Consider the following 43638-nt stretch of genomic DNA (forward strand, 5'->3'; position numbering starts at 1 on the left):
GACAGATGGTGGTCATAGTGGTAAGACAACAAAGTATTCAAATGGAGTAAATAATAGTATAGAGTATACTTTCTATGGTACAGGAATAAGAGTTTTAGGATTTACTAATTCTGAAAAAGGAATAGCAAATGTATACGTAGATGGTAAGTTATACTCCATAGATACTTATACAGAAGGTAGAATATATAAGAATAATATATTTGAATTAACAGGTTTATCTCAAGGGAAGCATAAGATAAAGATAGAGGTAACAGGAAAGAAAAACTCTAAGGCTGTAGGAAGCTATATAAATATAGATGCCTTTGAAATATTTGATTAATAAGAAAGGAGTATTCGATAAAACGAATACTCCTTTTATACTTAAAATAAATTTATTTATTATATGCTCTAAATAAAATATTACCTATTAATATAGCAATAATTGTTGGAATTAACCAAGCAAATCCTAAACTAGCTAATGGAATGAAACTTAAATCAAAAATTTTTATTTCAGCTAAAATACCAAAAACAAGGGAAGTATAAATTCCAAGCCTTATAGCTTTAATATTTGTAAGATATTTATTTAATAATGTAGTAACAATTAATGTTATTGCTACAGGATATAGTATGTTAAGAATAGGACCGGATATTTTTATAATATTATCAACACCTAATGCACCAATTACTATACTTATTATAGATATTATTACTGCATTAATTTTATATGGAAGTTTTCCTTTTGATACTTCTTCAAAGAAGCTTGATCCAGCTGTTAGTAAACCAATAGATGTTGTTAAACAAGCAAGACTCATAGCTATTGCAATTATTGTTCTTCCTATATTGCCCAATACTCCATGAGCTATAAAAAGTAGTAATGAAGTTTTTGAAATATCTGTAGATACAAGTGTAGTTGTTTGTGCACCAAGTATAGTTAGTCCACCATAAACAAATGCTAAACCTAAAGCTGCTATTATACTAGCTTTTAAGGCCATAGGTATCATTTGTTCTTTATTATACCCCTTTTGTTTTAAGCTATTAGTTATTACTGCTGCAAAAAGTAATGCTGCTAAAGCATCCATAGTTTGATATCCTTCAATTAGTGAAGTTGATAGAACAGATGTAGCACCAGTAGTGCTGATTTCACCAAGAGGAACTATGATACCTTTAATAATTACAAAAGAAAGTATTACTATTAATGTTGGAGTTAAATATTTACCAATTGTATCTATAACTGAAGATTTGTTTAAAACAAAAATCAGATTGAATGCAAAGTATATAATCATAAATAAAATTGGTGAGAATGATGGAAATAATGGTTGTATAGTTATTTCAAAAGTTGTTGCTGCAGTTCTAGGAATACCTAGCATAGGTCCTATTGCAATAAATAAAATTGAAGCAAAAATAATTGAAAATTTAGTTCCTATTTTAGATGCTATTGTTTCAAAGGTTCCATCTCCTTTTAAACAGGATAATATAGCTAGCAGTGGTAATCCTACCCCTGTTATTATAAATCCTAGCATTCCAATTATATATTCACTTCCTATAGCATGTCCTAAATATGGAGGAAAAATTAAATTTCCAGCACCAAAGAACATAGCGAATAGTGCAAAGCCTATAATCAATATATCTTTATTTTTATTATTCATCTTAAGTCCTCCTTCAACAATTGACTGTACTATTAACAATAGTACCATTTATTTTTATAGGTATCAACAAAAAGATACAATATAAGACAGAAAACTGAGAAATTAATATTAAAAGTAATATGTTTTTATTAAAATGTAAATATATATATAGTTATTTGTTTAATTATATTTTGTTAACATAATTATTTAAATATGATAGAATATAATTGTATATAGAAGAAGGAAGGGGAAGTATTATGAAAGTTAAAAAGGCAATAATACCAGCTGCGGGATTAGGAACAAGATTTTTACCAGCTACAAAAGCACAACCAAAGGAAATGTTACCAATAGTTGATAAACCAACAATACAATATATTATAGAAGAAGCTATTGCATCAGGCATAGAAGAGATACTTATAATTACAGGAAGAAATAAGAAGTGTATAGAAGATCATTTTGATAAGTCAGTAGAACTTGAAATGGAGTTAGAGAAGGCAGGAAAGTCAGAATTACTTGAATTAGTAAGAGATATATCAGATATGGTTGATATTCATTATATAAGACAGAAGGAGCCAAGAGGATTAGGCCATGCTATTCATTGTGCAAAGACATTTGTTGGTAATGAACCATTTGCAGTATTATTAGGGGATGATGTTGTTGATAGTGAAGTGCCATGCTTAAAGCAATTAATAGATTGTTACTCAGAATACAAAACTACTATATTAGGAGTTCAAACGGTACCAGAAAGTGAAACTAATAAATATGGTATTGTGGATGGTATTCATATAGAAGATAGAGTATATAAGGTTAAAGACTTAGTAGAGAAGCCAGCAGTAGATGAAGCACCAAGTAATGTAGCTATCTTAGGTAGGTATATAATTACTCCTCAAATATTTGAAATTCTTGAAAATACAGAGCCTGGAAAAGGTGGGGAAATCCAATTAACAGATGCCCTTAAGACTTTAATTAGCCAAGAAGCTATGTATGCGTATAACTTCGAAGGAAGAAGATATGATGTAGGAGATAAGCTTGGATTCTTACAAGCTACAATTGAATTTGCTCTTAAGAAAGAGGAATTAAGAGATAGATTTTTAGATTACTTAAAAAGTAGAGATTGGGAATAAAAAAGGAAGGTGAAAACCTTCCTTTATTTTTGTATAAATCCAACTTTCTTTTGCATTTTTCTTAAAGTTTTATTTGCAACATAAGATGCTTTTTGAGCACCAGTTTGATAAATTTCTTCAAGGTACTTTTTATTAGATAAAAGCTCTTTTACTTTTTCTTGGATTGGTGATAGCTCCTCTATAATAGCTTCAGCAACGTCTTTCTTTAAGTCAGCATATCCTTTTTCTTCATATGATTTAACTAAATCTTCAGGTGAGATACCTTTTATAGCTGATAATATATTTAATAGGTTTTTAACTCCTGGTTGTTCATCTGTATAGTTTATAATTCCTATACTATCAGTAACTGCTCTACTAATTTTCTTTCTTATTATGTCAGGAGAATCCATAATTAAAATAAATGAGTTTGGATTGTCTGATGACTTAGACATTTTTTTATTAGGTTCTTGTAAGTCCATAATTTTAGCTCCAGCTTTAGGGATATATCCTTCTGGTATTTTGAATGTAGGACTGTAAGTATTGTTAAATCTTTCAGCTAAGTCTCTAGTTAACTCTAAGTGTTGAGTTTGATCTTTACCTACAGGTACTAAATCAGTATTATATAGAAGAATATCAGCTGCCATTAGTGCTGGATAAGTAAATAACCCTGCACCAATAGATGAACCCATCTTTTGAGATTTGTCTTTATATTGAGTCATTCTGCTTAATTCACCCATGTAAGTGTTGCATGTTAATAACCAACAACATTCAGCATGTGCTGGAACATGTGATTGGATAAACAGTGTATTTTTTTCTGGATCTATTCCAGCAGCTATATATATTGATAAAAGTTCTAAAGTTCTTCTTCTTAAATCAGCAGGAGTTTGTCTAACCGTTATTGCGTGCATATCTACAACACAGAAATAACAATCATATTCGTCTTGTAGCTTAACCCAATTTTTTAATGCTCCAAGATAGTTGCCTAAAGTTAAGTCGCCAGATGGCTGAATGCCGCTAAAGATTATTTTTTTATTAAGGTTTTCTGACAATAGAAACACCCCTTTCTAAACATAAATGTAATAACTATATTATAGGATTTACCAATATAACTGTCAATTAATCGAATTTAGTACAAAATAAAAAGTCAACTTTAATAGTTGACTATTGATAGTGCTTTTTTTCTTTTCTTCTATTCTGGATGAGAGATAGTATAAAAACACCAAATGCAATTATGATTATTAGATTAATTGAAACTTCTCCATACTCTAGTATAAGAAATGATAGAGTTAGAAAAATTGCTAATCCTAGTAGCCATTTAGCTACCTTCATAAATATCCCTCCTTACATGTATTAATATTATTATGTACATAATCTTAAAAAAGATACATAAACATTGTATCGGTATATTTGCAAAAGACATTTGTTAAAAATATAATGCTTTATATAAATAAATTAAGGGGGTTAGATATATGTATAATATTAATAGTAGAACTAGGGATTTAATTCTTACAGCTTTAATGATTGCATTTGTATTTATAGCAACTATGATTATAAAGATACCTACTGTAGGTGGTTATGTGCATCTTGGTGATTGTATGGTATTTTTATCAGTTGTAGTACTTGGGAAAAAAAGAGGGGCTTTTTCAAGTGCTGTAGGTATGGCTTTAGTTGATATTACATCTGGATACTATGTATGGGCACCATTTACATTTGTTATTAAGTGGGGAATGGCGTATATAGCTGGAGCTATTCTTGAAAAGTTAGACAATGGGGAAGAGCATAAAGTAATAAAAAGGGATGAAGTTATTGCCTTTTCTATAGGTGGTATATTTATGGTAATAGCCTACTTTTTAGCAGGAGCTATTATAGCTGCTTTTTTAACAGGTAATGTAGGATTGATTCAGGGGTTAGTATTAGCAGCTAAAGATATAGGGACTAATATTGTTCAAGTTTCTGTTGGAATAGTATTAGCTATGCCTTTAAGTTTGGTATTAATACCTATAAAGAAAAGAATATTTAATTAGAATATGTAAGCTTGATCTAAGAGTAACTCATAGAACTTTTCAAAAGTTTTATAATTTTAGAGGTCCATAGTGATTATCCTCCGTGTATGTTTTGGTTTAGCGATTAAATCATAACGTAGAATAATGCATTATGGATTTTTTTATTAGTTCAATTTCATTTTACAGCTAGTCTAAAGAAAAGGTGTTTAAGTTATAAGAAATATCTGTAATTATTATTTATTGATTAAATAATAGTATTAAGGTAGAATTGAGGTAAAGATTTGCGTTTATGTTAAATTAAGAAAAATTATAACTATATATGTGTTTGAGGAGATTACAGTATATGAAAATAGCTTACCTAATGTTAGTACACAAGAATTTTAATCAAATAAAACTGCTTACAGACCAATTAGCGGATGAATTAACTCATGTATATATTCATGTTGATAAAAAAAATGAAGAGTTATTTAATGATTTAAAAAATGAATATGTAAATAGTGAAAATGTGAGCATTATAGATAAGAGAATAAAAGTAAACTGGTCAGGTTTTAGTCAGGTGCAAGCTACACTAAATTTAATGGAATCAGCATTAGAGAATAATAATTTTAAGTTTGAATATATAAGTTTAATTAGTGGGCAAGACTTTCCTATAAAGAGTAATGATTATATTAGAAAGTTTTTAAGTGATAATAATGGAAACGAATTTATTCAGTATAGAAATATAAATAATGATAAAAAATTCTTATTTAGATTGAAAATATATAACTTTTTTAGGGAAAATCCAAATGCAAGAAAGACTTATATTAAAATTGTTGATAATATATTGAGAAGATTACAGAAGTTAATTATAAAGAGGAAAAATTTAGAAGGATTCGACTTATATACTGGATCCCAATGGTTCACTTTATCAAGGGAATGTGTAGAATACATTTTTAAATATTTGGAAGAAAATAATAAGTATTTGTTAGATTTCAAATATACTTTTTGCCCAGATGAAGAGTTTTTTCAAATACTTATATTAAATTCTAAATTTAAGGAAAAGGTAATAAATGATAATTTGAGGTATATAGATTGGGATGGATGTTATAGTAGTCCTAAAACTTTAGGTGTAGATGATATAGAAAAAATGAAATCTAGCAATAAGCATTTAGCTAGAAAAATAGATATGGATTTTGATAGTAAAATAATTAGTGAGTTGCGTTCATATATAGAATCAAGTGAAATATAGGATATAAAGCCACAGTAGTATTACTGTGGCTTTTTTTTTATAAAAAAGCTCTAGTCAAAATGACTAGAGCGAAATAAACATATTAAATTATCTTCTAGAATTCATTTTTTGAGCTTTTCTTGCTCTTCTGCAATCAGGACATCTTACTGGATCATTTTCAAATCCTTTTTCTTTAAAGAATTCTTGTTCACCTACAGTAAATATGAATTCCTTTCCACAATCTTTACATATAATTTTCTTATCTTCCATTGATAAACCTCCTTAAAATTCATAGGGCTATTTGACTTGATAATAATACCTCTCTTGAATTTTAAAGGGAAGTCTTAGTATCATAGAGAAAAGTACCTACGTATTTTTATTATATTTATTATACCATAATTGGAATTAAATTCAATGAACTATTTGTATATTTTAACAGATTTTTTGTGTTTAAAGTAATGTGTAGTAAAGGCTATTACAGGGATTATGATAAATGGTATAATCAAAAATCCTTGTAATAATTTCAGTGAATAAAAAAGAAAGTACTGACTTTCTGTTAAGTACCATGAACATATGAAAACAAGAACACTGAATATACCTATAAATACTTTTTTGTTTTTTATTTTATCTTCATATAGTAATAGGATTCCATAAGAAGATAATAGGTATTTTATAAACCACATGCACACGCTTCTAAATATATAAAATATCTCACCAAATTCTAAAAAGTGTGCAATTTGTACCCTTTGAGCTTCAACATATTCTGGGTAGAATATATTTCCTGCTCTTGCAGGACCAAAGAAAGTAATTATAGAAATAAGTGAACTTATAACTAAAGAAACACAAATAACTAAAGAAAGGGAAACATCTGTTTTCAATCCTTTTTCCTTTGTTAAGAATTTTAAGAAAGGAAAAGAGATAGCTACTGAAGAAAGTGAACCAAGAACTAAAAATATGCATATCCAATTTCCTTTAGTCATACCTTCTCCTAATATTGGAAGTAAATAATTAAAATCTAAATATTTACCTACTAATGCTAATAAAGCGACATCCCCAACTAATGTAAGTGTTACAGTAATAATTACTAATATTAGAATTGTGTTCATTTGCTTTGTTAATATATATGCTGCAGGAATTATCAAAAATAATAAGCAATACCAATTAGGCGTAGAAAGAAAGAAATTAGTGTGTATAGAACTTGCCTCTACAGAAGCAGATTCAACAGCACATGAAAATAAACCTACTGCAAATATAAACATATATATTTGCCCCAACCAATTGGATGATGAAAAGAAAATATCTTTTATATTAAATGTTTGAGATTTAATACAAATATTTAAAAGATACATTGTAATAACTATAAAAATTATTGAAGCAAAAAAAGCAAGAATCCAAGTATCTCTTCCCCCTAAACGGACAAATATAGAGCTATAGCTTCTAAGGGCTATCATGCTACATCCTAATATAAAAAACATAAAATGTTTACTTGATAATTTATCCATAATTAATACTGCCTCCTTTTAATTCAACATTAGTATTAACAAAAAAGGGAATATTAAACCTTCATAGAGGAATAATATCTTTAGGTGATGCTTATGAAGAAAGATGTAGAATATGTAAAAAAGAGATTTGAGGGTGCATTTGACGTAAAATATAGAGAAATTATGACTTCATTAGGATTATGCACTTTGGTCTTTATAGATGACTTATGTAGCACTCAATTTATAAGTGAGTATATTGTTACGCCTTTAGGTAAGAAGGATTATAAATGTTGGAGTGTGGAAGATGTAATTCCTAATGTTTTAGGGATAAATATTGCAAACTACGCAAAGGATGTTGAAGATGCAATTCTTCATGTATTATCAGGAGATGTAGTTTTATTATTTAATGACCATGAAAAAATAATTTATTGCGAAGTTAAAGGTTTTGTAAGAAGAGGGGTAGGTATACCAGTTACAGAATCAGTAGTTAAAGGACCAAGAGAAGGGTTTACAGAGTTATTTGTAGATAATGTTTCTTTAATTAGAAGAAAGATAAAGAACTCTGATTTAAAGTTTGAACCTATATATGTAGGTAATAGGAGTCAAACTGTTGTCTGTATTTCCTATATAAAAGGAATTGCACCAGATTATTTAATTGACCATGTGAAAGAGATAGTAAATAAATTAGATTTAAAATTTATATTAGATACTAATTATATTGAAGATGCTCTTAGAAAGAAAAAAAGTGTATTTGACACAGTAGGATATACTGAGAAACCAGACGAAGTAGCAGCTAAAATGTTAGAAGGAAGAGTTGCCATATTAGTTGATGGTACTCCTTTTGTCATAACTGTACCATATTTCTTTTTAGAAAACTTTCAAGCACCAGACGATTACTACTTAAATAAGTATTTCGTGAATTTTACAAGAGTAATTAGGTGGATTGCATTCTTCTTAGCTACATTTATGCCGGGTTTGTATGTTGCAATTTTAACTCATCACTTTGCATTAATACCATCCTTATTTGTATTTAGGTTGGCTGTTTCAAGGGCAGGAGTCCCATTACCTACGATAGCAGAGGTATTGCTCATGATGTTGGCCTTCCAATTAATAAAGGAAGCAGGATTAAGGCTTCCTCAGCCAATTGGTGGAGCAATGAGTATAGTTGCAGGTTTAATATTAGGTGATGCTGTAGTTGGTGCAGGTATAGCTTCAAGAATAACAATAATTGTAGTAGCAATTAGTACATTAAGTTATTTCTTAACACCTAAGCTATATGGAGCTATGTCCATATGGTCTCTTATTATAACTGTAGTAAGTTCTATGTTTGGATTACCAGGATTCTTTATAGTAGCTTTAGTTTTAATTGCAAAATTAGCAGATTTAGATACTGGAGGATATTCTTATTTGTTCCCTCTTGGTAGCATAGAAACATATAAGTTTAAAGATATTATATTTAGAGGTGATTTAAGGCATATATCACAACATGTAGTAGAAAAGGGAGGGGAAGATAATAATGAAAAGAAAACTAGCTAGCATTTTATCTATTATTATCTTTTCAAATTTGTTTATAGGTTGTTTTAACTATAGGGAAATAAATAAAATTACATTTGCAACATCAATAATATTTGATAGAGATGAATATGATAATGTAATTTTATACATAGACTGTGTAAGACCATATAGAAATGCCAATGAAAGTTCAGATAAAGGTAGGAGAATCATTTTTAAGGGAACAGGTAAAACTTCATTAGAAGCTATTAGGGAAATGAATGTAAAGTCAAGTAACAGAATAAATTTTAGTCAAGTAAGAGCTTATATATTTACAGAACAAGCAGCAAGAAAGGGCGTAAAAAAGTATATAGACTTAATAAATAATGATCAAGAGTTTGGATTTAAACCATATATGTTTACATATTTTGGAGATGTAAATACATTGCTAGATGTTACTAGCAGTGATGAAGAGTATCTTGGATTATATTTAGATCAACTAGTAGAAAAAAATAGAAGTAATGCAAAAGTAATTAGTGCAAATGTTAATGATTATATAACAAAAAGTCTAGTAGCAAACAATATAAGTTATATGGGGGCTTTTATTATAAATGATGACGCTTTAGATAAGAAAATAGAGTTAAATGGTGGCGTTATAATGAAAGATAACCATATGATAGATAGATTAGAACAAAAGGATGTAGTAAGTTACAATCTTTTAACTAGGAGAGTAAATGATGGAACTTTAGAAATTCCTAATCCAGATGAAAAAGATAAGTTTGTTACATTAGATATATTAGAAGATAATCTTGAGACAAAGGTAAGAATAGATGGAGATAGAGTAATATTAGAAAAGAATATAAATTTAAAGGTATCTATAGGTGAAATACAAGGAAGTTTAATTGTTGATGAAGAAGCTTTAAATACTTTAAAAGTTAATGAAGAAGAAAAAATAAAAATATATTTAAATGATTTTTTTAAGAATTATAAGGAAAAAGGAATAGATATATTAGGAGTTAGGAGGTTAGTAGAGGAACATTATCCCCAAAATAGTGTTGAAGATATATTAGGCTCTACAGAATTAAATTTAAATATTAATCTAGTAATAGATGGAAGCAGTTTAGTTAGAGATAGTTTATAAAAATCATATAATTAAAAGAAATCTTAATAAAAAAATAGATATGATTGAAAATAAATGGTAAATAAAGTATTATATATGTATATGGAGTAATTGAGTTATATTATAGTTTCCATCCATATTAGGTGGGGTGTTAAAATGGGAGAATATAAAGAAAGATATGAGAAGCTAAAGAAGGAATATGAAACATATCAAAGTTTTGTAGAGCTGCAAATACAAAAACTATCTAATAGAAATATGAAATTAGAAAAGGATATGAATGCTTTAACCAATATTGTTGAAATAAGCAAATACATAAATTCATTTTTAAGTGATGAAAATTTAATTGCTATGATAAATGATATGGTACTTGGCTTATTGGGAGTTTCTAAATCGACAATTTTACTAGAGGAAAACGGTGAGTTAGTAGTAAAAGCTACTAATATAAAAGAAAAGGATATTTGCTGGAGTAGTGATGAATACAATTATATAAGAATAGGAAAGAGCTATCTTATAAATTCTAAAGAACCACTAAGAGTTTATAGTGAATATGATTTGGAAATACGATCAGCAATGGGAATGCCAATTAAAATTAGGGAAAAATTTATAGGTTTCATAGTTGTAGAACATAGCATTTTTAACTTCCTAGATTTAGAACATGAAAAGTTTTTAAGATCAATAGCAAATCAAATTGCTGTTGCAATAGAAAATTCTATGCTTTATAGGGAGTTACAACAGACTGCAAAAATGGATCCACTACTTGGGGTATATAACAGGAAATATTTCTTCCAAGTTGCAGAAAAGCGTAATAAAGAAAATCCAGGTAAAGAATATGCAATAGTAATGGTTGACTTAGATAACTTTAAAAAGTTTAATGATACATATGGTCATCAATTTGGAGATGAAATATTAATTAGAACAACTGAAGTAATAAAAAGTATGCTAGAACCTGATGATATAATGTCACGTTATGGTGGTGAAGAGATTATAATATATATTAATAACGTACAAAGTGTAATGGATGTTTATAATAGAATAGAAGCCATCAGAGAGTGTGTTGAGAATAATAAGGTTATAAAAGACAATATAGCAAGAAGTATTACAGCAAGTTTTGGTATAGGATATTATCCTAAGGATGGAAAAGATATAAGTGAAGTAATAAAGGTAGCAGATAAGTTTTTATATAGAAGTAAAGCAATGGGAAAGAATATGGTATTAATATCAGATTTTTTGAAGTAGAAAAAAGCACTCTTAATTTATAGGAGTGCTTTTATTGTTTATATATAAGTAAAATAGATTTTTAAATATGAATTTAAATGATAAATATTTTTAAAAAATGGGAATATATATTAGTAAGGGTAATAAAAGTTTCCTGATAGAAAGTGCAGGTATAATTTATGTTGATAAATATTATCCTGTTTAAGGTTAAATAGAATCGGTGAAAAGGTAGCCGTATATCAAGTAATTATTTAAAAATTAATAACTATATAGAGGTGGTTAGAAAGTAGGGATTAGGGTAGTATTTAATGTATTAGAAGAAAAGGATATCTTTTAATTTAAATTGTAAAAATATTCTGAATATTATATAATTAGTCTAACGATTTATATCGTAAAAAAAAATAAATAAGGAGTGGTCCTAATGATTCAAGTATTTTGTAACAAGAGAGGCTCAGGAAAAACTAAGAAGCTAATTGATTTAGCAAATGGTCAGCTATTAAGATCTAAGGGGGATTCAGTTTACATTGATGATGATTCCAGTTACATTAGGCAGGTGGACAGAAGGATTAGATTTATATCAACAGGGGAATTTGGCATAATGGATTGTGAAAGTTTCTATGGTTTGATTTGTGGGATTATTTCAGAAAACTATGATATAGAAAATATCTATATTGATGGGGTTTTAAACATTGTTTCATGTGGTATAAAGGATACAGCTTATTTATTTAAAAAAATATATGATTTATCAAATAAATACAATTTTAATGTGTATATGAATATTAATTATGCAGAGGAAGAGATACCGGAGTTTATTAAAGAATACGTCGCTTAAAATGAAAACAATTACGTTTTATATAGATTAGGTTTAAAAGAGAGGGGGGAAGCCCTCTCTTTTTCTTTCTTGATAAAAGAGGTTATTAAGGTTATACTAATAAATATATATTGAAAAATGGAATTGTATTAGGAGGTAAAAAAATGTCTAATGTATTAGATGAGTTATTGGATCGTGGATACATAAAGCAATTTACTCATGAAGCGGAAACAAGAGAGTTGCTAGAAAAGGAGAAAATAACTTTTTATATAGGATTTGATCCAACAGCTGATAGTTTACATGTTGGTCATTTTATAGCGTTAATGTTTATGGCTCACATGCAAAGAGCTGGACATAGACCAATTGCTTTACTTGGTGGTGGAACTGCTATGGTAGGAGATCCAAGTGGTAAAACTGATATGAGAAAGATGCTTACAAAGGAGCAAATACAACATAATGTTGATTCCATTAAGAAGCAAATGGAAAGATTCATAGACTTCTCAGATGATAAAGCTATACTAGTAAATAACGGAGAGTGGTTATTAAATCTTAACTATGTTGATTTCTTAAGAGATGTAGGTACTCACTTCTCTGTAAATAGAATGTTATCAGCAGAATGTTTTAAACAAAGATTAGAAAAAGGATTATCTTTCTTAGAATTTAACTATATGCTAATGCAAGGATATGATTTTTACGTATTAAATCAAAAATATGGATGTAAAATGGAATTAGGTGGAGACGATCAATGGTCTAATATGATTGCTGGTGTTGAGCTAGTTAGAAGAAAGGCACAAGGAGAAGCTTTTGCAATGACTTGTACTTTACTAACTAATAGCCAAGGTCAAAAAATGGGAAAAACAGTAGGGGGAGCTTTATGGTTAGATGCTGAAAAAACATCACCATTTGATTTCTATCAATACTGGAGAAATGTTGACGATGCAGATGTAGAAAAATGTTTAGCATTATTAACATTCGTACCAATGGATGAAGTAAGAAGACTTGGTTCACTTGAAGGTGCTCAAATAAATGAAGCTAAGAAGGTTCTTGCGTATGAAGTAACTAAGTTAGTTCATGGAGAAGAGGAAGCTAAAAAAGCTCAAGATGCAGCTAATGCTTTATTCTCTGGTGGAGCAGATATGAGTAATGTTCCAACAGTTACTGTATCAAGAGATGTACTAGGAACTTCACTTCTTGATGTTTTAGCTAACAATAAGATAGTTCCATCTAAGTCAGAAGGAAGAAGATTAATTCAACAAGGTGGATTATCAATTAATGGCGAAAAGGTTGTTGAGGTATCTAGAGCATTAACAGAAGAAGACTTTAAAGATGGTTCTGCTTTAATAAAAAGAGGTAAAAAGAATTATAATAAAATTGAATTAGCATAATTTATATTATATGAATTTTATAAAAATTATAAAGAAAAGGGCTGTTGCACTAAATAATTAGTGTAACAGCCCTTTTTTATTCTTTAGAAAATTATAAAATTTTAATTTCTATTTTACTTGTGAAGTTATATAGTTATTTACGTTTTCAATTACTTCACTTTCACCTACATAGACAATAATATCTCCATTTTTTATAGCAAGATAAGGTCCTGGTGACAGATATAATTTACCTTCTCTCTTAACTCCAATTATTGTAGCACCTGTATTATTCCAGAAATTAAGTTCACCCAAGGTTTTTCCAATAATTAAGCTGTTAGGTTCTACTAAGCTTTCATAAGGAACTATTAATCCTACATTTCTAAGTTGGGTAGCAAATTCAATAAGATCATTAATTTTATTTTCAAGTTTACTTTCAAGTTCCTTTTTTTCTTCAATTAATGAATATATATCATGCTTAATTGTAGCAAATTCATTTTTTGTTTTAAATTTTTCAATAAATGAACCAGCATTGGTTTTGCTTTTTATAGTTATACCACTTTTCTCTTCAACAACTACTACGTCCATATCTTGTAGTAAAGCGATAGATCGTCTTATAGTCTCAGGAGAAACATTATAAATGCCAACTAGAGTTGAACGACCAGATAGTTTTTTACCTTCAATAAAGTCACCATTTACTATTCTTGATGCTATGTCTAATGCAATCTTTAAATAGGCAGGTGAATTTGTTCGCCTTGACATGATGATACCTCCACATAACTTTTATATAATAAATTCTACCATATAAGAATTAGAAATAATAGTATGTTAAATATTTACTACTTAAGCACGATAAATATAATATCAAATAGAGAATGAGGGAATGAATTATGCCTGCAATTTGGAATGTAAATAATAGCTATAATGTAAATAATAAAAAATACTCAAGTAAGTTAACTTTTGAAGTAGGAGAAAAATTTAGTGGAAAAATTATTTCTAAGGGTGAAGGAAATGAAGCCACAGTAAAACTTGCTGATGGATGGCAATTTTCTGCAACTATAGATGGAAATATAGAAAGTGAAGAAAATGTTCCTTTGCAATTGCAAGTGGAGGGATATGAGGATGGAAAGTTAAAATTAAAAATAGTTAAGAAAGAAGTAGAGTCTAATAATCTTGCAAATGATAGCCTTTCAGAAGTTATAGATAAGGAAGGGTTAGGTAAGGATGATGTAGATATACTAAAAAAAATGGTGAAACATAATATACCATTGACTAGAGAAAATATAACTTTTGTTAAGAGTTTACTTCAATTTAATACAAAGATTAATATGGACAATAATGAGATTGATAGTTTTATATTAAAATATATTGATAGTAAAGGAATAAGTGGAGAAAGTGAACAAGGAAAACAAATAATAAATACTCTGAAAGAGTTTTTTGTTAATTTTAAGAATCTGAAGCCAGAAGAAATATTATTTTTCTTGGAGAATAACATTGAATTAACATCTGAAAATATAGAAAGCTTTAATAAACTATTTAGTTCTAATGGAAATACAGTAAAAGAATTTTTTGATAATATAAAAAATGATTTTGCTGGTATTGAAGTGGAAATGAAAGAATTAGAAGACAATATTTCAAATTCTAAAATTGGAGAAAAACATCTAGATAAATCTCTTAAGGCTTTAGGGGGAGAAATAAATAAAGATAAGTTAGGATATAATTCTTTAGTATCTAAGTTATATGATTCTAATGATATGTCAAAAGGAAAAGTAAGTATGTTGGCAGTTCTTAAGTCTATGACTGGTGGAGATGATAATTTATTAAGAGAGCCTATAAAAGATATTCTAATAGGAAAAAAAGAGCAGTTTACAACAAATGAATATAATACTGCTTTAGGTAAGATAAATAATTTATCAGATGAGGAATTTATAAATATAGTGAAAGATGTATTAGGAAAAAATGGAGAGCTAAAAGAGATTTCAAAGGATAATGTTAATATTGTTTTACGTAGTTTGTTTGGAAAAGATATAGAAGTGGGAGAAGAAGAATTAAGAGGGATACAAGATGTTATAGAATATAAATTTCAAGAACTTGAGTTAAATAATGAAGGGGTTAATGAAGATAAATTAATAGGTAATAATATTGTTAACAAGACAATAACTACCTTAGAACAAGAAGCTATTACAGGGGGAAACAAAAAAATATTATCTGCAAATGAGCTTATAAAAAATGATATTAACAAAAAGATAGATGGTATAAAGGACATAATAAAAGAACTTTTAGTAGCATCTAAGGGGGAAGGTGAAGGCGCAGAAAAAGTAATTCAATTACTTAAAAATAATATAAATGAATTTAAATTGTTTAATACTATTAGTAATGAGTATTATTATTTAGATGTTCCAATTAATAGAGAAATGACTGAATATCCTTGTAAGTTAATTATCAAGGATAATAGAAAAGATGGCAAAAAGATTGATAGAACGGATGTTAAAATAGTGGTAACAGTAAAAACTGTTAATTTAGGAGTAGTAGATGGATTCTTGTCTGTAAAAGATAAAGGATTAGATGTTGAGTTAAAATGTGATAAAAATTATACTAAGGTTTTAGAACTATCAAAAAGTAAATTATCAAATGATTTGCAGAAATTAGGATTTAATATTAATATTAAAGTATCTATGAGAGAAGAAGATATAACCTTAGCTAGTTGTAGAGAGTTCTTTAACGATAAAGCTATGAATGGAATAGATATTAAGGTTTAGAATCTTGATTGACCAGATAGGGTTAAGGATATAATATAAAAGAGAATCATTTTAGGGGGATAACATGAAGCAAAGAAGAAAGGCCGCAGCTTTAACTTATGAACAAGGCTTTGATGCACCAGTTGTTAGTGCAGCAGGGGTAGGAGTAATAGCGGATAAAATAATAGAGAAAGCAGAATCAAATGATGTTCCTATTGTTTATAATAAAGAACTTACAGATCTTTTATGCAATGTAGATGTAGGTGAATATATTCCACCAGAGTTATATGATGCTGTAGCCCATGTTATTGCTTATATTACTGATTTAGATAAACTAATAGAAAGGTGATTACTTAATGGCAATTTATGCTATATCAGATTTACATTTAGCTTTCAGTTCAGATAAACCTATGGATATATTTGGTGAGAAGTGGGTACAACATGATGAGAAAATAAAAAATAATTGGATAGAAAAAGTTACAGAGGATGATTTAATCCTAATTGCTGGAGATATATCTTGGGCTATGAATCCAAGTGAAAGTAAGGAAGATTTAGATTGGATTGATAAGTTACCTGGAAAAAAGATTATTTCCAAAGGGAACCATGATTATTGGTGGGGAAGTATAACAAAATTAAATAAATTATATGAGAACACCAAGTTTCTTCAAAATAACTTTTATGTATATGAAGATTATGCAATTTGCGGTACTAGAGGATGGGTATGTCCCGGTTCAGATAAATTTACATTAAAGGATAAAAAAATATATTTAAGAGAATTAATTAGATTAAGATTATCTTTAGATGCAGCTAAAGGCGCTGGGTATCAAAAATTTATAGTGATGTTACATTACCCTCCAACAAATGAGAAGTTTGAAGAGTCTGAAGTTCAAAAAATATTAAAAGAATATAATGTAGAGAAAGTAATTTATGGTCATTTGCATGGAGTAGCGCTATCACGTGTTTTAAATGGAAATATTGATGGAGTTGAATATATATTAACATCAGCAGATTTTATAAATTTTTCTCCTAAAAGGATATTATAAAAGAAGGTTTGAAATAAACCTTCTTTATTTATATATTTATATGTTTATATATTGTTATATTTATATGTTGTTATATTTATATGTTTATATATTTATTCAGCAACTTTTTTTGCTAATGAATTTAAAGTTGAATTGAATTCTTCTATGTTACTTGTTTGAAGATCCATTGTTGCAGCAATTTCTTCAGCTAAGGCAGTATGTTCTTGAGAAATAGAATTTGCTTTTTCTACTGCAGTTAATACTTCTTCCTTTTGAGCTGAAGCCATAGCAAGGTTTTCTATACAATCATTAATTTCATTAGTAGCATCATCTATAGAAGATTTTATACATTGGAAGCTATCTTTGGTTTCACTTAAAGTTTCTTGTTGGATATTTATAGCTTCATTTCCTCTATTCATTGCTGTAGAAGCATTAAGTATATCCTTCTTAATTTCTTCAAGGATTTTAGTTATGCTTTGTACTGCTTGTTTAGAATTATCTGCAAGCTTTCTAACTTCGCCTGCAACTACTGAGAAACCTTTACCAGCTTCCCCAGCTCTAGCAGCTTCTATAGCAGCATTTAGAGATAGTAAGTTAGTTTGTCCTGCTATTTGGCTAATAGAGTCAGTAATTGTATTAACAGATTCTAACTTAGATACTAATTCGTTTACTGTTGAGCTTGATACAGTAAATGCACTTTGTAAGTCATTTAAGGATGAATCTAATTTTTCAATAGAAGTTATACCTTTATTGGATAGTTCATCAGTATCGTATACTTTAATTTGAACGTTAGTAACATTGTAAGCTAACTTCTCCATGTTGTCGCTGAAGTCTCTAAGTATTGTTGCAGCAGTATCAATCTCTTGACTTTGAGAAACAGTAGCATTACTTAAAGTATTTACTGAATCAGTTACCTCATTTATTGATGAAGCAATATTATTGCTTGTATTTCTTAAAGAATTAATTTCTTGTTTTACTTGATCTGTTATTACGGATGTAGAATTTGATTCAGTAGCAGTATTTTCAACTGGTACATTAGAAGTAGGTATAGTTTTTTTATTTGTAAATAGTCCCATAGTAATCCTCCCTTTATATCCATGTAAAATGTATTATAACATAAAAAAGTCACAAAAATTGAAAATATTACAAAATTCTCAAGTTTAGTTGCCTTTTATTGAATCTTTACCTGTCCTTGCAAGTTCTTTAACGCGATAGGAAGCACCAATTGTAGTGATTACTTTTGAATACCATTGGAGAGCTATATCATTATTGTTTAATCTCCTGTTCAAGTCCCCAATTAAATAAGTTAGGGAATCACGATCAAGCCCATACATAGGAAAGTTTTCATTAATATAAGCATTTTCAAATGCAGTTAATGCTTGTGAAAGATACTTTAATTCTTCTAGATTATTATTTAATAATCTATACATCCAAGATATTTTTATTAATATCATCCCTATTGTGCTGTTTTGCTTTTCCATAGATAAAGCAGTAATAAGAGCTAGCTTGTACTTTTCGATAGCTAGTTCCTCAGTCATAACATCTGGATATATTCTAGGTTTCCATTTTGATGTTATATTTTTTAAAACTAAATCTTTTTGATAACTTTTTATTTTTGGAAAATCTACTTTCATTGCTGAATATCCACAAGAGTTACATATCCAAACATCATAAAAATAAGGGTTAATACTTTTATATCGTATAAAAAAGTCACTATCTTTAGATAATATTCTTGGAGATTTAGACTTTACACATTTGATTTCAAATTTACTTGAACAAACAGGGCAAGTTATTGTTTTATCAAAAGTATGCTCTAGTATATCTAGTTGTTTCATTTACACACCTCTACATATTTCTATAATATATACTAAATTATAACATATTAAAAAATCTATTAAAGATAAAAGATTATCTACAATATTATAAGTTTTTGATATAATGTATCTGAAGGAATATACGAGGGTGATTTTATGGCTATTAATGATTGGAAAAGTTTTCTCATGCCCTATGAGCAAGCAGTAGAGGAATTAAAGGTAAAGCTGAAGAGTATAAGAAAAGAATATAGAAGAAAAAATGAATATTCCCCTATAGAGTTTGTAACAGGCAGAGTGAAAGAGGTATCTAGTATTTTAGAAAAAGTAAATAAATTTGGAATTCCTATAGATAGAGTAGCATATGAGCTAGAAGATATAGCAGGAATAAGAATAATGTGTCAGTTTGTTGATGATATAGACACTGTTGTACAAATACTACGTGGCAGAAGAGACATGCAGATATTATATGAAAAAGATTATGTAATGAATGTTAAGCCTAGTGGCTATAGAAGCTATCATATGATAATTAAGTATCCAGTAAATATGGCAAGTGGACCGGTAGAGATTTTAGCGGAATTTCAGATAAGAACTCTATCTATGAACTTTTGGGCAACAATTGAACATTCTTTAAATTATAAGTATAAACAACAAATACCTAAGGAATTAAAAGATAAACTAAAGAGTGCTGCAGATGCTGCTTTTAGACTTGATGAAGAAATGCTTGAAATTAAAGATGAAATTAAGGATGCTCAGAAGTTGTTTGAGGTTAAGTCAGATATTATATCTAATATTATGAGTGGTATTCTTACATTAACATCTTTAGGCAGAGGAGTAGAAGCAAGTAGGCATGAAAAGGCTTTAAATAAATTGATTGAGGATGGAGAAGTGTGGGAATTAAATAATCTTCTTTATGCTATAAAGAAAGATATAGAAAAGTATAGAGACAGTTAGAAAAAGTTATTGCAAATTTGCAATAACTTTTTATTTGTTAATCTTATTACTTGATAATAATTATTAAATAATATAAAATTATAATATATTATATTTTGGGAGAAAAGCAATGGAAGATAAAGTTTTATTAAAACAAGTAAAAGAAAATCCAATGATTATAGAAAATTTAGAAAATCCAAGTTACGAGATTTTGAAGGTAGCAGTTAAGAAAAGTGGAATTGCTATTAAGTTTATAGATAATCCATCCTTTGAATTAAAAAAGGAAGCAATAAAAAGCAATCCTTTATCAATAGAATATATGGAGAATTTAGAAGAAGAACTTCAAATAATGGCTGTAAAACTTCTTTGGAATTCACTAAAATTAATAGAAAATCCATCATATAAAGTTCAGGAAGAGGCTGTAAAGACAAAGGGATGGGCAATTCAATACATACAAGATCCAAGTGAGGAACTATGTATTGTTGCAGTTGAAAAAGATTATGATTCTATTAAATATATAAAAAATCCATCTGAAGAGGTGCAGCTAAGAGCTATTGATAATTACTGGGGAGCTATACGATTTATAAATAATCCTTCATTAAGAGTAAATAGGGAAGCTATAATTAAAAGTGAAGAAGCAATTCACTTTATAAACAATTATGATTTAGATGATTTGAAGATTTTTATTGGAGATAACATAAATATAGTAAAGTACCTTTATGAATCAATAGAACCTGAACTAGTAGTTGAAGTATTGGTGGAAAAGTTAGAAAAAGATGATATAGATGAAGAGTATATGAAAGACTTCTTAGATTTAGAGGTACTTGAAATGGATAAAGGTAAATTAGTATGGGAATTTGGTAGTAAGAGAGCTAAAAAGCTAGTGGTAGATCACATACTTTCAAAATAATCAGGAGGAAGAAAAAATGAAGTTTACAGAAGTATTAGACACAATTAAATTAGTAATAGAATCTAGAGAAGTACCTCTTGTTATAGGTGAAAGTGGAATAGGAAAAACGGCCTTAGCTCATAGAGTTGCTAAAGAATACAATTATCATCTAGTAACTATTGATGCTAACCTTTTAAAAGAAGGAGAAATTGGAGGGCTTCCAACAGTAATAAATGGATTTACTGTATATGCTACTCATCATAAATTAGCTGAAATAAGTGAAGCAGTTAAAAAGGGGGAGGAAGTATTACTATTTATAGATGAATTAAATAGATGTGACCATGCAGTTCAGCAAGAACTTATGAATTTAATTCTTAATAGAGAAATTAATGGATATAAATTAGATAAAGGCGTAAATATAATTGCTGCCATGAATCCATCTAACAGATATGAAGGTTTTTATGAAAGTGAATATCAAGTTGTAGATATGGATCCAGCTCAAGAGGATAGATTTGTTTGGCTACAAATGGAATCAGATATTAAAGAGTGGATAAAGTGGGGGATGAATAATGGAAATATACATCCTGATATAATTGAGTTTATATCTACATTCCCAGAATATCTTCATACACCAAACTCAAGAGAAAGCTTAAAGGCTACTCCAAGAAGCTGGGAGAGAATATCAAAGGCTTATAAGTTATATAAAGCTAAAGGTTCTAGCTATTCAATAAATACATTATTAAACGTAGTTAGAGGAAATGTAGGTGAAAGTATATCTACTGATTTTGCTAATTATATTTCTAATATTAAAAATCCATTAATATCAATGGAAGATTTATTTGATCATGAAGTTTTACCAGTTGAATTAAGAGCTGATTTATTAAATGAGTCCCATTCAAGACTATATATTTTAGCTAAAAATTGCTTAAACTATTTAGGAGATAACATGAAAGATTCAAGTATAGAATTATTCTCTGATTTATTAATGATATATCCTAGAGATTTAAGATTAGGAATAATGAAAGAAATAAAGAAGGATTATCCTAAATATTTATATGAAGAATTATTAGATTGTGATGGATTTATAGATGCTTTCTTTAATATTTATCTATAGTCTGAATAGGTGATAATATGACATTTATAGAAGAAAGAGATGCCTTGTTTAGCAAGGCGTTAAAAATTGAAAAAAATGAAGATATACGAGATGACTTTAAAAGAGAGTTTTTTGACCTTGTTGGAAAAGTAATAATAGATATGCTTAGTAGTGAAGACAACTTTTTTGGTGGCTTTATGATAAAGATTGAAAGAGAAATAAGAGTTGATATTACATGGCCATTAGCAACAATACCCAAAATAAATGGGTTTACTATGTACTTTAACCCATTACTATTTCTACAATGTGATAAAAAAGAAATGGCAGCTTTATTTAAACATGAAATATATCACATGATGTATATGCATTATGAAAGAGTAAATGATCTTAAAAATAAATATAGCAATGAAGTAATATCAATGGCTATAGATATTTCTATAAATCAGTTTGTAAAGAACATGCCAATGGAAGCTTATAGGATAGATAGAGTAAATAGAGAATTTAATATTGAATTAAAAGAAAATAGAAGTATTGAGGAGTATTCAAAAGAAATTCAGAAGGGTATTGAAGAACGAATAGAAAAGTTATCAAAGGATAAAAATAGTGATAGTTTAGCAAGGGAAGTAGATATTGCTAAGGCTCATGAAATTTGGGATAACATAGATGTAAGTGATAATAACGTAAAAGAAAATGTAAAAAAGATAGCTTTAAGTCTTAAAAGTAGTGGGAAACCAGATGAAATATTAAAGCTAATAAGTAAATTTGAAGAGAAAGAAGAATTATCATGGCAGAATATACTTAAGAGAATGATTCCTACTGTTAAATCGGGTTATAGAAAAACAATAACTAGAAGAGATAGAAGACAGCCCGATAGAATGGATTTAAGGGGAAAGCTTGCAAATCATATTCCTGAATTAATTATAGCTATAGATATTAGTGCTAGTATGACTGATGAAGATATAAGAAAGATAATGGTAGAAATATTAGCTATAGTAAGAAATAGAGAAGCTAAAATTACTGTAGTAGAATGTGATAATGAGATTAGAAGAATATATTCTTTAAGGTCTCCTAAGGATATAAAGCCAAGGTCAGAAAAGAATGGTTCAACTGAATTTTCTCCAGTTTTTCAATATATTAGAGAAAAGAATTTAGGGGATAGCATTGTCATATACTTTACTGATGGAGTTGGTGAAAAGGAATTAAAGGTTAGGCCATTAAATAAAAAAATTATTTGGGTGTTAACTGGAAATGAAGAATTTTCACTAAAGAATCCAGTAGGTGAAATACAAAGAATAAATAAAAAAAGCAAGGTAAATGAAGACAAAGTTTTTGCTTTAGATTTAGTAAGAGAAGTAGTAAGAGATATGAATAGAGAAACAACTTAGAAAGTAACTATGGTTAAAAGGGGAGATTTATGATAAAATTAAATAAAATAGGGGGGATATAATATGTTTAAGAGGGTCAGAAGACCAGGTGACTATATGTTATTTGTAGTTGTTATTTTATTGATAAGTTTTTTGGTAAACGTTTATATTTCTATAAATAATTATAAATTTAAATATAGGATTGGTAGAGAATCATATACAAATATAGAGAAGATTAAATCTACAAATAAAACTAATAATGAAATATTAAATAATGCTATAAAGGTTGGTTGCCTAGATAACATGGAATTGTTAAAATTATATAAAAACTATGGTGAGTTATCTGATAGTATGGTTAGCCTTTGGGATGAGTATTCTTTTTATGAAGAGAACATATCCATATTAGATTTTGGTAAGAAAAAGATAGATAAAAATAATGTAGTGTTTAATGATATATATGGAACTATAGAAGAATACTTTAGAAGTTTAATGGACGAAGAGATGAAAACTCAATCATATAAAGTTGAATTAACAGGAAAAACATTAGAAAACTTTAATTCTATCCTGATAATTTCTAACAATATAGATAGCTATTATAATGAATTTTATGATAAAAACTTATCTTCAGTAGATATAGAAGATAGGGAAAAAGCTATTATAAAAAAATATTACTGGATAGAGATATTAGAAGACATAAATGAAATTAATCAAAAGTACATAAATAGTGATTTTACATTTTAGAGAGCTTTAAGGCTCTCTTTTTTATTACCTTAAGTACCAAGGGAATAGATATTTATTTTTCTGTGACTTGGAGTTTGCGATGGAACAAGCGAAATAAATATCCTTCCTACCTTTTATATAACATCTTAGAAATTCGATAGAAGTGTTAAGAATTTTGTATGGAGTAAAAAGGAAATTAGAATTAAAATGAAAACGTAATCAAGATTTCGAAAGATTTCAATTATGGATGGAGGGTAAAAAATGAGAAAGATTAAAAAATTACTTGCTATGGCTACAGCAACTTTAATGATTGGTGGCTTATTCGTTGGATGTGGAGGTAAAGATGGTGGAAGTACAGCATCTGGAGATCCAGTAAAGGTAGGAGTATTCCTATACAAATTTGATGATACTTATATTTCAACAGTACGTCAAAGCTTACAAGAAATTCAAAAAGAAAATGAAGGTAAGGTTGAATTTGAATTTATCGATGGTAAGGGTGACCAATCAATACAAAATGATGCTATAGATACAATACTACAAAAAGATATTGATTTATTAATGGTAAACCTTGTTGATATAGGGGCAGCACCAACTGTACTTAATAAGATTAAAGATGCTGATAAGCCAGTTGTATTCTTTAACAGAGAACCTGCTACAGACACTGTAAAATCTTATGATAAAGCTATGTTCGTAGGAACAAATGCACAAGAAGCTGGTGTACTACAAGGTAAAATACTTGTAGATCAATGGAAGGCTAATCCAGCACTAGACAAGAACGGCGATGGTGTAATGCAATATGTAATGCTTAAAGGTGAACCAGATAATGCAGAAGCAGTTGCTAGAACTAAATTCTCTGTATCTACTATAAATGATGCTGGAATTAAGACAGAAGAATTAGCTAATCAAGTTTGTAACTGGCAACAAGATTTAGCTCAAACTAATATGGAGGCATGGTTATCAAGATATGGTAATGGAATTGAAGTAGTTATTTCTAATAATGATGGTATGGCTCAAGGTGCAATAGCAGCTCTTCAAGCAGCAGGATATAACAATGGTGATGCAGCTAAGACTATTCCTGTTGTAGGTGTTGATGCAACAGCAGCAGCTCAAGATTTAATATCTAAAGGATTTATGGTAGGTTCAGTTCTTCAAGATGCTCCAGCTATGGCTAAAGCTCTTTATGAATGTGGTATGAATTTAGCAGCTGGAAAGAGTGCTACAGAAGGTACTGACTATAAGTTTGATGATACAGGTGTAGCAGTTCGTATTCCTTATCAAGAATATACAAAGAAATAGTCGTTAAATAAGTTAGTTAAAAGTTGCACTGTATTTTTAAAAATATAGTGCAACTTATAAAATATACAAAAAGAGTGGTGAAAGCAGTTATGGAAAAATCGAAGTATGTGTTAGAGATGGTTAATATATGCAAAAGCTTTCCAGGGGTAAAGGCCTTAGATAATGCACAACTTAAGGTGCGTCCTGGTACTGTACATGCCTTAATGGGTGAAAATGGTGCAGGTAAATCTACATTAATGAAATGTTTATTTGGTGTTTATATAGAAGATGAAGGTAAAATTCTTATAGATGGAGAAGAATGTAAGTTCTCAAATCCAAAGCAAGCGATGGAAAATGGTGTTTCAATGGTACACCAAGAATTAAATCAAGTTTTGCAAAGAGATGTAATGGATAATATATGGCTTGGAAGATACCCAAGTAAAAATGGAATTGTAAGTCAGAAAATAATGTACGAAGAAACTAAGAAGATCTTCGATGATTTAGAAATAGATGTTGATCCAAGAGAAAAAATGGCCAAGCTTTCTGTTTCCCAAAGACAAATGGTTGAAATAGCAAAAGCGGCTTCATATAATGCTAAAATTTTAGTACTTGATGAGCCTACTTCATCTCTTACTCAAGAAGAGGTTGATCATTTATTTAAAATAATGAATAAACTTAAGGAAAAGGGATGTGGACTTATTTACATATCTCATAAGATGGAAGAGATTCTTCAAATATCAGATGATGTAACAATTATGAGAGATGGAAAGTGGATAGATACCTTGTTAGCAAAAGAGTTGACAACAGATAAAATTATTAAATTAATGGTTGGTAGAGATTTGACTCATAGATTTCCTCCTAAAACTAATAAGCCAGGAGAAACAATATTAGAAGTTAAAAATCTTACAGGAGCATATCAGCCATCAGTAATTGATGCATCCTTCAAATTAAGAAAAGGAGAAATTTTGGGTGTTGCAGGTTTAGTTGGATCTAGAAGAACTGAGTTAATAGAAACTATATTTGGAATAGCTCATAAGAGTAGTGGAGAAGTTCTACTACATGGAAAACCAGTAAATAATAAAGATTCAAGAGCAGCAATTAAAAATGGATTTGCATTATTAACCGAAGAAAGAAGAGCAACAGGTATATTTGGTGGCTTAGACATAAAGTTTAATGCGACAATAGCGAATATTGATAACTATAGTAAATTTGGTGTTTTAGATAATAAAAAGATGACAGAAGATACTAAGTGGACAATCGATAGTATGAAAGTTAAAACTCCAACTCAAAAAACTGCCATTAGAAGTTTATCTGGAGGTAATCAACAGAAGGTAATCATAGGAAGATGGTTATTAACAAATCCAGAAATACTATTGTTAGATGAGCCCACTAGAGGTATTGACGTAGGGGCAAAATACGAAATATATCAACTGATAATTGATTTGGCTAATAAAGGAAAAGGTGTAATTATGGTATCTTCAGAAATGCCTGAATTATTAGGTATATGTGATAGAATTCTTGTAATGTCGAATGGAAGAGTTGCAGGAATAGAAGATACAGATAAATTAGATCAAGAAAAAATAATGACTTTAGCAGCTAAATATATTTAGGATTGAGGTGTAGAAGATGGAACAAGCAAAAGTAAACAGAGAAAAGGTAACGAATTTTTTAGTTAATTATGCTTTATATATAGTTTTAGCAGCAATGATAGTTTTCTTTATAATAAAGGAACCATCATTTTTATCAATTAGCAACTTCACAAAGATTTTAAGTCAAGCATCGACTCGTGGTATCTTAGCACTAGGTGTTGCAGGGCTTATAGTACTTCAAGGTACAGACTTATCAGCAGGGCGTATTTTAGGGTTAACAGCAATTGTATCAGCATCCCTTTTACAGTCAACAACTTATGCTGCAAGAATGTATCCTGATTTACCAGCCTTACCATTAATACTACCATTATTAGTAGCAGTAATTATAGGTGGTATTTTTGGAGCAATTAATGGATTTGGTGTGGCCAAACTTAAAGTACATGCATTTATTATTACATTAGGAACTCAGCTTATTGCTTATGGTATATCATGTTTATATATAGATAGACCTCCACTAGGAGCACAACCAGTTGCAAATTTAGATGAAAGGTATACTAAGTTTGTTAATGGATCATTTAACTTAGGACCAATTGAAATTCCTTATTTAATAATATATTTAGCAGTTGTAGCAATAATCATGTGGTTTATTTGGAATAAGACAAAGCTTGGTAAGAATATGTTTGCAATAGGTGGAAACCCTGAAGCAGCTGCTGTATCAGGTGTAAACTTAGCTAAGAATATAATGATAATATTTATAATTTCAGGTATTCTTTATGGTGTTGCTGGATTCTTAGAAGCAGGTAGAGCTGGTTCAACTACTACAGCTACTGGTTTAAACTATGAACTTGATGCTATAGCAGCCTGTGTTGTAGGTGGAGTATCATTTACAGGTGGTGTAGGTACAATACCTGGAGTATTAATAGGTGCAGTACTTCTTCAAGTTATTAACTATGGACTTAATTTTATTGGAGTTAATGCTTATTGGCAATTTATAATAAGAGGTTTAATTATTATAGTAGCAGTTTCATTGGACGTTAGAAAATATCTAGCTAAAAAGTAGGTGGTAGTATGAGCAATGAAATTACAAATGAAAGTGTACCAGAGAAAGAAGTAAAAAAAGATTTTAGAGATTGCTTATATGGAAAGATAGATGTATCTGTTGAAAGTGTTGACAAATTTATATTGGGAGTTCTGGTTCTTTTAGGACTATCCATATTATTTGGAGTAATATTTTAATAGATAGTAGAAGTAGAGGATTTTATATTCTCTACTTTTTGTCGTATAAAAATAAGTTTAATATAAAATTATTACGTTGAATATATATTAATGTGATGAGATAATAGTTTCAGGTATAAAATGTATCAAAAGAAAAAATCTATCATAAATAGGAGGTAGGTTCATGAACTTGTATAAGGTATTGATAGTAGATGATGAGGAAGAAATAAGACATGGAATAATAAAGAAGATTGATTGGGAAAAGTATGGATTTACAGTAGTAGGTGATGCTGAAAATGGAAAGGATGCCATAGATAAAGTTGAAAAGTTTCAGCCAGATATAATTATGACAGATATAAAAATGCCTTTTATGGATGGTTTAGAATTAGGAGAATATGTATATAAAGAATCTCCATCAACTAAGATTATAATTTTTTCAGGATCAGATGATTTGGAATATGCCCATAAAGCTATTAAAATAAATGTAGTTGAATATGTTTTGAAACCTATAAATTCTATAGAATTAATTGAGGTTTTAAAGAAGTTAAAGAATACTATGGATGAAGAATATAATGAAAAAAAGAATTTTGAGAAGTTAAATAAATATTATCTTGAAAGTCTTCCAATAATGAAGGAAAAGTTTTTTGTTGGGACTATAGAGGGAAGAATAGAAGGTAGCAGTTGGGTACAAGCGGGTAAGAAGGTTGGAGTAGAGTTTGATTTTCCCTACTTTGCTATTGGTGTTCTATATAACGATAAACTTATAGATAGTAGTGAGCATAGAGAAAACGATTTTGTAGATATATCAATTAAACAAATAGTTGATGAAACATTAGTTAGTTATTGTAAGGCTATTAGTTTTATCTATTCTGGAAAGGTTATCATAATTGGTAATCTAGATAATAAAGGTGGAATTATAAATTTAATTAATGGATTAAATGAAGTTTGTAAAAGTTGTGAAAGAGTGTTAGGGCAGAAAGTATCCGCCGGAATAGGACAGATAGTTAGAGGGTATGAGGAAATTAGATTTTCCTATAAAATGGCCAGAAATGCACTGCATTATAGAATGGTGTTAGGAACAGGAAAAGCCATATATATTGAAGATGTGGAGCCGGATAATTCAGTTCAACTTCAATTTGATGAAAATGATGAGAGAGAACTATTAAATGTTATTAAGTTAAAATCAGATGAAGAAATAAAGGACTCTATAAGTAAATTATTTTGTAGAATAGAAAAACTGCTATTGCCTTTTAATAAGTACAAAATTTATTTTATAGAAATAACCACATCCTTATTGAAAGTGGTACAAGCTTACGATATTAATATGGAAGAGATATTTGGAGAAGGATTTAATTGTTATAGTCATTTAGATGATTTTAATTCTATAAATCAAGCTAAAGAGTGGTTTATAGAAAAATCAATAAGAATTAATAATTTAATTAAAAGAGAAAGAATGGACTCCTCTAAATTATTAATTGAAAAAGCAAAGGAATATATTAACCAAAATTATAGTAACACTGAACTATCTGTTGAGGTTATTTGTTCTCAGCTACATGTTAGTCCAACCTATTTTTCTACTTTATTTAAAAAGGAGACTGGGAGTAATTTTATAAACTATCTAACAAGTACTAGATTAAATGAGGCAGTAAATTTGCTTAATACAACAGATTATAAGTCATATATGATAGCAGAAAAGGTTGGATATACTGAAGCTAATTATTTTAGTTACGTATTCAAAAAGAAATTTGGAGTATCTCCATCAAGGTATAGAAACGTTAAGTAGGTAATAGCTATGAAAAAGATAAATTTATATAAAAACAAAAGTATACAATACATAATTTCTATATCTTTTACAATAATTGCGGTAATAGGAATGATTACGTTAGGTGAAATTTTATATATTAGATTTGTTAGATTAAATGAAGAAATAATATCTAAGAATAATAAAGCTATAGTTAATCAAGTTAATCTAAATTTAGATAGTTACCTAAGAAATATAATGAAAGTATCTGATGGAATGTACTATAACGTAATTAAAAAAGTAGATTTTTCTAAAGATAGTATAGATAATGAATTGAATTTATTATATGAAACAAATAAAGATTTTCTTGTAAGTATAACGTTATTTTCAAAGTATGGAGAAATAGTAGCAGGGTATCCTTATAAGGAATTAAAGGAGTCCATAGAGCCTAGGGATAATGCTTGGTTTATTAATGCTGTAAATAAAAAAGAGAATCTACATTTTTCTACTCCACATGTACAAAATCTTTTTGTAGATCCATCATATAGATATCGGTGGGTTGTTTCATTAAGTAGGGCTGTAGAATTAACTTATAATGGTGAGACAAGCCAGGGTATATTGTTAGTAGATATGAATTTTAGTGGGATAGAGCAAATATTTAAAAATATAGATATAAGTAAATCAGGATATGTTTATTTAGTAGATAGTAAGGGAGAGATAATTTATCATCCAAGGCAACAGCTTATCTACTCAAATTTGATGAATGAAAATAATGAGGAAGCTGTAAATTATGAAGATGGAACTATAGTAGAAAGTTTTAATGGTGAAGAAAGGGTAGTTACTACAAAAACCGTTGGGTATACTGGGTGGAAGATAGTAGCAGTAACCCCTATGAAGGATATTACAGAAAATTATAGCCATATGAGGATATTTTTAATTTTAATTATATTCTTTGGGGTCTTAATCTTAACAATAATAAATATAGTAGTATCATCTAGAATAGCAACTCCTATAAGAAGTTTGGAAAATAAAGTTAGAAAGTTTGAGGAGGGCGTAAGAGATATTGATTTTTCTACAGCAGGTTCATATGAAGTAAAACATCTAGGTAAAGCTATAAACTCAATGGTGGCACAGATGAATTCACTTATGGATAATATAGTTAAGGAACAAGAGCTGAAAAGAAAGACTGAACTAGATGCACTTCAGGCACAAATAAATCCTCATTTCCTTTATAACACATTAGATTCTATAGTGTGGATGGTAGAAGGGGAAAGGTATGAAGGTGCAGTAACTATGGTTACAGCTTTAGCAAGATTTTTTAGAATAAGCTTAAGTAAAGGAAAGAATGTAATAAGTCTAAAGGATGAATTAGAGCATGTAAGCAATTATTTAACAATACAAAATATACGTTATAAGAATAAGTTTTCATATAGAATACAAGCTGAAGATGATGTTTTAGATTTAGCTTGTATCAAGTTAGTAGTTCAACCATTAGTAGAAAATGCTATATATCATGGTATGGAGTATATGGATGGGGATGGAGAGATAGATATTAAGGCGTATAGTGAAAATGATGAGGCTATTATTGAGGTAAAGGATAATGGACTTGGAATGACAGAAGATATTGTAGAATCATTACTTGAAAAAGTACATGCTAGTAAAAAAGGTTCTGGTGTTGGACTAAGAAATGTTAATGAAAGAATAAAATTATATTTTGGGCCTACATATGGACTGGAGATTAATAGTGAACCAGATGAGGGAACCTCTATAAAAATACACATACCTATAATAAAGTATGATGACTATGAAAGGGGGGAAAACAAGAAAAATGAGTAAACAAAAGAAGAGGATATTTGTAATTTTTATAGGAATAGCAATAATACTATTTTTGTTTATTCTAGACTTTTTATTAAGACGGGATAATAGGGAAGTTATATATAATATTGCCTATATATCGGATACAAGAAAGAGTGAAGATATAAAAGTAATAGCAGAAGGTATAAGTCAAGCTGCCAAAGACATGAGAGTAGAAGTTAAAAGTTATGTTTTAGCAAATAATAATGAAGTAGAAGCTCAAATAGAGTTAATAAAAAAAGAAGTTAAAGGTAAGGTGGATGCAATATTATTGAATCCAACAGATAGTAATAAGTTAAGTGAGACCATTAAAAAAGCATATAAAGATGTTCCTATTGTCTTAATAAATTCTGCAATTACTGGCTTTGATAGTATACCTATAATCTCTTGTGATAATGAAGAAGTTGGTAAAGAGATTGCAGATGAAATCATTAGAAATGGAAATACAAGAAATAACATAGGAATAATAGTAACTAATAAAAATAAAAGTAATTTACAGGATATGTACAGAGGTTTTTTATCGGAAATAAGCTATAGTAAAAATAATTGTAAAGAGTTAAATATAGGGGAGAACATTAATACTTATAGTCAACAGATAAATAGTTTTATAAAGTCAGAAAATATAGATGTGTTAGTTACATTTGAAAGGGATATATTAGAAGAATTAGCTCAGATAAAAAAAGAAAATAAATTAGAGTTAGAGTTGTATGGAATGGGGAGAACAAACAAAATATTATCTTATTTAGAAGAAGATATAATTAATTCGGTTGCGGTACAAAATGAATTTAATTTAGGCTATTTGGGGGTAAAAATAGCTGTAGATAAGCTAAATAATAAGGATACTAGTAGTAAAACAATAGATTTTTCTATTATTAATAAAAGTAATATGTATTGGGATGATAATCAAAAGATACTATTTCCTTTTATAAAATAGAAATAATATGGTTAGGATGGTATAAAGATGAGAAAGAGTATGAGAAGATTTATATTAGTATTATCAACTATTTATATGTATAGTTCATTGATTTCATGCAATAGCCGTAATAATGAAGAGGAAGATGTAAATGATATAAAAATAGGAATAAGTGTATATGAGCAAGATGACATTTTTATTTCGAGCATTATATCTAATATAGAAAATATAACAAAAGAAAAAAGAAATGAGGGTAGTTATAATATAACTTTAAATGTAGAGGATGCAAAGTCTAACCAATATAATCAAAATGAACAGGTAGACATGTTTATTGATCAAGGATATAATGTAATGTGCGTAAATCTTGTTGATAGAAGATCTGCTGCAACAATAATTAATAAAGCAAAAAATGCTAATATACCAGTTATCTTTTTTAACAGAGAGCCAGTAGAAGAAGATATGAACATGTGGAGTAAAGTATATTATGTTGGGGCACAAGCAGAACAATCAGGGATGATGCAGGGAGATATAGTAATAGAAAAATATAAAAAGAATCCAAGAGATGTTGATAAGAATGGTGATGGAAAAGTACAGTATGTTATGTTAGAGGGAGAGCAAGGACATCAAGATGCTTCAATAAGAACTGAATATAGTGTAAAGAGATTAGTAGACAGTGGAATTAAAGTAGAAAAGTTAGGTAGTGAAGTTGCTAATTGGTCAAGAACTGAAGCATCAGAAAAAGTGGACAGATGGATTGAAAAATATAATGATAAAGTAGAGCTTATTATTAGTAATAATGATGATATGGCTTTAGGAGCAATAGATGTATTAAATAAGTCTAAAATCAAAAATAATATGCCTTTAATTGTAGGAGTAGATGGAATTAAGGATGCCCTAAAAGCGATAGATAATGGAGAAATGACAGGGACAGTAATTAGTGATGCCTATAAACAAGGAAAAGCTATATTTGATACTGCTTTGAGAGTGTCATCAGGAAATATATTAGATAATGATAATGGTATAGATGCAAGATATATAAGAATTCCACACGTGATTGTTACAAAAGAAAATGTAGGGGAATATATTAAATAAAAAAAGGATGTTGCTAAAGTTGCAACATCCTTTTAGTATGTTTTAATTAGTGACAACCGCCACCGCAGCTTCCGCATCCGCTACCTTCTGGAGCGATTACAGGCTTTAATGAAAGTCCTCTACCTTGGTTTTCTTCGCTTGAAACGATAATGAATCCACCGAATTCATCAACTAAGCTCTTTTCCATAATAAAAGTAATGTCGTTAACAACTTCTGTTACATCTGCATCTGTTGCTTCACTTACAGAAATGTTAAAAACAGGACCGCTACATGCATATCCTCCTAAGTTGATTCTAATATTATATGATTCAACTTTGTTTTCATCTAGGAATTCTTTAAATTCTTTATATGCTTCTTCGTTTATAGTTATATTTTTCATTAAATTCACCTACTTGTAGTTTTTATTAATTGATAATACATATCACTACACCTAGTATAACATAACTTCAAATTTTTTCAAGAAGTTTTTATATTAATACTATTCATGGGTATTAGTTATGGTTATAATATTATCATGTATAGTGTAACTAATATGTTAAGCTATTATACTATAAATACAAAAAATTACAGCAAGGGGAATTAATTTAATGATACCGTATAATAAAGAATTTATAATAGATAAAATAAAAGAGTATGAAGATAAAATAGATAGTGGAGTAATAGGGGAATTTGAAATTTTAAAAAGAGATTCTTTAAATGGTAAAGTTGAAGGATACTTATATACGAAAAATGATAATGTTATTGGACCAATACCAGAGTTAATAGGAGAAAATAAAAGAGTTTGGATGAGATTAAGTCCTAAAGAAATAGAAGGATCATATGAATTTATAAAGTTTGCAACTGGCAAAGTTGGTGTTGTAGGTTTAGGATTAGGATATGTAGCTCAGGAGTTAGCTAAAAAGCAAGATGTTGAAAAAGTAGTTGTGTATGAAATTAGTAAGGATGTAGTTGAGCTTTATAAGAGAAATTTTGGAGAAAATGAAAAGATAGAAATTATAGTAGGCGATGCATTCAATGCCTCAAAAGATAGTTTTGATTTCTTTTATACAGATATATATGAATATAAACTATCTATGCAGGTAGTAGAAGATTACATTAAGCTTAATAAATTACATGATATTAAAGAATATTCCTTCTTTGGGATGGAACACTTTTTATTGAGCTGTAAATATGATGAAATAGTTTGGGTATATGTACCAGAGACGTGGATGGCTATGTGTAAGGATTTATCAGAAGCATTAGATCAATCAGGATATATTAAATTTTATGAGCAGTTAGATGAAGAACTAGTAAGTAAGGTTTTAGCTGGATTTAAAGAGGTACTTAACCAGGGGATGGAATAGTTAATAGCAGTGATACCATTATTTGTGGCTATAATTAATGGTTGTTAGTACACAAAAATAAAAGAGTGTATCTAAATTTTTAGATACACTCTTTCTATTACTTAACAACTATGTTAACTAATCTACCTTTTATAACAATTACCTTAACAACTGTTTTTCCTTCAGTATTTTGTTTAATAACGTCATCATTTAAAGCAGCTGCTTTAATTCCTTCTTCATCAAGGTCAGAAGCAACATTTATTCTATTTTTTATCTTACCATTAATTTGTATAGCTATTTCTACTTCATCCTTAACTAAAGCCTTAGGATCAAAAGTTGGCCAAGCTTCATTAAATACTGATGTAGCGTTGCCAGCTAAGTTCCATTGTTCTTCAGAGAAGTGAGGAGCAAATGGTGCAAGTAATCTGATGAAGTCTAAGATAACTTCCTTCAAGAAATCAAGGTTCTTAGTTTCTTCTTGCATGTATTTTGATAATGCATTTACGAATTCCATCATTCTTGCTATAGCTGTGTTAAATTGCATCTTATCTCCATCTTCAGAAACACCCTTTATTGCAGTATGTCTCCAGAAGTTTAGTTCTTTTTCAGCCTTATCTATAGTAGACTTACCATTTCCAGCTTTAATAGCTTCATTAGCAGAATCAAGAGTTCTTTCGATTCTATCTACGAATCTAGCAACAGACTTAATTCCGTCATCACTCCAAGCTCCACCTTCTGTGTAAGCAAAACCAAACATTAGGTACATTCTAAATACGTCTGAACCATGTTGCTTGATGTAATCATCAGGAGAAATTGTATTTCCCTTAGATTTACTCATCTTTAGACCATCAGGTCCTAGGATTAATCCTTGGTGAGTAAGAGACGTAAATGGTTCATCAAATGTTAAATATCCCATATCTCTTAATGCCTTAGTTATGAATCTAGCATAAAGAAGGTGCATACAAGCATGTTCAGGACCACCAACATATTTATCAACTGGTAGCATTTTATTAATTATTTCAGGGTCAAATGCTTTTTCTGAATTTTTGCTATCAGGATATCTTAAGTAGTACCAAGATGAACATACGAAAGTATCTAAAGTGTCACATTCTCTTGTAGCTTCGCCACCACATTGTGGACAAGTACACTTCTTAAATTCTTCACTCTTAGCAAGTGGTGATTTTCCGTCTGGAGCAAATTCAACATCATAAGGTAACTTAACTGGAAGTTGATCTTCTGGTACTGGAACAGTTCCACATTTATCACAGTAGATCATAGGAATTGGAGCTCCCCAGTATCTTTGTCTTGAAACTAACCAATCTCTTAATCTAAAGTTAACCTTCATTGAACCTAAGTTTTGAGAAGCTAGTTTTTCAACTATCTTTTCCTTAGCTTCAGCTGTTTCTAATCCATCAAATTCACCTGAGTTAACTAAAACGCCATGTTCGCAATATGGAAGTTCAGTTTCTTCACCATTTTTAGCGGCAATAACTCTTTCAATTGGTAGATTAAACTTTGTAGCAAAAGCAAAGTCTCTTTCATCATGAGCTGGAACTGCCATAACTGCACCTGTACCATAAGTTGCAAGTACATAGTCAGAAATCCATATTGGCACTTCTCTACCATTGATTGGGTTAATAGCGTAAGAGCCAGTGAATACACCAGTCTTTTCTTTAGTGATTGATTGTCTTTCAATTTCACTTTGCTTAGCAGCAAGTTCTTTATATTCTTCAACAGCAGCCTTATTCTCATCAGCAGTAAGCTTATCTACTAGCTTATTTTCTGGAGCTAAAACAACATAAGTTACACCATTTAACGTATCAACTCTTGTAGTAAATACATCAAAGCTTAAATCAGAGTTTTTAACTTTGAAAGTAACTTCTGCACCAGTAGATCTACCAATCCAGTGCTTTTGCATAGCTACAGTTTTTTCAGGCCAATCTAAATCATCTAATTTATCTAATAATTCATCAGCATAATCAGTTATTTTTAAGAACCATTGAGTAAGTTCTTTCTTAGTAACTTCAGTATTACATCTTTCACAAGCACCATCAACAACTTGTTCATTAGCTAAAACTGTATTACAAGATGGGCACCAGTTAACAGGCGCATTCTTTCTGTAAGCTAATCCTTTTTTATAAAGTTGAAGGAATAACCATTGAGTCCACTTATAATATTCTGGATCACAAGTTACTACTTCGCTTTCCCAGTTAAACATAGCTCCCATAGCCTTTAATTGTTGTTCCATAGTTTCTATATTCTTATAAGTTGAATCTTGAGGGTGAATACCAGTCTTTATTGCAAAGTTTTCAGCTGGTAAACCAAATGCATCAAATCCCATTGGTTGGAATACATTATATCCTTGCATTCTCTTAAGTCTAGCCCAAGTATCAACTGGTCCATAGTTAAACCAGTGACCAGCATGTAACTGGCTACCTGAAGGATAAGAGAACATTTCTAAAGTATAAAGTTTCTTATCTAAATTTTCAGGATTAAACTTATATAATTCTTCTTTTTCCCATTTTTCTTGCCATTTCTTATCAACAGCAGTTCCGTAGTTTCCCATTAAAAAATCCTCCTTAAAATCTGTAATAAAAATAAAAACCTTTCATCTCTATATTAAGAGACGAAAGGTAAAATTTCCGTGGTACCACTCTTATTAGGATAAAAAAATATCCTCACTCAATAACTATATCGGGCTTACCCGTACTTGTTTTTACAAGTATGCTCATAGACAAGTTCCCAAGTTTACAACACTATTTTACACCAACCAATAGCTCTCTGAAGTTATAATTAAGTGGTACTACTTCTAATCAACGCACTAAAATATTCAATAGTATAAATAATTATATATTTTATATGAGTTAAAGTCAACTATAGTCTATTTATAGTGTAACCTCTCTTTTCTAATTCTTTTAAAACGCTATCTTCACCAATAAAGTGCTTGCATCCAACAGCTATAGTATGATTTTTTCCATCTTCCACTAGATTATCAATGTTCTCTGCCATTTTTATATTTCTTTGAGTAACTAAAGCATCATAGAATTCAGGAACTTCCTTTTTCATATTTGCAACATCTTCTTCTAGAAATTCTATATTACCATCAACATATGAGTTAAAAGTATCTTTTAAATATTTAATAGTTTCTTCTTTTTTAGAAGAATCAGTAACTGTTGATATAGTGGCTTTTACATCATCCCAAGTATATAAGTTATTCAATAAATCCATTTGGAAGTCAACACTTTCAAGTTCATGAATTTCAATACCTTTTTCCTGAGATTTTTTTATTAGTAGTTCATCAAAAGAAGTAGTATAATTTTCTCCTTGATACATAGTACTTTCAAGTATAGATACTATACCAGCAGGAGTTAATACAGATAAAGCACTAATGTTCATATTGGATGGTGCTAATATTTCATTAACTTTTTTAATTTCATCTTCAGTTAATTGATTTTTAGCTGTTTTATCTGAAGTATTTAGTAATTTATCTTGAGAAGCAGTAACTTTAGTCATATCAGTAATGTCAGCTTCTACAGATAGAACATCTGTATTTTTTAATATCTTAGTTACTTTTTTATTGAAGAAGTTATGAGTACTAGGAGCAGGATGCATAGTACCAATTAAATTAATTGTGATATCCCCTTTAGTAGCAGTCCATAAATATCCTTCAGCTGCAGGTGTTTTATCTCCACAGCCAATTAAACTACCAAGTGTAAAAACACCTAGTAATAAAGTAGCAAATGGTTTTATAAGCTTTTTAGTAATCTTCATGTTAGATTCCCCCTATAATCAAATCGATAAGTTAATTATACCAATTATTTACAAATAGGTACACGCTTTTATATACTGCCAAGTACACCAAGTGTAGTAAATAAGGTAAATATTATAAGCATGATAATTATAAAAAGCATAAGCTTAGACAAAGTTTTTCTTTTTGGAATAGTATTTGGAACATTCAAACTTAATAATGTAGATAAAATATCTTGGATATCTTTATGGTCTTTTGGATTATCTGAAACAAAATATAGTTTATTAGAAGAAGATGGAGTGTCTTTTAATTGTAGAACCAAATTTACATTACTAAATTTCATATTATCCTTATAGGAATTTGATAAATATACAGTTTCAATTTTTTCTATAGGAATTATCTGTTCATTAATAGTTTTAAAAGTATTACTAAAGGAATAAAGATATATATTTTTAGGAGTTATATACATTTGGTAGTAGAAAAGGGTTTCTCCCCAATAAGGAGCAACATCATTAAATTCCATACCAGCACCAATATTTAAAAATTTTGAGGAAAGAACTTGTTCATTTTTTGGAGTGAATTTTTTATTAAATGCAGAAATAACTATTTTTTGTAAGACTTTTGCGTTTTTAATTAAGTGTATTGTACAATCTCTTTCTGGTCCGAGACTTAAATAGGTTGAATATATATTAGATGGGGAAAAATCTATATCTAAATCAGTATTATTAACAAAACACCAATTAAGAGTGAAATTTAAAGACTTTTTTAGGCTTTCCTTTTGTTCATTAGATAAAGTAACATCAGCAAGTGACTCTTCGTCTATATCAATTAATTCATATTTATCCATAATTAAATTTCCCCCTTCATTAATTTTGAAAGCTTTGTTCTAGCTCTTAATATCCTAAGTTTAACTGCATTAGGAGTCATGTTATACAGTTCAGATATTTCTTTTATATCTTTATTTAAAAAGAAACGTTGAATAAAAATATTTCTATCTATTTCTTTAAAGTTCATAATATATTTTTTAACCAATTCTAATTCTTCTTTAGTAATTTGTTCTGATTCTATATTGTCTGCAGATATTAAAGTATTACTATCGTCATTTATGGTATTTAAGCGGTGACCTTCTTTTCTTATTAAGTCTATACTTGTATGTTTTGCTATTGATGCAATCCAATTCTTAAATTTATTATCAGGATAGTTAAAAGAATCTATACAATGCCAGACTTTAAGAAGAACATCATTAACACATTCCTCACTTAATGTTTTTGAGTTTGTATTTGTGTAAGCGATTCTATATATAAGATTTCCGTAAGTATCTAGTACATAAAGTAGAGCATCTTGATTTTTATTTTTTAATTCTTTTACAAAATTTAAATCATCTATCATCTGAATTTCTTTCCCCCCTATATTAAATAAATTAAACTTTTATATAAGATATCCTTTAATATTTAAATGTATTGAAAGCACTTTCATATATAAAGTCGTAAAAAATTAAGTATGGTTTCAAATTTTTATATTATATTAAGAAAAAGTTTATTCAAAACTTAAAAATGTAGTATATAATATATAAATAAAATCGTAGGGGGATAAAGATGAGTTGTTTAGGCAATATTATATGGATTATATTTGGCGGATTCTTTAATGCATTGGGATGGTTATTTGCAGGATTACTTTGGTGCTTAACTATAGTAGGAATACCAGTGGGATTACAATGTTTTAAAATGGCAAGTTTACAATTTGCACCTTTTGGTAAAGAAGTAGTTACTGTAAGCGATAGTGCAGGAAATCTACTATTGAATATATTATGGTTATTATTTGGTGGGTTAGCATTATGTATAGGTAATTTAATAAGTGCAGTTTTATTATGTGTAACTATTATAGGGATACCATTTGCTGCACAATGTTTTAAGTTGGCAAAGTTATCATTAATGCCTTTTGGAAAAGAAATTAGATAAAGGTAAAAAAGAGCTGTAGTACTTTTAATTTAGTACTATAGCTCTTTTTATTAGTTGTTTTTATCTTGTAATTTTTTATATACGTAAAATGGTATTCCTATAAGCATTAATATAAACACCCACATTGCAGAAACTGATCCTGATCCATAGATTATGTACAGTGAATATGCAAATGCTAATAAGGAAAAGAAGGCATGTTTTATAAACCTACCAAAGCTTAATCTGTTTCCTGATTTATATGTAAGGATAATTTCAGCACAAGCACTTAATGCATAAGCTGGAATAAACGATAAAGTCGCAAGATTTATCATAAAATCGAAAGCTGAAGTTAAACTTGAAACATAATTAGCAATTAAAAGTATGTTAGTACAAAGTGTAGATATAAATAAGGCTACTACAGGAGTTTTAAACTTTGGATGTAATTTACTGAAGAATTTAGGAAATAATCCATCAGTACCAGCAGCATAAGCCATTCTTGCTGTTGTCATTATCCAACCTGAACAAGCTCCAGCAGCTGAAATAACTACTCCAAGAGATATAAATGCTCCACCCCAAGTGCCTCCAGTTATATTGTTTATTATAGATGATAAAGGTGCATTAGATGAAGCAAGGTCTGCTTGTGATAATCCACCCATAGCTAAAATTGAAAGCAATAAGTATATAATAGAAGCAAAAATTGTGCCAATTACAGTACTTCTTCTAATATTAACTTCAGGATTTTTTATTTCACCACCTGAAACAACAGCACTTTCTAATCCAACAAATGACCATAAGGTAACAGCTATTGCAGGTGCAAGAGATCCTAATCCAACAACCTCAGAAGAAGAATAAGTCTTAAGATATTCAGGGTTAAATCCAATTACAGCTATTATTAAGAATACAAGTATAACTAGTAACTTTAATGTAGTAGTAATTATTCCAATAATTCCAGCTTCTTTAACACCTTTATAATTTATATAGGTCATTATCCATAAGAATGCAGAAGAAACTAAAAAAGCAATTAATCCATTTGAAGATAGTATTGGAAAAAAAGGAGTTAAATATCTAATTATTGCTGTTATTATAGCAGCATTACCAATCCATGAACCAATCCAAAATGTCCAAGCTACTAAAAATGCAGTAAATTCCCCAAATGCTTTATGGGTATATACTATAGGACCACCTGTTGCAGGGTACTTGGTTCCTAAGTTAGCAAAAGAAAGAGCTAGCAGAACAGAACCTATTCCTGTAATTATCCAAGCAAGAATTGTTGTTGTTGGGTTTGCCACTTGAGCAAGACTTTGGGGGGAAGTAAAAATACCTGATCCCATCATATTTCCGACAACAATAGCTGTAGCTGCAGTTAATCCAAGTTCTCTTTTTAAATTATTATCTTCCATATTTTTCTCCTTAGTTTAATATGATTAATTTATTAACAATAAAATTATATCTTCATATATAAAAGATGTCTATTAAAATAATTATTTGCAAAAAATAAGAATCCTATTATATAATAGGATAAAAATAGAAAAAAATAATGAAAAAAAGTATTTACAAATAATAATTATTATTATATAATAACAAATGTAGAACAGAAGAGAATAAATGTTAAGAAACAAAAGATGAATTTTAAAAGTTAATTAATGTTATATATATAGAGGAGGAGAATGATATGAAAAAATTTGTTTGTACAGTATGTGGATATGTTCATGAAGGAGAAAGTGCACCAGAAAAGTGCCCATTATGTGGAGTAGGACCAGAAAAGTTCATGGAACAATCAGAAGATATGGCTTGGGCTGATGAGCATAGAGTAGGAGTAGCTAAGGATATAGATCCAAGAGTTATTGAAGGATTACAAGCTAACTTTATGGGAGAATGTACAGAAGTAGGAATGTACTTAGCAATGTCAAGACAAGCTGACAGAGAAGGATTCCCAGAAGTTGCAGAAGCATATAAGAGAATAGCATTCGAAGAAGCAGAACACGCTGCAAAGTTCGCTGAATTATTAGGAGAAGTAGTAGTAGCAGATACTAAAACTAACTTACAAATGAGAGTTGATGCAGAACACGGAGCTTGCCAAGGTAAGAAAGATTTAGCTACATTAGCTAAGCAATTAAACCTAGATGCAATTCATGACACAGTACATGAAATGTGTAAAGATGAAGCTAGACACGGTCAAGCGTTCAAGGGATTATTAAACAGATATTTTGGTTAATAAATAGAAAAGATAGACGAAGCAATCGTCTATCTTTTTTTAATTTGAATAAGATAATTCTTATGGTTGAATTAAATCATTGTCTAAGAAGTTTATAAAAGAATTTAAATCAACAATTGGAATTGAAAATAGAAAAATAATATAAAAAAATAACAAAAAACTATTTACAAATAATAATAATTATTATATAATAAAAACTGTAGAGAATAACAGAAAGATTTTACTAGATAAGATTAAAATATAAGGTTTAAAATATAGGAGGAGAAAAGATATGAAAAAATTTGTTTGTACAGTATGTGGATATGTTCATGAAGGAGAAAGTGCACCAGAAAAGTGCCCATTATGTGGAGTAGGACCAGAAAAGTTCATGGAACAATCAGAAGATATGGCTTGGGCTGATGAGCATAGAGTAGGAGTAGCTAAGGATATAGATCCAAGAGTTATTGAAGGATTACAAGCTAACTTTATGGGAGAATGTACAGAAGTAGGAATGTACTTAGCAATGTCAAGACAAGCTGACAGAGAAGGATTCCCAGAAGTTGCAGAAGCATATAAGAGAATAGCATTCGAAGAAGCAGAACATGCTGCAAAGTTCGCTGAATTATTAGGAGAAGTAGTAGTAGCAGATACTAAAACTAACTTACAAATGAGAGTTGATGCAGAACACGGAGCTTGCCAAGGTAAGAAAGATTTAGCTACATTAGCTAAGCAATTAAACCTAGATGCAATTCATGACACAGTACATGAAATGTGTAAAGATGAAGCTAGACA

General features: G+C 29.2%; 42 protein-coding genes, 1 pseudogene and 1 other annotated feature. Of the genes and pseudogenes, 29 read left to right on the forward strand and 14 right to left on the reverse strand.

Features of this window, described 5'->3' with window-relative positions:
* Nucleotides 1–319, forward strand: a pseudogene (locus tag I4V16_RS07680) (cellulosome anchor protein); the annotation flags it as partial.
* 52 nt (nt 320–371) lie between these two features.
* On the opposite strand, the gene brnQ reads toward I4V16_RS07680, so the two are convergent.
* Nucleotides 372–1625, reverse strand: coding sequence for a branched-chain amino acid transport system II carrier protein (brnQ, locus tag I4V16_RS07685; RefSeq protein ID WP_049179467.1), 1254 nt, complete (start codon nt 1623–1625; stop codon nt 372–374).
* 236 nt (nt 1626–1861) lie between these two features.
* Here brnQ and galU point away from each other — a divergent pair, with 236 nt between their 5' ends.
* On the forward strand, nt 1862–2728 hold the full coding sequence (gene galU, locus I4V16_RS07690; protein WP_049179468.1) for a UTP--glucose-1-phosphate uridylyltransferase GalU: 867 nt from the start codon (nt 1862–1864) through the stop codon (nt 2726–2728).
* A 23-nt stretch (nt 2729–2751) separates the two neighbouring features.
* On the opposite strand, the gene trpS is transcribed toward galU, so the two are convergent.
* Complete coding sequence (gene trpS / locus I4V16_RS07695; RefSeq protein ID WP_049179469.1) at nt 2752–3756, reverse strand: tryptophan--tRNA ligase; 1005 nt, start codon at nt 3754–3756, stop codon at nt 2752–2754.
* Nucleotides 3757–3868: 112 nt separating this feature from the next.
* Nucleotides 3869–4036, reverse strand: a complete 168-nt coding sequence (locus I4V16_RS07700; RefSeq protein WP_153246649.1) for a hypothetical protein — start codon at nt 4034–4036, stop codon at nt 3869–3871.
* A gap of 140 nt (nt 4037–4176) precedes the next feature.
* Between I4V16_RS07700 and I4V16_RS07705 the strand changes: the two genes are divergently transcribed.
* Nucleotides 4177–4731: an ECF transporter S component gene (locus I4V16_RS07705; RefSeq protein ID WP_049179470.1), complete on the forward strand. Its 555-nt coding sequence runs from the start codon at nt 4177–4179 to the stop codon at nt 4729–4731.
* A 322-nt stretch (nt 4732–5053) separates the two neighbouring features.
* Nucleotides 5054–5938, forward strand: a complete 885-nt coding sequence (locus tag I4V16_RS07710; protein WP_195966622.1) for a beta-1,6-N-acetylglucosaminyltransferase — start codon at nt 5054–5056, stop codon at nt 5936–5938.
* An 87-nt stretch (nt 5939–6025) separates the two neighbouring features.
* Here I4V16_RS07710 and I4V16_RS07715 read toward each other — a convergent pair whose 3' ends face one another.
* Complete coding sequence (locus tag I4V16_RS07715) at nt 6026–6187, reverse strand: zinc-ribbon domain-containing protein (RefSeq protein ID WP_099328065.1); 162 nt, start codon at nt 6185–6187, stop codon at nt 6026–6028.
* A 149-nt stretch (nt 6188–6336) separates the two neighbouring features.
* A complete protein-coding gene (locus I4V16_RS07720; protein ID WP_099328066.1) occupies nt 6337–7419 on the reverse strand; it encodes a GerAB/ArcD/ProY family transporter in 1083 nt (360 codons plus the stop codon).
* A 93-nt stretch (nt 7420–7512) separates the two neighbouring features.
* Between I4V16_RS07720 and I4V16_RS07725 the strand changes: the two genes are divergently transcribed.
* The 5 genes from I4V16_RS07725 to tyrS all read left to right on the forward strand — a co-directional run bounded on the left by I4V16_RS07725 (nt 7513) and on the right by tyrS (nt 13420).
* Nucleotides 7513–8934: a spore germination protein gene (locus I4V16_RS07725; protein ID WP_099328067.1), complete on the forward strand. Its 1422-nt coding sequence runs from the start codon at nt 7513–7515 to the stop codon at nt 8932–8934.
* On the forward strand, nt 8915–10030 hold the full coding sequence (locus tag I4V16_RS07730) for a Ger(x)C family spore germination protein (protein WP_195966623.1): 1116 nt from the start codon (nt 8915–8917) through the stop codon (nt 10028–10030). Before I4V16_RS07725 ends, I4V16_RS07730 begins: the two co-directional genes overlap by 20 nt.
* Nucleotides 10031–10165: 135 nt before the next feature.
* On the forward strand, nt 10166–11245 hold the full coding sequence (locus I4V16_RS07735; protein WP_195541844.1) for a sensor domain-containing diguanylate cyclase: 1080 nt from the start codon (nt 10166–10168) through the stop codon (nt 11243–11245).
* 400 nt (nt 11246–11645) lie between these two features.
* Nucleotides 11646–12056, forward strand: a complete 411-nt coding sequence (locus I4V16_RS07740) for a hypothetical protein (protein ID WP_027097149.1) — start codon at nt 11646–11648, stop codon at nt 12054–12056.
* A 143-nt stretch (nt 12057–12199) separates the two neighbouring features.
* Nucleotides 12200–13420, forward strand: coding sequence for a tyrosine--tRNA ligase (gene tyrS / locus I4V16_RS07745; protein ID WP_049179477.1), 1221 nt, complete (start codon nt 12200–12202; stop codon nt 13418–13420).
* A 108-nt stretch (nt 13421–13528) separates the two neighbouring features.
* Here the strand turns inward: tyrS and I4V16_RS07750 are convergent, their stop codons facing one another.
* Entirely contained in the window at nt 13529–14158 is a 630-nt protein-coding gene (locus I4V16_RS07750) for a TrkA C-terminal domain-containing protein (RefSeq protein ID WP_099329259.1), read from the reverse strand.
* A gap of 128 nt (nt 14159–14286) precedes the next feature.
* On the opposite strand from I4V16_RS07750, the gene I4V16_RS07755 reads away from it, so the two are divergent.
* The 3 genes from I4V16_RS07755 to I4V16_RS07765 all read left to right on the forward strand — a co-directional run bounded on the left by I4V16_RS07755 (nt 14287) and on the right by I4V16_RS07765 (nt 17177).
* A complete protein-coding gene (locus I4V16_RS07755; RefSeq protein ID WP_195966624.1) occupies nt 14287–16155 on the forward strand; it encodes a flagellar hook-length control protein FliK in 1869 nt (622 codons plus the stop codon).
* Between the two features lie 64 nt (nt 16156–16219).
* Entirely contained in the window at nt 16220–16483 is a 264-nt protein-coding gene (locus I4V16_RS07760; RefSeq protein WP_049179480.1) for an EscU/YscU/HrcU family type III secretion system export apparatus switch protein, read from the forward strand.
* A gap of 7 nt (nt 16484–16490) precedes the next feature.
* A complete protein-coding gene (locus I4V16_RS07765; protein WP_049179481.1) occupies nt 16491–17177 on the forward strand; it encodes a metallophosphoesterase in 687 nt (228 codons plus the stop codon).
* A 92-nt stretch (nt 17178–17269) separates the two neighbouring features.
* On the opposite strand, the gene I4V16_RS07770 is transcribed toward I4V16_RS07765, so the two are convergent.
* Nucleotides 17270–18232 (reverse strand): methyl-accepting chemotaxis protein, encoded by a 963-nt coding sequence (locus I4V16_RS07770; RefSeq protein WP_049179482.1) that lies wholly within the window; start codon nt 18230–18232, stop codon nt 17270–17272.
* Between the two features lie 84 nt (nt 18233–18316).
* Nucleotides 18317–18991, reverse strand: a complete 675-nt coding sequence (locus I4V16_RS07775; protein WP_049179483.1) for a DUF2225 domain-containing protein — start codon at nt 18989–18991, stop codon at nt 18317–18319.
* A gap of 135 nt (nt 18992–19126) precedes the next feature.
* On the opposite strand from I4V16_RS07775, the gene I4V16_RS07780 reads away from it, so the two are divergent.
* The 13 genes from I4V16_RS07780 to I4V16_RS07840 all read left to right on the forward strand — a co-directional run bounded on the left by I4V16_RS07780 (nt 19127) and on the right by I4V16_RS07840 (nt 33645).
* Nucleotides 19127–19921, forward strand: a complete 795-nt coding sequence (locus I4V16_RS07780) for a GTP pyrophosphokinase family protein (protein WP_049179484.1) — start codon at nt 19127–19129, stop codon at nt 19919–19921.
* A gap of 109 nt (nt 19922–20030) precedes the next feature.
* Nucleotides 20031–20810, forward strand: coding sequence for a hypothetical protein (locus I4V16_RS07785; protein ID WP_049179485.1), 780 nt, complete (start codon nt 20031–20033; stop codon nt 20808–20810).
* Between the two features lie 16 nt (nt 20811–20826).
* The gene (locus tag I4V16_RS07790; RefSeq protein ID WP_049179486.1) at nt 20827–21903 is read left to right on the forward strand and encodes an AAA family ATPase; all 1077 of its coding nucleotides are present in this window, start codon (nt 20827–20829) and stop codon (nt 21901–21903) included.
* A gap of 17 nt (nt 21904–21920) precedes the next feature.
* Nucleotides 21921–23267, forward strand: coding sequence for a VWA-like domain-containing protein (locus I4V16_RS07795; protein ID WP_049179487.1), 1347 nt, complete (start codon nt 21921–21923; stop codon nt 23265–23267).
* A 63-nt stretch (nt 23268–23330) separates the two neighbouring features.
* Nucleotides 23331–23987: a hypothetical protein gene (locus I4V16_RS07800; protein WP_049179488.1), complete on the forward strand. Its 657-nt coding sequence runs from the start codon at nt 23331–23333 to the stop codon at nt 23985–23987.
* Between the two features lie 240 nt (nt 23988–24227).
* Nucleotides 24228–25262, forward strand: a complete 1035-nt coding sequence (locus tag I4V16_RS07805) for a galactose ABC transporter substrate-binding protein (RefSeq protein WP_049179489.1) — start codon at nt 24228–24230, stop codon at nt 25260–25262.
* Nucleotides 25263–25351: 89 nt separating this feature from the next.
* A complete protein-coding gene (gene mglA / locus I4V16_RS07810; protein WP_049179490.1) occupies nt 25352–26851 on the forward strand; it encodes a galactose/methyl galactoside ABC transporter ATP-binding protein MglA in 1500 nt (499 codons plus the stop codon).
* 16 nt (nt 26852–26867) lie between these two features.
* The gene (gene mglC / locus I4V16_RS07815; RefSeq protein ID WP_049179491.1) at nt 26868–27890 is read left to right on the forward strand and encodes a galactose/methyl galactoside ABC transporter permease MglC; all 1023 of its coding nucleotides are present in this window, start codon (nt 26868–26870) and stop codon (nt 27888–27890) included.
* Nucleotides 27891–27898: 8 nt separating this feature from the next.
* Nucleotides 27899–28066 (forward strand): hypothetical protein, encoded by a 168-nt coding sequence (locus I4V16_RS07820; RefSeq protein WP_153246650.1) that lies wholly within the window; start codon nt 27899–27901, stop codon nt 28064–28066.
* Nucleotides 28067–28229: 163 nt separating this feature from the next.
* Entirely contained in the window at nt 28230–29828 is a 1599-nt protein-coding gene (locus I4V16_RS07825) for a response regulator (protein ID WP_099329258.1), read from the forward strand.
* 9 nt (nt 29829–29837) lie between these two features.
* Nucleotides 29838–31622 carry a sensor histidine kinase gene (locus tag I4V16_RS07830; RefSeq protein WP_049179493.1) on the forward strand — a complete coding sequence of 595 codons (1785 nt, stop codon included), beginning with the start codon at nt 29838–29840 and terminating at the stop codon, nt 31620–31622.
* The gene (locus I4V16_RS07835; protein WP_049179494.1) at nt 31615–32574 is read left to right on the forward strand and encodes a substrate-binding domain-containing protein; all 960 of its coding nucleotides are present in this window, start codon (nt 31615–31617) and stop codon (nt 32572–32574) included. Before I4V16_RS07830 ends, I4V16_RS07835 begins: the two co-directional genes overlap by 8 nt.
* Nucleotides 32575–32601: 27 nt before the next feature.
* Nucleotides 32602–33645: a galactose ABC transporter substrate-binding protein gene (locus I4V16_RS07840; protein WP_111938196.1), complete on the forward strand. Its 1044-nt coding sequence runs from the start codon at nt 32602–32604 to the stop codon at nt 33643–33645.
* Between the two features lie 46 nt (nt 33646–33691).
* Here the strand turns inward: I4V16_RS07840 and I4V16_RS07845 are convergent, their stop codons facing one another.
* On the reverse strand, nt 33692–34024 hold the full coding sequence (locus tag I4V16_RS07845) for a HesB-like protein (protein ID WP_027097129.1): 333 nt from the start codon (nt 34022–34024) through the stop codon (nt 33692–33694).
* Nucleotides 34025–34232: 208 nt separating this feature from the next.
* On the opposite strand from I4V16_RS07845, the gene I4V16_RS07850 reads away from it, so the two are divergent.
* The gene (locus tag I4V16_RS07850; RefSeq protein ID WP_049179496.1) at nt 34233–34988 is read left to right on the forward strand and encodes a methyltransferase domain-containing protein; all 756 of its coding nucleotides are present in this window, start codon (nt 34233–34235) and stop codon (nt 34986–34988) included.
* A gap of 97 nt (nt 34989–35085) precedes the next feature.
* On the opposite strand, the gene leuS is transcribed toward I4V16_RS07850, so the two are convergent.
* From leuS to I4V16_RS07870, 4 genes are all read right to left on the reverse strand, one after another.
* Nucleotides 35086–37533: a leucine--tRNA ligase gene (leuS, locus tag I4V16_RS07855; RefSeq protein WP_049179497.1), complete on the reverse strand. Its 2448-nt coding sequence runs from the start codon at nt 37531–37533 to the stop codon at nt 35086–35088.
* A 53-nt stretch (nt 37534–37586) separates the two neighbouring features.
* Nucleotides 37587–37793, reverse strand: a binding site (T-box leader).
* A 48-nt stretch (nt 37794–37841) separates the two neighbouring features.
* On the reverse strand, nt 37842–38738 hold the full coding sequence (locus I4V16_RS07860) for a TraB/GumN family protein (RefSeq protein WP_195541843.1): 897 nt from the start codon (nt 38736–38738) through the stop codon (nt 37842–37844).
* Between the two features lie 68 nt (nt 38739–38806).
* The gene (locus I4V16_RS07865) at nt 38807–39562 is read right to left on the reverse strand and encodes a hypothetical protein (protein WP_049179499.1); all 756 of its coding nucleotides are present in this window, start codon (nt 39560–39562) and stop codon (nt 38807–38809) included.
* 2 nt (nt 39563–39564) lie between these two features.
* The gene (locus I4V16_RS07870; RefSeq protein WP_195966625.1) at nt 39565–40104 is read right to left on the reverse strand and encodes a sigma-70 family RNA polymerase sigma factor; all 540 of its coding nucleotides are present in this window, start codon (nt 40102–40104) and stop codon (nt 39565–39567) included.
* A gap of 206 nt (nt 40105–40310) precedes the next feature.
* Here I4V16_RS07870 and I4V16_RS07875 point away from each other — a divergent pair, with 206 nt between their 5' ends.
* On the forward strand, nt 40311–40673 hold the full coding sequence (locus I4V16_RS07875) for a YccF domain-containing protein (protein ID WP_049179501.1): 363 nt from the start codon (nt 40311–40313) through the stop codon (nt 40671–40673).
* 50 nt (nt 40674–40723) lie between these two features.
* Here the strand turns inward: I4V16_RS07875 and I4V16_RS07880 are convergent, their stop codons facing one another.
* Nucleotides 40724–42052 carry an amino acid permease gene (locus I4V16_RS07880; RefSeq protein WP_099329256.1) on the reverse strand — a complete coding sequence of 443 codons (1329 nt, stop codon included), beginning with the start codon at nt 42050–42052 and terminating at the stop codon, nt 40724–40726.
* A 272-nt stretch (nt 42053–42324) separates the two neighbouring features.
* Here I4V16_RS07880 and I4V16_RS07885 point away from each other — a divergent pair, with 272 nt between their 5' ends.
* Nucleotides 42325–42867: an NADH peroxidase gene (locus I4V16_RS07885; RefSeq protein ID WP_027097123.1), complete on the forward strand. Its 543-nt coding sequence runs from the start codon at nt 42325–42327 to the stop codon at nt 42865–42867.
* A gap of 271 nt (nt 42868–43138) precedes the next feature.
* A partial coding sequence (locus I4V16_RS07890; protein WP_049180332.1) for an NADH peroxidase occupies nt 43139–43638 on the forward strand: 500 nt, incomplete at its 3' end.

This window comes from Clostridium sp. 1001283B150210_160208_E6 (assembly GCF_015669365.1).
GTDB lineage: Bacteria > Bacillota > Clostridia > Clostridiales > Clostridiaceae > Clostridium > Clostridium paraputrificum.

What these genes read in the sequence shown, in the direction of transcription:
- brnQ (WP_049179467.1), bottom strand. Translation starts at nt 1,625, where the DNA reads ATGAATAATAAAAATAAAGATATATTGATTATAGGCTTTGCACTATTC.
- galU (WP_049179468.1), top strand. Translation starts at nt 1,862, where the DNA reads ATGAAAGTTAAAAAGGCAATAATACCAGCTGCGGGATTAGGAACAAGA.
- I4V16_RS07700 (WP_153246649.1), bottom strand. Translation starts at nt 4,036, where the DNA reads ATGAAGGTAGCTAAATGGCTACTAGGATTAGCAATTTTTCTAACTCTA.
- I4V16_RS07705 (WP_049179470.1), top strand. Translation starts at nt 4,177, where the DNA reads ATGTATAATATTAATAGTAGAACTAGGGATTTAATTCTTACAGCTTTA.
- I4V16_RS07710 (WP_195966622.1), top strand. Translation starts at nt 5,054, where the DNA reads ATGAAAATAGCTTACCTAATGTTAGTACACAAGAATTTTAATCAAATA.
- I4V16_RS07715 (WP_099328065.1), bottom strand. Translation starts at nt 6,187, where the DNA reads ATGGAAGATAAGAAAATTATATGTAAAGATTGTGGAAAGGAATTCATA.
- I4V16_RS07720 (WP_099328066.1), bottom strand. Translation starts at nt 7,419, where the DNA reads ATGGATAAATTATCAAGTAAACATTTTATGTTTTTTATATTAGGATGT.
- I4V16_RS07725 (WP_099328067.1), top strand. Translation starts at nt 7,513, where the DNA reads ATGAAGAAAGATGTAGAATATGTAAAAAAGAGATTTGAGGGTGCATTT.
- I4V16_RS07730 (WP_195966623.1), top strand. Translation starts at nt 8,915, where the DNA reads ATGAAAAGAAAACTAGCTAGCATTTTATCTATTATTATCTTTTCAAAT.
- I4V16_RS07735 (WP_195541844.1), top strand. Translation starts at nt 10,166, where the DNA reads ATGGGAGAATATAAAGAAAGATATGAGAAGCTAAAGAAGGAATATGAA.
- I4V16_RS07740 (WP_027097149.1), top strand. Translation starts at nt 11,646, where the DNA reads ATGATTCAAGTATTTTGTAACAAGAGAGGCTCAGGAAAAACTAAGAAG.
- tyrS (WP_049179477.1), top strand. Translation starts at nt 12,200, where the DNA reads ATGTCTAATGTATTAGATGAGTTATTGGATCGTGGATACATAAAGCAA.
- I4V16_RS07750 (WP_099329259.1), bottom strand. Translation starts at nt 14,158, where the DNA reads ATGTCAAGGCGAACAAATTCACCTGCCTATTTAAAGATTGCATTAGAC.
- I4V16_RS07755 (WP_195966624.1), top strand. Translation starts at nt 14,287, where the DNA reads ATGCCTGCAATTTGGAATGTAAATAATAGCTATAATGTAAATAATAAA.
- I4V16_RS07760 (WP_049179480.1), top strand. Translation starts at nt 16,220, where the DNA reads ATGAAGCAAAGAAGAAAGGCCGCAGCTTTAACTTATGAACAAGGCTTT.
- I4V16_RS07765 (WP_049179481.1), top strand. Translation starts at nt 16,491, where the DNA reads ATGGCAATTTATGCTATATCAGATTTACATTTAGCTTTCAGTTCAGAT.
- I4V16_RS07770 (WP_049179482.1), bottom strand. Translation starts at nt 18,232, where the DNA reads ATGGGACTATTTACAAATAAAAAAACTATACCTACTTCTAATGTACCA.
- I4V16_RS07775 (WP_049179483.1), bottom strand. Translation starts at nt 18,991, where the DNA reads ATGAAACAACTAGATATACTAGAGCATACTTTTGATAAAACAATAACT.
- I4V16_RS07780 (WP_049179484.1), top strand. Translation starts at nt 19,127, where the DNA reads ATGGCTATTAATGATTGGAAAAGTTTTCTCATGCCCTATGAGCAAGCA.
- I4V16_RS07785 (WP_049179485.1), top strand. Translation starts at nt 20,031, where the DNA reads ATGGAAGATAAAGTTTTATTAAAACAAGTAAAAGAAAATCCAATGATT.
- I4V16_RS07790 (WP_049179486.1), top strand. Translation starts at nt 20,827, where the DNA reads ATGAAGTTTACAGAAGTATTAGACACAATTAAATTAGTAATAGAATCT.
- I4V16_RS07795 (WP_049179487.1), top strand. Translation starts at nt 21,921, where the DNA reads ATGACATTTATAGAAGAAAGAGATGCCTTGTTTAGCAAGGCGTTAAAA.
- I4V16_RS07800 (WP_049179488.1), top strand. Translation starts at nt 23,331, where the DNA reads ATGTTTAAGAGGGTCAGAAGACCAGGTGACTATATGTTATTTGTAGTT.
- I4V16_RS07805 (WP_049179489.1), top strand. Translation starts at nt 24,228, where the DNA reads ATGAGAAAGATTAAAAAATTACTTGCTATGGCTACAGCAACTTTAATG.
- mglA (WP_049179490.1), top strand. Translation starts at nt 25,352, where the DNA reads ATGGAAAAATCGAAGTATGTGTTAGAGATGGTTAATATATGCAAAAGC.
- mglC (WP_049179491.1), top strand. Translation starts at nt 26,868, where the DNA reads ATGGAACAAGCAAAAGTAAACAGAGAAAAGGTAACGAATTTTTTAGTT.
- I4V16_RS07820 (WP_153246650.1), top strand. Translation starts at nt 27,899, where the DNA reads ATGAGCAATGAAATTACAAATGAAAGTGTACCAGAGAAAGAAGTAAAA.
- I4V16_RS07825 (WP_099329258.1), top strand. Translation starts at nt 28,230, where the DNA reads ATGAACTTGTATAAGGTATTGATAGTAGATGATGAGGAAGAAATAAGA.
- I4V16_RS07830 (WP_049179493.1), top strand. Translation starts at nt 29,838, where the DNA reads ATGAAAAAGATAAATTTATATAAAAACAAAAGTATACAATACATAATT.
- I4V16_RS07835 (WP_049179494.1), top strand. Translation starts at nt 31,615, where the DNA reads ATGAGTAAACAAAAGAAGAGGATATTTGTAATTTTTATAGGAATAGCA.
- I4V16_RS07840 (WP_111938196.1), top strand. Translation starts at nt 32,602, where the DNA reads ATGAGAAAGAGTATGAGAAGATTTATATTAGTATTATCAACTATTTAT.
- I4V16_RS07845 (WP_027097129.1), bottom strand. Translation starts at nt 34,024, where the DNA reads ATGAAAAATATAACTATAAACGAAGAAGCATATAAAGAATTTAAAGAA.
- I4V16_RS07850 (WP_049179496.1), top strand. Translation starts at nt 34,233, where the DNA reads ATGATACCGTATAATAAAGAATTTATAATAGATAAAATAAAAGAGTAT.
- leuS (WP_049179497.1), bottom strand. Translation starts at nt 37,533, where the DNA reads ATGGGAAACTACGGAACTGCTGTTGATAAGAAATGGCAAGAAAAATGG.
- I4V16_RS07860 (WP_195541843.1), bottom strand. Translation starts at nt 38,738, where the DNA reads ATGAAGATTACTAAAAAGCTTATAAAACCATTTGCTACTTTATTACTA.
- I4V16_RS07865 (WP_049179499.1), bottom strand. Translation starts at nt 39,562, where the DNA reads ATGGATAAATATGAATTAATTGATATAGACGAAGAGTCACTTGCTGAT.
- I4V16_RS07870 (WP_195966625.1), bottom strand. Translation starts at nt 40,104, where the DNA reads ATGATAGATGATTTAAATTTTGTAAAAGAATTAAAAAATAAAAATCAA.
- I4V16_RS07875 (WP_049179501.1), top strand. Translation starts at nt 40,311, where the DNA reads ATGAGTTGTTTAGGCAATATTATATGGATTATATTTGGCGGATTCTTT.
- I4V16_RS07880 (WP_099329256.1), bottom strand. Translation starts at nt 42,052, where the DNA reads ATGGAAGATAATAATTTAAAAAGAGAACTTGGATTAACTGCAGCTACA.
- I4V16_RS07885 (WP_027097123.1), top strand. Translation starts at nt 42,325, where the DNA reads ATGAAAAAATTTGTTTGTACAGTATGTGGATATGTTCATGAAGGAGAA.